Raw genomic sequence first — 44,678 nt, forward strand, 5'->3', positions numbered from 1 at the left:
CTCGTCGCCGCCATGCGGAAATTCATCATCATGATCAACACTATTCTCAAAAGACGAACCCCATGGAGCGAACCGCAACAACACGGTTGCTGAGGCGCCCCGCAAGGGGCCTCGAAGGGCGAGGCGGGTGCACTGACGCCGGCTTCTTGTAAGGAGCAGCCCCACCCCGGCGGCGCAGCGCTCACGGCCGGCGCACCGCGCGGATCTTGCCGCTATTGCCTCCGCCACAGAAGAAGCAGCCGGCGCCGTCGGATTCGAGGCCGGAGACGCCGGCGCCTTCGGGCATATCGAGCCGCTCCAGCACCTCGCCCGTCTGCGGATCGATGCGTCTGACGTCGCTGTCGTCGCCCTCCCAGGTGCCGTGCCAGAGCTGGCCGTCGACCCAGGTGACGCCTGTCACGACGCGGTTGGATTCGATGGTGCGCAGAATCTTGCCAGTTTCAGGATCGATCTGATGGATCCTGCGGCCGCGATGCTGGCCGACCCAGAGCGTGCCCTCGGCCCAGGCAAGGCCGGAATCGCCGCCATTGCCTGGTGCCGGGATCGTGGAAAGGATTTGGCCGGTCTTGGGGTCGATCTTGTGAATGACGTCTTCAGCGATCTGATAGAGGAACTCGCCGTCGAAGGCCGTACCGGCGTGGGAGGCGACTTCGATCGACCGCACCACCTCGCCGCTGTCGGGATCGAGCGCGTTCAGCCTGTCGCCCGAGGCGAACCAGACATGCCGGCCGTCGAAGGTGACGCCGTGAACGCGCTCCGCACCTGGAAAGGGTCCATATTCACGCAGAATGGTCGCAGCCGATGTCTTCATGTCTTCCTCCATGTCGGTTGACCCATACTAGTCGCTCGGCAGCGGTCCCGGGAGTAACAAGATCGTCGGGAAAGAGGAGAGCGGCGGGCTCATCCAGCGGCGCGCCCGCCCGCGTCCGATCGCTTGCACCTTCTCCTCGCCGGCGAGCGCATCCAGCGCCCGCTGCACGGTGCGCGGACTGGCGCCGAGCGCGATTGCCAGCGCCGAACTCGACCACGCTTCGCCATCGGCGAGGAAGGCGAGCACCGCCGCATGCGGCCCTTCGACGAGCGGTGCAAGCACTGCAACCTCAGAAGCACCGGCAGGGGAAAGGGCAAAACCGCGCTTGGTAGCCGAGACTTCCGCCAGCCCGGCTAATTCCGCGCGCAGCCGGCCGATCTCGACGCGCAGCCGGACGCGATGCGAATCATCGGCATGCTTGCCGCGGAAGGCGCGTGCGATCAACGCGCCCCGCGACACATCCACCGGCCAGGCTTCGGCAAGCGCACGAGCGAGCGCGAAAAGCACCGGCCGGCTCGCGAGCGGCACCACCACACCGCCCGCGCGCACGACATGGCGGCAGGCGTCGACGACGAGTGTGCCATTTGAAAAGAGCGCCTCCACCTCGGCAAGCAGCAGCGGCCGTTCATGCCCGCGCGAAACCAGCCGCGCCGCCGGCAGGTCGAGCACGCGGGCGGCGGTTTCGACCTCCGCCGTCAGCACGGGCATATTCGCCTGCTCGGCCGCAAGCTGTGCCCGTTCGAGTGCTGCGCGCGCCGCATGCGTGCGCAGGCGCCGAACGGCGATGCCGGCCGCGACAAGCTCATGGGCGGCCCGCAATGCGGGCGGCAGCGGCGTCGGGTCGAGCGCGGCCAACGCCTGTTTGGCTTCGTCGAGTCGGCCGATCAGCACCAGCCGGCGAATGGCGATATTACCGGCATGGGCGGCATTCATCCGGTCGCCATGCGCTTCCAGAACCTTGCGCGCCGCCTCCAGCGCCTTTGGCGGCCAGGTGAGATCGCGCGAGACGAGCGCAATTTCAGCCTCGGCGACGACGCAGCGGGCGCGGGCCACAGCCTCCCGCGGCCCGAAGCCACGCGCCGCACTCTTCAACAGCGCCTTGGCGCGGACGAGGTCACCGAGTTGCGCCATGGCGATGCCGCGCAGCGCCAGCGCCGGCGCATCGTCGCGCAGCGCCACCCGTTTCAGCGCGCCGAGCGTATCGCCCGATGCCAGCGCCCGCGCCGCGGCCGTAATCAGCGAGTCCATTCAAATCCCGTCACACTTGTCACTCCCGTCATTCGCGTGCCCGGCCGTATTCTCCTCTCGACCGGCAGGCAATTCGCGCCGGATGCTACGACGAGAGACAGGCAAAGGAGAAGACCCATGACGGCAATGCTGGACGCGACCCGCGAGCAATGGCTGGCGGCCAGACTCGATCTGCTCGAGGAGGAAAAGGAACTGACGCGGCGAAGCGATGCGCTGGCGGCCAAACGCCAGCAATTGCCCCGTGTGCGGATCGAAAAGCAATACCATTTCGATACCGAAAGCGGCATCGCCTCGCTGAAGGACCTGTTCGGCGGGCGTTCGCAGCTTCTGGTCTATCACTTCATGTTCGGACCGGATTACAACGCCGGCTGCCCCTCCTGCTCCTCGATCGCCGATGGCTTCAACGGCTTCTTCGTCCATCTGGAAAACCACGATGTCGCCTTCTGGACGGTCTCGCGCGCGCCGCTCGTAAAGCTTCTGGCGTTCAGGCAGCGGATGGACTGGAGCTTTCCCTGGGCCTCCTCGGCCGGCAGCGATTTCAACGCCGATTTCAGCGTCTGGTTCAGCCCGGAGCAGCAGCGTCTCGGCGAAATCGAATACAACTACCGCCGCGAACCGCCCGCCCCCGAACCGTCGGCGGCCAAGGCAGTGCCGGAATGGCAGCCGCGCGGCAGCGAGGGACCCATCGTCCAGATCGCGTCCATGACCGGCACCGACGTCCCCACCTACACCCGCGACCGGCCGGGCGTCAGCGCCTTCGAACTCATCGACGGCGCCGTCTACCACAGCTATTCCAGCTATGCGCGCGGGCTCGACGGGCTCTGGGGCATGTACCAATGGCTCGACCGCGCGCCCAAAGGCCGCAACGAAACCGGCATCTGGTGGCGCCACCACGACCGCTACGGCAAGGAGTGACAACAATGGCGCTCTTCGCTCACGCCTCGAAACGGGCTGACGACGTCAGCCCCTCCCTCGACACCGCCAGTTGGCTGTCGCTCGCCGCCGCTGACGGACCCGCCGGCGAGCCGGTCAAACCCGCTCTCGCCGCCGCCGATCTTCTGTCTCTCGCCGCCGCCCCGACATTTGCGATCATGGCGCTGCTGACGGCCGTAACCGGCAGCGCCGATATGATCTGCATGACTACACCGGATGCCTTGCCGATCAGTGGGATGGTGCCGATGTACCTGCTGATGAGCGCCTTTCACCTGGCTACCTGGCTGCGGCTTGCCGGCAGGCAGGGGCTGGGGTGCAGATGAAGGTCCGGCGCCTATCAAGTCCGTTTATGCAGTTGGGTTGCCCCCTCTGGCCTGCCGGCCATCTCCCCCACAGGTGGGGAGATCGGCTGGGCGCGATGGCTTCCCCAGACAACAGCCGCATCAGTGCTGCGATACGATCGAGTGGGAACGAGGTCCTGCGTCTTGCCGATCTCCGCCCTTGTGGGGGAGATGGCCGGTAGGCCAGAGGGGGTACCACACGGCACGCCTCGGCAACTTTCTCCAGCAAACGCCTCCGGGCAAGCGCACCGTTCTCTCCGGTTGTGATTGTCTTACGCACCGAAACTATGCCATGACCGATCCACTATGACGCAACGGATAAAGGCGCGACATGAAGAAGATCGGTTTTCTCTCGTTCGGGCACTGGACGCCCTCGCCTCAATCGCAGACGCGTTCGGCGGCCGATGCGCTGCTGCAGTCGATCGACCTTGCCGTGGCGGCCGAGGAACTCGGCGCCGACGGCGCCTATTTCCGCGTGCACCATTTCGCCCGGCAGCTCGCCGGGCCCTTCCCGCTGCTATCAGCCGTCGGCGCGAGGACCAGCCGGATCGAGATCGGCACTGCCGTCATCGACATGCGCTACGAGAACCCGCTCTATATGGCCGAGGACGCGGGTGCTGCCGATCTCATCGCCGGAGGGCGGCTGCAACTCGGCATCAGCCGCGGCTCGCCTGAACAGGTGATCGACGGATGGCGCCATTTCGGCTATGCGCCGCCGGAAGGCCAGAGCGAGGCCGACATGGCCAGGCATCATGCCGAAGTCTTCCTCGACGTGCTGCGCGGCGAAGGCTTCGCCAAACCGAACCCGCGGCCGATGTTTCCGAATCCACCCGGCCTGCTGCGTCTCGAGCCGCATTCGGAAGGCCTGCGCGAGCGTATCTGGTGGGGCGCGAGTTCCAACGCCACCGCCGTCTGGGCGGCCAAGCTCGGCATGAACCTGCAAAGCTCGACGCTGAAGGACGACGAAACCGGCGAGCCGTTCCACGTCCAGCAGGCCGACCAGATCCGCGCCTATCGCGAAGCCTGGAAGGCGGCCGGCCACACGCGCCAGCCACGCATCTCGGTCAGCCGCAGCATTTTCGCGCTGGTCGACGACCGCGACCGCGCCTATTTCGGCTACGGCAACGACGAGGGCGACAAGATCGGCTTCATCGACGAGAAGACCCGGGCGATCTTCGGCCGCAGCTACGCCGCCGAACCTGACGTGCTCATCAAGCAGCTTGCAGAGGACGAGGCGATTGCCGAGGCCGACACGCTGCTGCTCACCGTGCCCAACCAGCTCGGCGTCGAATACAATGCCCACGTCATCGAGGCGATCCTCGCTCACGTCGCTCCGGCGCTCGGCTGGCGCTGACGGCGAGGCTTGGGCGCGAGCCTTCGATATGCGCGGTGGTGATGCGAAACAGCAGCTGTCGTTGGCCGGCATCATTTCGATGCGCCCGGGACCTAACTGGCGCGGTCGGCGTTGATGATGCAAGCCTTGAATCGGTCACGTCGCGACCGACTTAAGGCTGCAGTCGAATCGCTCGAGTTACCTCATGCCGCGCACGAACCTGAACGATATCCTGATCTTCATGGCCGTCGTCGATGCCGGAAGCTTTATCGCCGGCGGGCAGACCATGGGCCTCTCCCGTTCGGCGGCGGGAAAGGCCGTCACCCGCCTTGAGGAGCGGCTCGGCGCGCGCCTGCTCAACCGTACGACAAGGACACTCAGCCTGACCGATGAAGGACGAGTGTTCTATGACCAGGGGCTGCAGATCCTGGCATCGGTGGACGAGGCGGAGGCGAGCATTGCGGGGCGAAGCGGTGTGCCGCGAGGCGTTCTCAGGCTCGCCGCTCCCGATGTCTTCGCACCGCTCGTCGTGCTCCCTTTGCTCGAAAAATATCTTCGCACCTGGCCCGACGTGCAGGTCGAAGTGAGCTTCACCGATCGCCCGGCCGACATCCTCGAGGACGGCTTCGATCTGGCGATCGGGATTGGCGCGATGTCGTCGGCCGCCGACAGCCGGTTGGTCACACGCGTGATCACCAGTGACAAGTCGCGGCTCTGCGCCTCGCCCTCCTACCTCACCGAACGCGGCATCCCCCTTGATATAGAGGATCTCGCCGCCCATGACTGCCTGTTCTTCACCAACCGCGGCCAAAGCCAGGGCTGGCGCTTTCGCAGCCACGGCGGCTGGATCAAGGCGCAGGGGCACAGCCGCCTGAGGTTCGACAGCGGTGAAGCCGTTCGCGACGCCTGCATGGCCGGCCTCGGCATCGCCCTTCTTCCGGACTTCGTTGCCGCCGGCGATTTGGCCGCCGGCCGACTCCGGCAGGTCCTGCCCGACCTCGAAACCGACGACACGAAGATCGTGGCGCTCTATCCCGACAAAGGCGTGCTGGAGCCGCGGGTGCGCTGCTTCATCGATCTGATGATTGAAGAAATCGGACAAGGCTAGGAACGCGCCTGCGCGGGCGGCTTACGCCACGGCCTTGTCAAAACCGCGAAAGCTCTTGAGCGCCAGCGGAGCGAGGGTCGCGGCGAGATAAGCGAGCCCGCAGAGAAGCATCGCTGAACCAAGCCCGATCGTACTGATCAGCGCGCCGCCGACGAGGCCACCGAAGGGGATGAGGGCAAAACAGAGGGCGGTGTTCATCGCGGTGACGCGCCCGGTGAGCGGCTTGGGGATACGCTCGAAGATCACCGCCGACAGAATGGGGTTGAGGAAACCGGAGGCAAAGCCTGCGATTGCGAGCGTCGCAAGGACGGAGCCGAGCGGCGCATCGACCGCGAGCACCAGGAAGCGCGGAAATCCGGTCAGGAGGAAGGCCACGGTATAGACGATCAGACGCGGCATGCGCTCGCCGATAACAGCGGCAATCGCCGCACCGGCGATGGAGGCGCCGGAGAAGGTGGCGAACATCGCTCCGAGCAGCTCCGGCCCATGACCGGCGTTCTTCGTCCAGACGGGCAGCAGCACGGCGTGATAGGCCTGATCGAGTAGATTGGTGATCGCCACCATGGAGACAATGCTGACGAGCACGGCGTCGCTGCGCAGAAAGCGCCAGCCTTCCCGGAGATCGTCGATATAGGAAGGCACCCCGCCCGGCCGAGCGTCCAGCGCGGCGGGCAACTCGGGAGCGCGCCGCATGCCGGGTATGCCGGTCGCGACGACCAGCGCTGCGGCGGCGAAGGTGGCGGCGTTGACGAGGAGCGCCTGACCCGGGCCTATCAGCCCGATCAACGCGCCGGCGCCGGCAGCGCCCACCGTCGAGGCGAGCCGTTCGATGGCGCTGGAGACGCCGGTCACCCGTTCGAGCGGCACGACTGCCAGCGCAGCGATATCGGGAACCATCGCTTGCTTGGCGGCATCGGAGGGGCCTCGCAGCACGCCCATGACAAAAACGACGGGCAGCAGCACCGGCACGGTCAGCACACCGAAGAGATCGAGAAGCGGCACCAGTCCGACCGCGGTGACAGAGGCCGTGTCGCAGATGATGGCGATGCGTTTGGCGCCGATGCGGTCGATCAGCGGCCCGCCGAACGCCTTGGCGAGCACATAGGGCAGCATCTCCATCATCGCCGTCAGCCCGGTCAGCACGGGACTGCCTGTGGCGCTCAGCATCAGCCAAGGAATGGCGATGGTCGATAGCCGGGTGCCGGAAAGCGAAAGCGTCTCGGCGGCGGCAAGCGCCAGGAAAGGCTTGCCTTCTCTCACGGCTCGTCCTCCCGCATGCGGTGCGGCAGACGGCCCGGATAGGGGAAAGCGTGCAGCATGATATAGAAAGGAACCATGTCAGGATTCCGGGACGCCGCCTCCCCCAGCGGTGGGGCGGCCCGCATGGCTTCCAGGATGATGTCGGTCAGCCGCTTCGTCAGGGTCTCGGCTTGTTTCGCCGTCATCGGGATGATGATGTCGTCGGCCGCCGTCGCCTTGCGCCATTCCGCCGGCAGCTCGGCATGTTCCTCCAGCGCCTGCTGCATCTGGCCGACCTGCAGCGAGAGGGCCGCCTGGTTGAAGGCCATATCGAGATCGAGCGCCTCGCCTTCGGCTTCGCTCGGGGGAACCGAGGTCAGCTCGTGGCTGGCACGCCACCAGCGGTCGCGTCGCGAGGCATGCGGCACTTCCTCGATGAAGCCATATTGGGCGAGCTGGCGCAGATGATAGCTCGTCGCGCCACTGTTCAGGCCGAGCCGAACGGCGAGCTGCGTCGCCGTGGCGGGGCCGTCGATCCTCAGCATGCCGAGCAGGCGCAGCCGGACGGGGTGGGCCAGCGCCTTAAGCGCGGTCGGTTCGGGCACGACACGGCTGACGGTGCGCGAGGCAACAGCATCTGCGGCAGGTTCGGAGTTCTGCTCTTTCATGATCCCATCATATATTCGCAAACATATCTTTGCAAAGATTTCTTTGCAAACTCTCTTCCTAAGGATATTTGAAAACGATCCCGGTGCAGTGGCCAGGAATGATCGCGCGCCAGACGAGCGATTAACAATCATGATTCTTGTGAGCGCCGAATATGGCATGGCAGGCGCATTCGGGCAGCGCCATCTCAGGGCTCAATCCTCAGCCAAAGTGAAGACGGTGCAGGGCTCGGCGATGCCGCGCAGGGCGTGCTCGCCGAGCGGCGTCAGCGCGGCCTCGGTATTCGCCGCCACGGCGCCCGAGATCAGCACGCTGTGACCGAGCCGCTTGCAGAGCCCTTCCAGCCGGCTGACCAGATTGACCGCCGGGCCGATGGCAGTGAAATCAAGCCGGTCGGCGGCGCCGATATTGCCCCAGAGGATTTCGCCGAAATGCAGCGCCGCACCGAAGGGCAGCGGCGCCAGCCCCTGCGCCCGGCGCATCTGGTCGAGATGGACCATGCCGGCGCGGCAGGCGGCGACAGCCCGAAGCGCCGCCTCGCAGGCCTCCCGATCAGCTCCGGCCCCATTATCGGAAGCGGCGGTGACGGGAAAGATCGCCAGCACGCCGTCGCCGATGAATTTCAGCACCTCGCCGCCGAAGGCGTGCACGGCGCCGGCGACGCGGTCGAAATAAGCGTCGAGCGCTGATATCATCGCCTGCGGCTCCGTCACCTGGGAAAGCGCGGTGAAATCCCGCAAATCGGCGCAGAGAAGAGCGGCGCGGATGGTTTCGCCGGTGCCGCGGGCAAGCGCACCCGACTGGACCCGTGCCGCACTGCGCCGGCCGAGATAGGCTTCAAGCAGTGCCGCCCGCGCCTCCCGCGCCGCAAGGGCTGCGAGCGGCGCGGCGGCAAAACGTGCGACCTCCTGCAGCCGCGCGGCTTCATCAGGAGAGAATTCGCCCGCCCCTGCCTCCTTGCCGATGCCCGCCCAGCCGAGCACGGCGCCGTCCCGCGAAGCTCCAATCCTCTCCTCCCAAACCGGCCCGAGTCCGGCCAGCCATTCGCGCCCGGCATCGCTTTGAGGTGCGGCGGCAAAACCCAGCGCCTCGATGACGGCTCCGGTTTCGGCCCGCCACAGCCAGGTACGTCGTGCGATGATCGGATGCGGCACCGAAAGTGTCAGCGCACCACCGGAAAGCGCCAGACCATCGGCCAGCAGCCGGCGCCCGAGCTCGGCCAGAAACCGTTCGGGACCGGGCGAAGCCGCAGCCTCGTCAATCAGCCAGGCGAGAGAGGGAGGCAGATCCATGGGTTAACATTGGCATTGCAACAGGACGTGGGCAACCCCGGGACATCCGCCCACGGACACTCCCGCGGCCCCTGAGGAGGTCTCCAGTCTCCGCCTTGTTGGCAACCAAAACCCGCGACGTCATCCTCGGCCTTGCGCCGAGGATCTGCGACGATTCAATTAAGCACTTGAAAATAAATGGTTTTCGTCCAGACAATTGCCCTGGTCAGATACTCGGCACAAGACCGAGCATGACGGAGGAGACTTTGTCGGCAAACTGAGGACACCTTTGGTGTCCGGGGGATTTCCTATCGGCACTTGCTCCCGCCGAGTCCCTCCACAACCCTGTCAACCCCACCGTCCAACAACTCTGTGGAAAACCATTCACCACGGTGGAGAACAACCGAATAAACACTTTTAAATTGCGCGACATTGATTCGATTATGTGCCAGCTTGTCATTAGCGATTGAGGGGTTGCGATGGGCACGACATATTGGCCGAAAGACCCGCTTGACGGGAATGACATGACGCTGCTGACGTCGATACTTCGGCGGTGGTGCGCGCGCTATGGGATTGAGTTTACGGCCGAGGAAAGCAAGCGGAAGGCGAAGGAACTCGTCGAATGGTTCGAATTCGGCGTCAAGGATCCGGCCGAGCTCGAAGAGCTGATCGACGGAAAGCACTGGCTCGTCAGCCGCATCTGAGCGCCGTCGTTATTTCAACAGATAGAGGCCGGGCGAAACGTCGCACCGGCCCTCGTTCGTCTGCTCTGTCAAAGGCTTTTAGTAGTCGTCCCGCCAGCGGCGTTCGCGGTCCCAGCGCCGCTCATAGCGCCAGCGCGGGCCATCCCAATCGCGATGACGCCGCTCCCAGCCCCAGCGGGGCGGACCGCCATAGAAAGCTACAGGCGGCGGGCGGCGCCAGTTGCGCCGGCATTCGCCCCAGCGGGTCAGGTGCCAGCCGCGACCACAGGCGTAGTCGACCTTTGTGACAGTGCTCTCAACCTTGATTGCCCCGATCGGCATCGCCTGAGCTGTGCCGATCGAGAGGCTGCCAGCGAGCAAGGCAGCCGCGATAGAAAGTGCCTTCATCGAAAACTCCATTTCATCCAGCCGCAATCACCTTAGGACCGCCAAATTGAACTGGAGATGAACTGCACGTTCATGTTTGCGAGCGAAAAATGCAGCACTTTTTGACCGCGGCGGACGGTTCTTCCCGCAGCGTCAAGCGCTTGAGGAACATGCCGCCGCCTGCCGAAAACCGTTCATCTCCTGCCGTAAAATGGATCTGGACCGGGGTTCCGCCCGGCGGCGACCTCGGTGAGCCGTCGGAGATAATGCGCCCAGCCTTCCTCATGGCCGGCGCATTGCTCCGCACTCGGCAGGCCGCTATGGGTGAGCCGCAAAAGCGTCCCGCCTCCCTGCTCGATCAGGTCGATCTCGACCAGACTCGATCCCGGCGGCACCACCTCGCTGCCGTCCCAGCCGAAGCTGTAGGCAAGCCGATGCACCGGCACCACCTCGCGAAACGAGCCGCGCGCAAAGCGGGCGCCGGTGACGTTGACGAGATAGAGCCCGCCGGGCTCCGGCTCGACCTCGGCCTCCGTCCCCATCCAGCGCAGGATCTTCTCCGGATCGGTCATCAGCGCAAACACCGCCGCCGGCGGCGCCGCAAGATGCGCCTCGCGACGCACGACGAAAGATTCTGGCATGTCTCTCTCCAATGGTTGCGGCCCCGGTTCGGGGGAACGACACATCCTGCTGTTTTGACGTGAGTGCCCTCAGCGAAGCATGTAGGCGTGAGGATGCGCCTAGCAAGGGCGGGCATCCAGCAACGCGCCCTTAGCGTGAGACCCTCATCGGCCTCGGCGCGGCAACCTCCGACCCCCCTCATTCTGAGGCGCGCAGCCCGCAGGGCGGAGCCTCAAAGGACGCGCTCCAACGCCGCTCCTTGCATCAATCAACGCCGGCGCATCCGCCTCGTCCTTCGAGGCCCCTGCGGGGCACCTCCAGGATGAGGCTCTTGGGGTTGCAACCCGCACTCACCGACGAAACCATCTTACCCTATTGCCAGCCCGCCGCCTTGCCCCTATTGTCCGCGCCGTTCTCAGGGCGGGGTGAAAGTCCCTACCGGCGGTATGCAGTTTCGATTGCGAGCCCGCGAGCGCCTTCCTCGGAAGGGTCAGCAGATCAGGTGAGATGCCTGAGCCGACGGTCATAGTCCGGATGAAAGAGAACGTGCGCTGCTGCTGCCCTCGGGGCTGGCTGCGGATGCTCGTGATCGCCTTGGGTGACGTGTCTGTACGCCAAAGGAGATTACCATGACACCCACCCGTTATGCCTTCGTCAAAGCCGGCTGGCACGCCGATATCGTCGACCGTGCGCTTGAAGGCTTCCAACAGCTTGTCCCCGCCGAGCAGATCGACGTATTCGACGTCCCCGGCGCTTTCGAAATGCCGCTGTTCTCGCGCGATCTTGCCGCGACCGGACGTTATGCCGCCGTCATCGCCGCCGCCTTCGTCGTCGACGGCGGGATCTACCGCCACGAATTCGTCGCCCAGGCCGTCGTCGATGGCCTGATGCGTGCCGGCATGGATACGGGCGTGCCGGTGCTATCCGTGTCGCTGACGCCGCATCACTATCAGGAAACCGAGCATCACACGCAGATCTATCGCGCCCATTTCGTCGAGAAGGGCCGCGAGGCGGCACGCGCCGCCCTGATGATCGGCAAGACACGCGCCGCTCTTGCGGCCTGAAGCAGGTCGCGCAAAAGTGTGCAGCGGTTTCGCGGGCAACGACATGCGCGAAAACAAACACCTAAAGCGCAAAGAGCGAATCTGAAAGATCGTGACGCGCTTTAGCAGCACGCGATAGGCGGCGGGAGCGGCCCCGCCGTCTCTTCTGCTCCAACAGAATAATTGATTCGACGCCCTTACCGCGCTGTGGTCCACTCGACCCCAACATGTATCGCCATTCTTAATGCGTCCAAACCCTAAAGGGAGCTGAAGATGAGCAATGCAGTGCACAGTGAAACCCCCACCGAATCCGCGAGAACACGACCGGTCGACACCAAGCTCGAAGTGGTCGTCATCCCCGTTTCCGACGTCGACCGCGCCAAACGTTTCTATGACGGCCTGGGCTGGAGGCTCGACGCCGACTTTGCCAATGATGCCGATTTCCGGGTGATCCAGTTCACCCCGCCGGGCTCCGGCTGCGCCATCATCTTCGGCAGGAACGTCACGGCCGCCGCCCCCGGCTCAGCGCAAGGGCTCTACCTCATCGTCTCCGACATCGAGGCCGCGCGGCGCGATCTCATCGCCCGCGGCGTCGAGGTGAGCGCGGTCTTCCACGACGCATCGGGCGTTTATGCCGGCAAGGACGAGCCCTATCTCTTCGGGCGCCTGCGCATAGCCGGCCGCGACCCCGAGCACCGCAGCTACCGTTCCTTTGCCTCGTTCAAGGATCCCGACGGCAATGGCTGGCTGTTCCAGGAAGTCACCACCCGCCTCCCCGGCCGCATCGACGCCGATGAGACGGCCTTCTCGACATCGAGCGACCTTGCGGCGGCACTCCGCCGCGCCGCCCAGGCCCACGGCGAACACGAGAAACGCAACGGCGGCAAGTATGACGAGAACTGGCCGGACTGGTATGCCGACTACATGGTGAGCGAGCAGGCCGGCAGGCAGCTGCCGTTGTAGGTGGAAGCGGCAGACGCTGGGAGCACCCGCCTCGCCTTCGAGCCCCTCAGGGCGGGGCTTCTTTCCTTAGGCGTGCCGTGCGGCACCCCCCTCTGTCCTGCCGGACATCTCCCCCACACGGAGGGAGATCGGCTCGGCGAGATGGCTTCCCCAAACAGCTGAGCTTGTGATTGTCGCTGCCGTTCGTGAGGGAGCGATGGTCAAGCCCCTTGCCAATCTCCACCCTTGTGGGGGAGATGTCCGGCAGGACAGAGGGGGGTGCTCGGGTCCTCACCCCGAGCCGCGCCACAGCCACGCCTCACCGATCGAATATATCCCGCCACTGTTTCTCGCCGATCAGACAATCCGTCGTCGGCGCGTCGGCGGCGATCTTCTCCACCGTCGGCGACGGTGAAATGCCGCTGACCTCGAGCACCAGCTTGCGGCGCACCGCGATGGCGAAATCCTCGATCTTGTGGACCGGCAGCACGAAGCTGCCGGGGCCGCCGATCACGCAATCGGCGTAATATTTGTCGAGCCCTCCGGGGGCATCGGAAGGACGCAGCATGATGGCCAGCCCATTGATGATCATGCCTGACGCCACCGCCTTGTCGCGGGCGGGCATGACGGGATCGCCGGAATTGTTGGGGCCGTCGCCGGAAACGTCGATCACCTCGCGCCTGCCGCGAAAGGGGCCCGTGGTAATTATGCTGGCACCCTGATCGATGGCGGTGGAGATCGAGGTGCGCCGTTGCGTGGCAATCGGCCGGGCATCGAGCTTGTCGGCAAAGGCGATCGCATCCTGTTCCGTCTCGATCAGCTGCCAGTCGATCATTGAATCCTGGACGACATAGCCCGCCCATTCGAAATAGCTGATGGCGATGCGGCCGGTGAGCCCGCCCTTGACCGCATCGATGAATTCCTTGTGCTTGAGCGCCTCGACATAACCGTCGCGCTGAATGCCGATCTCCTCGAAGTCCATTGACCGCGAAGTGTCGACGGCAAGCACCAGCGTCACGTCGACCTCGTTTTCGCCCGCCCCAGTTGTCGGCACGACTCCGGTAAGACCCATGAGCACCGCAAGCGTCGTCAGCATCGACAGATCCCCGCGCTATCAAGCGAGGAAACTGTAACACAGCTTGGCCCGCGCAGGACGCCCGACAGTGTGCGGGGCTTCAATTTTCGGTGATATCAGGAGTGCACGCGCCGCCGTTCGAGCCTCCAGCCTTTGTACTCGTGGCTGCAGTGATCTGGACAGCCTTCCCGCGACGTTTCATTGGAGAGCACTGCCTTCTCCTCCCTCATTCCTGTGCCTGTCACAGGAATCCAGTGCGCCCAAGTCCTTGGGCGCGAGAGACTTTTCAACTCTCGTATTGAGTCATTCACCGCGCGGACGCGCGGTGGCTGAATTCCTGTGACGAGCACAGGATGAGGGAGGGAAGGTTAGCGCATCATCTCGCCCCTCGAGGCCGCTGCGAGGCACCTAACTCCATGAGCACTGCCTTCTCCACCCTCACCCCGCCACCAAGAGCAGCACATAGGCGATCACGCTTACCATCAACCCGCGAAACGCAAAGGTGACGCAGCGGTACTTGTTGCAGGCGATGGCGGAGAGGATATTGGCGTTTTCGAAATACTGGTCGAAGAGGTAGCGCTCGTCACGGCGGACAGCGGCCTCGAAGAACATGTCGCGATGCCTGGGCCAGGAGCCCCAGAACAGCGAGGTGGAGGCGCCGAGACGCCGCGGCAGCACGACGAGAATCGCCGACAGGATGGAGAAGACCGAGGCTGCGGCAAGCAGGCCGGAAAACAACATGCTGCCCGGCGTGCCGCCGGTGTAGCGGGCCAGGCTGAAGACCGCCCTCACCTCGCTGGAGCTCACCAGAAAGGCGAGCATGAAAGTAAAGATATAGGCGGCCTTCTGATCGGATATCTTGATCTGATCATAAAATATGTCGTTGATTTTCTTGATATGATCGAAATACTCGGTGCTGACGTCCCCGCTCGAGGGATTGCTCAGCATTACCTCAGTGGCATTTTCAAACTCGCTCACCTGAATACTCCATACCCCAAAGTGTTTCCCTGATATTACACTTCTCGACGAAAGCAAGAACACGTGTGCAACATGCTTGACTTTTCCACTCTACGCGGACAAAGGGGAAGCGGGGTATGGGGTCGAGGACATGCGGGGTTATTCCAGTAACATCTGTCGCATCGGGGTGGCGCTTGCGTTTGCCGTACCCGGTTTCGGGCTGCCGGCGATTGCCGATCCCCTGCCGCGTGCCACGCCGGTCGCCGGCTCGGTCATTGCCCGAAAGACCGGCGAGGAAGTGCGATTCATCGACGTGTCGGACTGGCGCGTCGTCGACATCAACCAGGATCTCCTGACCGGCGACGTGCTGCGCACCAATGCCAACGGCCAGCTCGCCATCGTCTTTTCCGATCACACCCAGGTCCGCCTCGGCCGCAATTCATCGCTGCAGGTCAAGAAGATGTCCGCGACCGGCGATACGGTGCTCGATCTCCAATCCGGCACCATCTGGGCACGCGCCGAGCGCGGCGGCCAGAGCCTGACTGTGGAAACACCGGCTGCCGCAGCAGCCATCCGCGGCACCGACTGGACGATGACCGTCGAGGGCGCCAAGACCTCGATGATCGTGCTCGAAGGCCGCGTGGCGCTCAGCAACCCGCAGGGCAGCGTCGAGGTAAGTGAGGGCGAAGGCGCCGTGGCGTCCATTGGCCAGGCGCCGCACAAGATCCTCAGCGTCAATCCTGACGACCGCGAACAGATGCTCTTTTATCTGGACCTGCGCGGTGGCTTCGACTTGCTGCCGACTTCGCCACTGCGAGCCGATCGCATGGCGACCGAGCGTCGCCGCCTGCTGGCGCTGCCTCCCGAGCGCCGCACCACCGAGGACTGGTTGGAACTGGCCGAAGCGCAGAGCGCCTACGACGGACGCCAGGCAACCGCCGCAACACTGCAGAGTATCCGCGGGCGCAAGCTGACAGTGGCCCAGCAGGCGCGCGTCGACCTGCTCGATGCTACCATCGCCGGCTCCGAAAAGCGCTATGGCGATGCCGCAAAGCTCTTCCAGAAGGCCCTGCCGCATCTCGACCCGACACGTCGCAACATGGCGCAATATGGTGGCTATTTCGCCCGCTCGCTCGCCGACCCCGCCCATGCCGAACCGCCGCCGGCCAATAGCGCCGGCCCTTATGGCGCAATCATGCAGGCCTATACGGCAGGCTTCCTGGAAAACCCGCGCGCAGCGCTCGAGATAATAAAGAAAGCTGAACAGCGCTATCCCGATGACCCGACCCTGCCGGCGGTCCGCGCCGAGCTGGCGCAGCTCATTGACGACCGTAAGCAGATGAAGGAAGCGATCGAACGCTCGCTGGAGCTCGACCCTGACCATCCGATGGCGCTCTCCGCCCGCGCCGAATACAAGGCAGCCTATGAAAGCGATATAGACGGCGCTCTTGCGGACCTGAACCGCGCAATCGAGCTTGCCCCCGGCTCGTCGGGCACGCTGAACTCGCTCGGCCTGCTGCAGAGTTCGCGCGACGCCAATGGCGAAGCGGAAGAGGCCTTCCTCAAGGCGATCGCGCTCGATCCGCAAGATCCAGTGGCGCATGCCAATCTCGCGATCCTCTATCTCGATCAGCGGCGCATGAAGGAAGCCAAGCGCGAGATCGACATGGCGCTCGCCGCCGAGCCGGGCTTCGACATCGCCATTCTCGCCCGCGGCCGCTACTACCTGCAGATAGGCGAGCGCGACAAGGCGCTGGAAGACCTGCTCGCCGCCAGCACCGCCAACCCAACCCATTCGCAATCGCAGCTGATGCTCGCCGCCGCCCACTATGAAAAGGGCGACCGCATCCCCTCCGAGCAGGCGCTCGACAATGCCGACCGACTGGACAACAACGATCCGGCGATTTCAGCCTTCCGCACGGCCGTCGATATCGACGACTATGACGCCGATGGTGCGATCCGCAATGCCCAGGAATTCCTGCGTCGCTCGCGTGCCCGCGGCGGCGATTACAGTGGTCTTGGCGCCAATGCAAGCGCCGGCTCGACGCTGAACAACGCCTTCCGACTGCAGGGCCTGGATGCCTGGGGCCGCTACTATGGCGATGCCGTTTTCGATCCTTTCGAAGGCAGCGGCTATATCGATCAGTTGATCAAGGGCAGCATCTTTCCTTTCGTGAACGCGACGAGTTTCAGCGACGACAACATCATCCAGAACCGCGGCAACGCATCGAGCTACTCATCCTTCATCCAGGGCTTGCTGATCTCTCCGCACATGCTCTCCGGCCGTTCGCGCTCGGCATCGCTGTTCGACGTGCCCTTCATCGAAGGTTCGCTCGGTGGCGGCATCAACAGCGTCGACGGCCATACAAGACGGATCGGCGAAGCCGATATTCAGGGCTATTCGAACGAGACGATCCCGATCAGCTTCTACGGCAATCTGACCTGGGAAGAGCTGGCGCTCGACCGCGACTACCGGAATTTCGGCGATGTCCAGACGGATAACAAGCTGCTGGGCGCCAACGGTTATCTGACGGCAACGGTCACGCCTGATGATCGCGTGGTAGCCTTCGTCAACCACGGCAAGAATGACGGAACGCTGGACGCGTTATCGTCAAACACCGGGTTCATGGAACTCCTGTTCCGTGTCCCTATCCCACTGCCTCTTTACACGACAGAAGAGACCGAACGAGAAGCCACGTATGCCGGCGTCGGCTGGAGCCACACGTTTGCCTATGAAAACGTGTTGAATGGAGCACTGCTTTATTCAGGGAGCAAATCGAATACGAAAGACGTGCTCGATGTCGACGTGGACCCAGTGTTTATCGGCGCAGGGGTTCCCTTCATCATTCCCTTTACCAACGTCAATCAGGAGGCCGAATCTCACACCTATATCGGCGCTTTGAGCCATTCTATCGGTGCCGGACCTTTGACATTTCGCTACGGGATCGAAGGCGGCTGGATGGATGCCAGCAGCAGCGTCGATACGACGCTCCTAGGTTTGACGGCTCCTCCCGATCGCACCGAGAACACCATTGATATCGGCCGCGGCTATGTCGATGTGCTGCATGAGATCACGCCTGATCTCAAGGGCGAATACGCCTTGTTTGCCACGCGCCTCGAGGGCGATGGCATCGATATCAGCCGGCTGGAGCCGCGCTTCGGTCTCGCCTGGACGCCGGTTCAAAACCACTGGCTGCGTGCCGCCTTCATGCGTCAAAGCTTTGATACCACCGTGCCGACCCTTGCCCCGATCGGCATACTCGGGCTGCAGGCCAACCAGTTTTCGACCAATCTGCAAGGTTATACAGATACGGTCGCCCTGCAATGGGATGCAGAATGGACCGACCGTTTCTTCACTTCGGTCGAATACCAGCACCAAGAACTGCATGATTTTTCAATCGATTTTCCGCTGATCTCGCTTCCGTCCGATACCAGCCTGCCGATCTCGCGCGGCAGCATCGATCGCGCTTCCGTCACTGCCAACGTCGCGCTCGGCAACGGTTTCGGTCTTTCAGCCACCTATGCCTATATGGATTCGGAGAACAGGGACCCGCTCGAGCCGATCTATGGCGGCCCCCTTCCCTTCATACCGCAGAATTCAGGTCAGATTGCCCTGACCTGGGTCAACGAAGCCAAGGTCAAGGCGACAGTTGCCGCCAACTATATCGGCGAGCGCGACGGCGATCGCTTCGGCACCAAGCTCGACGATTACTGGAGCCTCGACGCCCACTTGGTCTGGGAGCCCTTCGACAAGCGCATGGAGCTGGAGGCGGCCGCCTATAACCTGCTCGACGAGGACTTCGAGATCACCCCCGGCGTGCCCGGCTGGGGCCGCGCCTTCAAGGGCACGCTTAAAGTCCGCTTCTGATGCCAGCACAGAGCGCGCCTCGGCAGACCGGACTGATCGGTGGTCAGATCGCAAGCCGTCGCCTCAGGCTGCTCGTGCTGTCGCTCGCCGTGTTGGTCGCCATCTCGCTTCTGTCGCGCCTACCCGCCTGGTCGCTGCTGGAGCTCAGAAGCTTCGACTATCTCTCGACCGTCGACGATCCGCGTCCGCCACCCGGCGGGCCCGTCATTGTCGCGATCGACGAACCCTCGCTTGCCGATATCAACGCGCAATGGCCCTGGCCGCGCAGCCTGCATGCCGAACTCATCAGCCAGCTGCGCGCCGCCGGCGCCCGCGTCATCGGCCTCGACATCATTATGGCCGAACCCTCCAACCCCGATAATGATGCGGCGATAGCCAAGGCTGTCGGCCCCGATGTCGTGCTAGCCGGCGACGAGACGCTGATCGAGACACCACAGGCCTCACAGCTGATCCGCGCCACACCGCTGCCAGCGCTGACCGAAGCGGGCGCCGTGACCGGCATCGCCTCGATCGATCTCAGCGGTGACGGCATCTTCCGCCGCATTCCGGGTTACGAGGACGGTTTTGCCGCCATGCTCGCCAAGGCTTCGGGCGCAGCGACGGAAACCTTGCCGGCCGGCCAACTCATCCAATCCTTCGGCCCGGCCCGCAGCTATCCCACCGTCTCCTATTATCAGGCGCTCGACCCGAAGGGCCTGCTGCCGCCGGATTATTTCAAGGACCGCATCGTGCTGGTCGGCCTCAGCCTGCAGAATGCGCCTGAAATCGACAAAGGCGGCGTCGATGCCTTTGCGACACCCTATACCGTCCACACCGGCAAGCTGGTCTCCGGCGTCGAGATCCAGGCGACGATCTACGACAATATCCGGAGCGGCCTGTCGATTCGTGAGGCGCGCCTGCCGACGGTTGCCGTCTGCATCCTGATATCAGTGCTGCTTGCCGCTGCCACAGTCTGGCGCTCGACCGGATGGCTGACGATCGTCACCAGTGCGGCCGCCCTTCTCGCCTTTGCGGCCGTCAGTTTTGCGGGCATCCGGCTTGCCCATATTTTCGTCTCGCCGCTCGGCCCGACGGTCGCCTATGTCTCTGTCGTTTTCGGTCAGGCCGCTTTCGATTTTGCCGAGGAGCGCCGCAACAAGCGCCAGATCACCCGCGCCTTCGCCCAATATATCTCGCCCGATCTGGTCAAGCGCCTGTCGAGCGATCCCACGCAGCTGAAGCTCGGGGGCGAGCGGCGCACGCTTTCGGTGCTATTCTCGGATGTACGCGGCTTCACCACCATCGCCGAGACGCTAAAGGACGATCCGGAGCAACTGACCGGTCTGATCAACCGGCTGCTGACGCCGCTTTCCGATGTGGTGATGGATCACGGCGGCACGATCGACAAATATATGGGCGATTGCATCATGGCCTTCTGGAACGCGCCGCTCGACGATCCCGACCATGCGCTTCACGCCGTGCGCGCCTCGCTCGCCATGCAGGCGGCCATATCGCGGCTGAACGGCCAGCTGGAGCGGGAGGCGGCAGCCCTTGGCCGCAAGCCGCACGTGCTGAAGATGGGCGTCGGCATCAACACCGGCGAATGCATCGTCGGCAATATGGGTTCGACCCGCCGCTTCGACTACTCCTGCCTCGGCGACAGCGTCAACCTCGCCTCCCGCCTCGAAGGCGCCTCGAAGAATTATGGCGTGGCGCTGCTGCTCGGCGAGGAAACCGCAAGACTGGTCTCCGACACCTACATCGCCGTCGAACTCGACCGCATCATCGTCAAGGGCCGCACTGTCCCCTCGCCCGTCTTCACCGTCGTGCACAAGGCCGACGCCGGAGCGCTGACCGCGCACCAAACCTTCATCGACGCCAAATATGCCGGCACGCTCGCGCCCTCCGATCCGGTCTTCGACAAGCTGGCTGCCGATATTCCCGAGCTTGCCGGCTATTATGCGATCGTCCGGGATGCGCTGGCCGCCGATGGCAAGGAGTGACAATCATACTTTCGAAGCCATAAGCCGCGGCCTCGGTGGCGATCAGGCGCTGATTTTTATCGGACAGTTCCGTAGCGATCCGGTGCCCGCAGCCTTGCAATTTCAGGCGCAACGACCGCAATGAACAGCCCGGGCTCGCCGAAAGCCCTAGCCGAGAGCATGGCTCCGTGAACAGAGGCCATCAGCATTTGCGCCTGCTCTTCCGGCCGCTTGTCCAGCCGGAACAGACCCTGTTCGACCCCCGCCTGCAGCACCGAGGTCAGCCATGCCGCAAGGCCTTGGAAATGGGCGCGGACGCGTAAGGCGACCTCTTCGGGCAGCATCTGCATTTCGCTGGCGAGCATCGCGCAGACGCAAAAGGGCTGCGAGGCGTCGCGGATGCATGCGTTCCAAAAATCGATGTAGAATTGCAGCTGATCGGCAGGGCTTGCAGCCTGCTCGCGCAGCGAGCGCAGACCCGCCTCCGCCTGCTTGATATAGCGATCCACCAGCACCGAAACCAGCTCGGCCTTTGTCGGAAAATGATGGTGGATGCTCGCCTTCCGGATGCCGATTGCAGCCGCGATATCGGCATAACTGAAGCCGTTATAGCCTCCCGCCACGATGAGCGACTTCGCGATGTCGAGGATTTTGTCGGAAGTCGAAGCCATTGATTTCATAGCGTCGCCTACCTTTTGGTAGGCAGATTGTCAAGTCTTTCGCTACACCGCTGGCATCACAAGAAGGTGTGCGGACGCCGAGTTGACTCCCATTTTTACTCTACCTACTAGTAGGAAGGCAAAACAAAGGAATCTGCCGATGCAAACTCACCCCGCTATCCAGTCCAACTGGCTGAGATCCTATTATTTTACCCGCGCCGCCTTCTCGATGGTCTGGATTGCCGCCGCCATTCTCCTTGCCGGGGAGCCAAGCGCCGCGGCCTTTTTGCTGGTGGTCTATCCCCTGTGGGACGCACTTGCCAATCTGATCGACGCCCGGGTCAATGGCGGCCTGCAGACAAACCCGTCTCAAACGTTGAATGTCGTGGTCAGCACCGTCACGGCGCTCGCCGTCGCCATCGCGCTCGGCCACAGCACCTACGCGGTGCTGGCCGCATTCGGGACCTGGGCGATCCTCTCCGGCCTGTTGCAGCTCTGTACCGGCGTAAGGCGCTGGCGCATCTACGGCGCCCAATGGGTCATGATCCTGAGCGGCGCGCAATCGGCCCTCGCCGGCGGCTACATGATCAGCCAGTCCTTTGCCGCCGCCGCGCCGACGATCCTCGATATCGTGCCCTATGCCGGGTTCGGCGCTTTCTACTTCCTGCTATCCTCGATCTGGCTCGTCGTCGCAGCCCGTCGCAAGGCACATGCATAGGCGCCGGCCCGGCGGCAAACTGAAGGTATTGCCGCCGCCGGAGGCAACGCATTCCGTACTCTCGATGGCACGATATTTGCGGGAGACGCCCCCCTTCTTTCGCGCTATGAAGAGTGATCACAGTTCCCGCCCATAGACCCCGAGGTCACTCCCATGGCTTTGAAAGTTCTCTTCATTGGCGGCACCGGCCAAATCTCCCATCCGTGCGTCGAACGCGCCGTTGCCGAGGGCCACCATGTCAGCGTCTTCAATCGCGGCTTGCGGAACACCGCCTTGCCTGCCGGGGTGACCTCGATCGTGGGCGAACTTGGATCGAGCGTCTATGCCGATCTCGCCAAAGCCCATTATGATGTCGTCTGCCAGTTCATCGCCTTTACGCCGGCTCAGGTGGCGCGTGATATCGAAGTGTTCTCGGGCAATTGCGGCCAGTACATCTTCATCTCCTCGGCCTCGGTCTACGAAAAACCGCCGCGTCACTACGTGATCACGGAGGAGACGCCGGCGATCAATCCCTACTGGCGCTATAGCCAGGCCAAGATCGCCTGCGAGGAACTACTCAAGAAGTCCGATAACCTTGCCTGGACGATCGTCCGCCCCAGCCACACCGTCCGCACCGGCCTGCCGATCATGATGGGCGACAGCGATATCATGGCGAGGCGCATGCTGGACGGCGAGCCCATCATCGTAGCGGGTGACGGCCACACGCCCTGGACGCTCACCCGCTCGGTCGATTTCGCCGTGCCTTTCGTCGGCCTTTTCGGCAAGTCGGCGGCGCTCCGTGAGATTTTCCACATCACCTCGGACCGCGCCCACATCTGGAACGATATCCAGAAGACCATCGCAAGATTGCTCGGCGTGGAGGCCAAGATCGTCCACGTGCCAACGGATACACTGATCAGATACAATCCGGAATGGATCGGCCCGCTCCTCGGCGACAAGGCCTGGACTGCGATCTTCGACAATTCGAAGGTCAAGCGTGTGGCTGGCGACTTCACCTGCGCCGAAAGCCTGGATGAAATCCTGGCCGACTCGATCATGCACCTCAAGCAGCGCCTGGCGAAGAGCCGGCCACCGAAGGGGGAACTGGATGCGCTGATCGATAGGATTTGTGCGGAGCAGAGTGCTCTTGGTTAGGTCTGCTGTTTAGGGCTGAGGCTCAAGGTCAGAAAGAATTTAAGTCAGCATCTCCAAAAGAGCCGAGGGCGAACGGAGGAGCCCTCCCATCACGAGCCCTACAAGACCAAGTGCCAACGCTCCCACAAGCCCGTGACTTTGCCAGCCGAAATAGGCACCTGCTGCGGTGGCTGTAACAGTGACCGAAATGTCCCACACGATCCCCACCAGTGATATCAACTGGCCCACAGCTGATTGCTTCTTTTTCGTCACGGTAGAAATCATCCTCCAAGCCCTTGATGGGTCTGATATGATAATCACCCTTCCTTCCCACCAGATATGCCTCCGCACCAATTCAGGACATACGCTCAAAAAAGCTATCCCTGTTTGCGAGGCATCGGCTTCCAAGGCTGTCACGCGATAGCCCAACGTCTGCTTTAACGCGCGGCATTCTCCAACGCTTTTTATTAGGCGCGGCATCCTCCAACATCCCCTGATCCTGAGGCGCGCAGGCCAAAGGCCGGAGCCTCGAAGGACAGGCCGCAACCTGCTTCTTGCCTACATCCGACGCCGGCGCACCGCTCGCACCTATTCCAGCCGCCGCGCCTCCAGCGGAGCCTCCTGCCTGAAGCCGTCGAAAAAGCGCCCGCCATGCACGGCAAGCTCCCGGTCGGCCAAGGCGAGGAACCGGGCGCCGTCACCCTGCACCGCCAGTCTGAACGCGGCATCGAAGTCTGCTGCCAGCTCCACATCGAGCTCCCTCAGGAGACGCGGCGCCCACTTGCCGCGGCCGGCCCATGCGCCGCGCCCAAGCAACATCAGATCGGCGAGCTTCTGGTAGAGATCGGCCGCGATGGCGGCGATCTCTTCGGGCGGGCGGTGGCCGCGCAGGTCATCGGCGAGATCAGTGACCTGATAGCGCAGCATGTCATAGCTCGGACCATCGAGAGGCTTCGGCCCTGCGGCAAGAACGCTCGCCGCCTTCGCCTGGATGAGGCGCGCACGCTCGATGTCAGGCCCGACGATGCTGCCTGTCGCAACCATATTGACCATGATGGGACAGCCGCTCTCCGCGTCCTGATGGAGATAATGCGCCAGCGTCTGCGGATCATGGATGAAGGCCTCGACGGGAAACTCGTCCACCGTAAACGATTCCCGCCAAGCTCTTTCCAGCGCCGGAAACACGACGACCAGATCGATATCCGAAAACTCGGTCCCCTCGCCGCGCATGATGGAGCCGGAGACATAGGCGAAGGCGGCCCCAGCATAGCGGCTGGCGGCAGAGCGGCAGGCGGCGGCGAGCGCCCGCTCGGCAACAATCTGTTTCTCGATATCGTCTATGTTCTCGTCCTCGAATGCAGGAGGCGAGCGGCAACAAAAAACCCGCTCGTTTCCGGCGGGTTGGTGTCTTCTGCAATGAACGGAATTCAGTTCACGCGTCTGCCACCCACCGCCAAACGGTGGTCGTAGACGTCGTGGAGACTGCGAAAATCCTGCACATGGACGTAAGTTATCGCCCGCCGGCAACGGCGTCAATCCGCCAAGCACGCTTCCCCGCCGCACTGTTTTCCGTCTAAGATGCGCCCAAAGACTCGCTCAACAGGAAGGCCCGCCATGCCCCATCCCGCCACCGTCATTCCGCGTCCCGCACCGGTTTTGCTGCCGGTCGAAGGCCGCGTCGAGCGTTTCCCGGTGCGCCGCGTCTATTGCGTCGGGCGCAATTATGCCGACCATGCGATCGAGATGGGTCATGATCCCAGCCGCGAACCGCCCTTCTTCTTCCAGAAGAACGCCGACAATCTGCTGCCGGCCGGCAGCGCCTTCCCCTACCCGCCGCTGTCGAACGACGTGCATTACGAAGTGGAATGCGTGCTGGCGCTGAAATCAGGCGGCGCGGACATCCAGGCCGAGAATGCGCTCGATTGCATCTACGGCTATGCCGTCGGCATCGATTTCACCCGTCGCGACCTGCAGGGCGAAGCCAAGAAGCTCGGCCGTCCCTGGGAGCTCGCCAAAGCGTTCGAACATTCCGCCCCCGTCTCGGCAATCGTGCCGGCAAGCCGCCTCGGCCATCCCGCCGACGGCCGGATCTGGCTGGAGCAGAACGGCAGGCGCGTGCAGGACGGCGACCTCAACCAGATGATCTGGAAGGTGCCGGAGATTATTGCCGAACTGTCGAAGCTCTTCGAGCTGGCGGCCGGAGACGTGATCATGACCGGCACGCCGGCCGGCGTCGGCGCGGTTGCGAGGGGCGACCGCATTACCTGCGGCATCGACGGCGTTGCGACGCTTTCGGTCGACATCGTCTGAGGAGAGGTCCATGCCCGTCTACGCCCTTGGCGGCCGGACGCCGAAACTGCCGCCCGCCGACCTCCACTGGATCGCTCCGGATGCCCATGTGATCGGCGATATCGAACTCGGCGAGAATGTCGGCATCTGGTTCGGATCGGTGCTGCGCGGCGACAATGAGAGGATCACCATCGGCGCCGGCACCAATATCCAGGAAGGCGTCATGGCCCATACCGACATGGGCTTTCCGCTGACGACGGGCAAAGGCTGCACGATCGGCCACCACGCCATCCTCCACGGCTGCACGCTTGGCGACAACGTGCTGATCGGCATGGGCGCGACCATTCTCAACGGCGCCAAGATCGGCAACAACTGTCTCGTCGGCGCCAATGCGCTGGTGACGGAGGGTAAGGAATTCCCCGACAATTCGTTAATCGTCGGCGCACCGGCCCGTGTGTTGCGGGTGCTTGACGAGGCGGTTGTCGAGGGCATTCGCCGCTCGGCGAAAAATTATGTGGCGAATTGGCAGCGGTTTGCGCGGGATCTCAGGGTGATTGGGTGATTAAGAGGCGCCTCTTCCAGGAAAATATGCCTCATTTGCCTTTCGCTTGCGCTCAAGGCGTGCATCGCTTCCGCTCCTCACCCCCTCATCTGCCCTGACGGGCATCTTCTCCCCGCTGGGGCGAAGAGGGAGCGAGCCGCCGACCATCGTTTCCTACCGGAATGGCTCGAGGCGCTGCCGCGAGTCCCTTCTCCCCAGCGGGGAGAAGATGCCGGCAGGCAGATGAGGGGGTGAGCGACGACAGGAGCGAGTGCACGGAGCGCAAGTGAAGGCAAATAATCGGATATTACGGTCCTCTCACCAAACACCCGGGATCCAGCGCCAGCGCACCCGCTCCATATACTCCGCATATCCTTCAAGCCCCTTGCGCAACTCCGCCTCCTCTCCGAGCGTCCGGCCAAAGAGCACGACGACGAGCAGCCCCACGGGGATCAACGCAGAGAGCGACCCGAGTGACAGCGCCATGCCGGCGGCGAGCACGATGGCGAAGGCATAGCCGGGGTGGCGGATGGTGGCATAGGGGCCGGTGTCGATGACCTTGTGGTCGCGGTCGGTCTGGATGCGCACCGTCGGCTCGAAATGCCGGTTGACCGATTGCGCCCAGATGAGGCCGAGATAGCCGGCGCTCATCACGAGATAACCGAGGAGAACGACCCACCAGGGTTGCGGCGCCCAGTGGAAACGGCCGTCGTCGAACGCGCCGACCGGAAGAACGGCAGCAAAGAGAATGATCGTCAGCGTCGCGACCACGGCATCCCAACGCTTGGTTCCCTTCTGATATCGGCTGCGCGCCGCGAACAACTCCGGATTCGTCCGCGAGATCCAGACGAGCGCGATTGCAGTCAGCGCAAGGAAGAGACCGAGAAAAATCCAGCCGCGCGGCCAGGCGAACGTGCCGGCGGGCCAGAACAGTGCAACAACCATCACTGCGACGGTTATCGCGAGCGATCCGAGCGACGGCGCCGCCGCAAACGAGCGACGCAGCTGGCTGTGTTCCTGCGTCATGACCGTTTTCCGCTCCACCGGGCAAGCGCCTTCTGCTGTCAGCAGCGGCGGCAAAAATCCGACAGTCCTACGCCTGATTTAGGAAGTGAAACGCGCGCAACAACCGTGGCAAGGTGGCAAATGAAACTGCCTCCAATAACAGACGTCAGTGTTTCCGCAGTTGCGTGGCCGAGACTGCCGTTGCGGCAGTGTTTGATATTGTTGAAAAACGCCTATTCGGCCGCTTCCAAAAACTGGTTCTCTCCCGACGAAGCGGCAAGCGCCCGAACCCTGGCTTCGGTCTTGGCGATCAGCTGATAGAACTCGTCCTGCGCTTCGACATCCAGCTGAATGACGGCATTGACGTCTTCGGGGGTATCGCAAACACAGGCGACCGCCGAAATGGGACAGATGCCGCCGGGATAACGCTTACCGGTCCCTGTATAGGCGCGACGGCCCCAGCGCTCGGAATAGACCGTTTCCTCCCGATCGAGATGGAGGATCGTGCCTTTACAGGCGGTCACGATGGCCGCCTTGCCGTAAGCGAACCAATGATAATTCAGCTTACGGAGAATATATTTTCCAGTGATGTCTTCGCCAGCCAGTTCGGCAGGGTCTTCTATCATTCGGATCATGAGAGCGTCCTCAACATGAGAGCAATATCCGTTATCTCTACTTGCCTCGCAAGTCGAAAAGTGCAGCTTTTGTAGTAGCTTAGTCACAAAGTGTTTCTGATTCTTACATCTTGCACGCGCCAGGCAGCTTGCCGCCCATGCAATCCATCGTCGAATTTCCCACCTTCGCACCTGAATCCGCCTTTTCCAGAGGGCAGCCATGCCGCCTTGCGTTTTCCCGCTGAGGCCCAATATTTGAATCTTGGATCGGCCAATCAGCCGTCGCATGACGGCTCAACTGGTCCGCCGGTTCACACCAGCAGGAGTGTCCCATGGTCGAAGCCGTCAACCGCATCTCCTCCACGGCCGCGTCCGAGCCCACCAAGGTCGGCATCAGCACCTCGATCGGCTCGGAACCCGACAATGCCTGGATTGCCGCCCGCCAGTCGCAGATCACTGCCGATCAGCAGGCATCGAACGGAGCCGCGGAGACGAATGGTGCGGGCAATCTTGTTCCGCATGCGAATCTGCTCGTCGATCACGAGGAGCATCCACGAAAGCAGCATGGGCATGCGCGATCGGGCGAAGGAGAAGAGGCCGGGGAAGCAGCGGAACAGCCGCTCCTGTCTGGTGAAAGCGAGCGGATCGGCACCCGCAATTTCGACGAGGATACGCCTTTCGGCGAGCGCGTCGCCATCCTCTGACGAAGTCCAGCTCCGCCGTGTCACAGCCCGTCCACAAGCTGAGCCTCGATCGCCGCCTTGTCGATGACCGACCAGACCTCGATGATTTTTCCGCCGCGAAATTCGTAGATCACGTTTTCGGTGAAGGAAAGGCGCCTGCCGTTCACATCCAGCCCGAGAAATTTTCCTTTCGGCGAACAGTCGAAGCCCAGCCGGCAGGCGACGTAAGGCGGATCGATAAGAAGCATCCGCACATTGAAAGAGAGATCGGGAATCAGATCGAAATCCCGCACCAGCATGGCGACGTAGCCCGCAAGCCCAAGCCGCCGGCCATTATGGACAGCATCCCCGTCGACGAACTGGCCGAGATCGGGCCAGTTCTGCCGGTTCAGGCAGGCGATGTAGCCTCGGTAGAGATCGGCAAGTTCGGTTTTGGTCACGGACGAATTCCTTTCGCGGCTGAAGCCTTCGGCAGCGAGCGCGCCGCCTTGCGGCTTTCAGCTCAGGAGAACTCGCCGGCGCGGGGGCCGGCAAGCGTCACGCGCCAGCCGGTGCGGGACTGGAAATCCTGGGTGGCCAGAAACGTGTAACCCGTCGTGCGCCAGGGCTTCACGGCGCTGGTCAGATTGTCGAGCACATAATCGCCGCCGGCCGTGCGGGCAATCAGAACGACGTGGTTCTGATCATGCGGTCCGATCACCACGGAAAGCGCCAGCCTGTTCGATGGAAAACCCGCCTCGATCAAGTCCTTCATCTTCTGCAGCGCATAGTCCTCGCAGTCGCCACGGCCGGCAACCGGAAGTGACCAGACATCCCCATTTCCGGATGACGAGCGATCTTCCGCCGAAACGATACGTCCGTTTACGGAGCGATTGACCTTTTGAAGAAGCGCTATTCCCGCCTGATCGTTCAGCTGCTGCGCCACCGTCCTGCCGCACAGCCACTTGTACTTGGCGCAGGCCGCAGCGAATCCCACCGGTGCGCCGATGCTTCGCGTCACCGGCAGCGACGATCCGGCAACGGCCTGAAAATGCGGAACAATCACCAAAAATACCGCAAGAGAAAGGAGACGCTTCATGGCCGATTCCCTCTGTTCGTAACGGGAGAATAACACAGCCAGTATAAAAATTTATTAAAATTTTATACTTTAGAATTTAACTGTATTTGGCGATTGAAACAGATTAACCATCGTTTATTCTTCAAGTTAATCCCTTGTTAGTATAAATCTTCTCCCCATTAACGGTTAATTAACCTTGGGAGACGAGTGAAATGATCAGCAGAGCAGCAAAATTCAGCCTCGCTGTGGCGTCCCTTCTGGCAAGCAGCAGCTTGGCGACGGCAGCCCCCACAGTCGTTAATTGCAAAGCCGCAGTCCGCGGCACGCTCGAATACAGGCTGTGCATGCCCACGCGGGCAATACAGACCGACAGCAAGTTCGGTCCGAACGATAAAGATCGCAGCAGCCATGACGCCGGCGACAAGAAGACATCCAGCACCAGCTCGAACGCCAGCAATGGCAACCGTGGCGATGACGGGGACAGCAAAGACGTCGGCCAAAATGGCGGCAGCGGCGATCAGGGCGGTAGCGGCGACCTGGGCGGCAGCGGCGATCAGGGCGGCAGCGGCGACCAGGGCGGCAGCAGCGACCAGGGCGGCAGCGGCGATCAGGGCGGCAGCGGCGATCAGGGCGGCAGCGGCGATCAAGGCGGCAGCGGCGATCAGGGCGGCAGCGGCGATCAGGGCGGCAGCGGTGACCAGGGCGGCAGCGGCGACCAGGGCGGCAGCGGTGACCAGGGCGGCAGCGGTGACCAGGGCGGCAGCGGTGACCAGGGCGACCAGGGCGAGAAAGGCGACAAGGGCGACAAGGGCGATAAGGGAGACAAGGGAGACAAGGGAGACAAGGGAGACAAGGGCGGCAAAGGCGGCAAAGGCGACAAGGGCGACAAGGGCGACAAGGGCGACAAGGGCGGCAAGGGAGACAAGGGCGACAAGGGCGGCAAGGGCGACAAGGGCGACAAGGGCGGCAAAGGCGGCAAAGGCGACAAGGGCGACAAGGGCGACAAGGGCGACAAGGGCGGCAAGGGAGACAAGGGCGACAAGGGCGGCAAGGGCGACAAGGGCGGCAAAGGCGACAAGGGCGGCAAAGGCGGCAAAGGCGACAAGGGCGGCAAGGACCACGATGATCACGGCCGCGGCAAAGACGGGAAGGATCACGACCACGCCAAGGATGAACCCGGTAAGGATGGAGAAGACCATCACGGCGGCAGCAAGGACGGGGAGGATCACGGCCATGGCAAGGGCGGCAACGACGGTCCCGACAAAGGCGGCAACGACGGCACGGGCAGCAGCGGCAATGGCGATGCCGGCAAGAGCGGCAACGACAACGCGGGCAGCAGCGGCAATGGCGATGCCGGCAAGAGCGGCAACGACAACGCGGGCAGCAGCGGCAATGGCGATGCCGGCAAGGGCGGCAACGACGGCGCGAGCAGCAGCGGCAATGACGGTGCCGGTAAGGGCGGCAATGACAGCGCGGGCAGCAGCGGCAATGACGGTGCCGGCAAGGGCGGCAACGACAACGCGGGCAGCAGCGGCAATGGCAATGCCAGCAAGAGCGGCAACGATGGCGCGGGCAGCAGCGGCAATGACGGTGCTGGCAAGGGTGGCAACGACGGCGCGGGCAGCGATGGGGCCGGAAAGGGCGGTAATGACGGTTCCGGCAAAGGCGGCCCGGGCAAAAACTGATCGGAACGGTTAAGGCGGTTTGCCCGCGCCACTCCGCTGGCCGGCAGAGCGGCGAACCCTCTTTCCTGATGCTCGCGCTTGTCGCGAGCATCTCCCTGCGTTCGACACGAAGCAGATCCTCGAAGCCAGCGCGAGGATGACTCGGACGGAAAAAGGTTGTCAACAAGTGGAGGGCCGGTTTGCCGGCCTTATCTTTTTGATCGCTCTATCGTTTGCAACGGGCGGCTCCCCGCCTTACGCCGCGCAGGCCTCGCACAAGCCGCGGATCTCGATCGTGGTCTTCTCGGGCTTGAACTTTTGCCCGCGCACCCAGCCCATCAGCCGGTGGTCGACCTCGTGGTCGTGGAATTCCATCACCTGGCCGCAGCTTTCGCAGATGGCGAAAGCGACGATGCCGTGGCTGTGGCAATTGTCGCCGGGATGGGCGCAGGCAACGAAGGAATTGATGCTTTCGAGCCGGTGCACGACGCCATATTCGAGAAGCTTCTCCAGCGCCCGGTAGACCTGCAGCGGCGCGCGAAAACCATGGTCGCGCAGCTTGTCGAGGATGGTATAGGCGCTGAGCGGCCCCTCGGCCTTTTCAAGCACCTCGAAGACCAGCGACTGGTTCTTGGTGAGCTGCGGTGTTGTCATGAGCCTTGTCCTTGCGCGAGCGCGCGGCGCCTGACGGGAAGCAGGCTGAGAATGAAGAGGATCAGCGCCGCGACCACGATCGAAGGACCAGACGGCGTGTCGTAGGTCAGCGAGCCGAACAGCCCGCCGACGACGGCGGCCGCTCCGATCAGCGAGGCAAGCACCGCCATGATCTCCGGCGTGACCGAGAAGCGCCGTGCGGCGGCCGCCGGAATGATCAGCAGCGAGGTGATCAGCATGATGCCGACGATCTTCATGGCAATCGCGATGACCACTGCCATCAGCAGCATGAAGAACAGCCGCGCCCGCTCGGGGCTCAGCCCCTCGGCCTCGGCCAGCTCGGCATTGACGGTGGCAGCCAAGAGCGGGCGCCACAGCCAGGCGATCGCCGCCAGCACGAACAGCCCGCCGCCCCAGATCAGCGCAATATCGGTGGTGGACACGGCGAGGATATCGCCGAACAGGAAGGCGATGAGGTCGATCCTGACCCAGCTCATGAAGGCGACCATGACGAGGCCGATCGCCAGTGTCGCATGCGAGAGGATGCCGAGCAGCGCATCGGCCGACAGCGCCTGGCGCTTCTGCAGGAAGAGCAGCAGCACCGAGACGAGCGCGGCGACGGCGAAGACCGCCAGCGTCAGGTTGAGTTCGAAGAGCAGCGACAATGCGACGCCGAGCAGCGCCGAATGGGCGATCGTATCGCCGAAATAGGCCATGCGCCGCCAGATGATGAAGCAGCCGAGCGGCCCGGTCGTCAGCGCCAGCCCGACGCCGGCAAGGATCGCGCGCACGAAGAAATCGTCAAGCATGGCGGCCCTCCCCGCTGCGGGAATGGGCGTGTTCATGAGCATGATCGTGCTCATGATGATCGTCATGGGCGTGCGCATGCCCATGATCCTGGCCATGTGCGTGTTCATGCGAATCATGAGCGTGCTCATGCGCGTGATGTCCATCTTCGGGATGGCAATGATCGGTCACTGAGCCGTCCGCATGCAGCACGCGCCCATCCGGCAGGTGCGTATGATCGTGGTGATGGCTGTAGACGGCGAGCGTCTGGGCCGCCCGGCTGCCGAACAGGCGCACATATTCCGGGCTGCGGCTGACGGCCTCAGGCGTGCCGCGGCAGCAGACATGGCCGTTGAGGCAGATCACCGTATCGGTCTCGGCCATGACGACATGGAGATCGTGCGAGATCAGCAGGATGCCGCAGCCGCTGGCATTGCGGATCGATTTGATGAGGTCGTAAAGCGCGATCTCGCCGGAGAAATCCACCCCCTGCACCGGCTCGTCGAGCACCAGCAGGTCGGGCTTGCGGGCAATGGCGCGGGCCATCAGCGCCCGCTGGAACTCGCCGCCGGAAAGGTGCTGCACCTCGGCGCCGATCATATGGGCGATGCCGGCGGCTTCGAGCGCCGCCTGCATATCGCGCTCTGGCAGCGGCCCGGTCAGCGTCATCAGCCGGCGCACCGTCAGCGGCAGCGTCCAATCGATCGAAAGCTTCTGCGGGACATAGCCGACCTTGAGGCCAGGGAAACGTTCCACCCTGCCCTCATCCGGCTTCAGCACACCGATCGCCGCCTTGGCGCTCGTCGATTTGCCCGAGCCGTTCGGCCCGATCAACGTGACGATCTCGCCGCGCGAGACCGAAAATTCGACGCCGCGCACCAGCCAGCGGCCGCCGCGCAGGACACCGACATCTTCGAGCGAAACCAGCCGTTCGCCCTTGGCATTTGCGGGAGAGAGCATCAAATTTTCCGAAAGCGCTGTTGCATCCTGCTATTGCACACGTTATAGCATAACGCAATTGATGTAATAACATAACACTTGCAATTCAAGCGGAGCATATGATGAAACGCGCCTTGGGGCCTGCCCTGCACAGCCTGGCCCTCAGAATTCCGGCTACCCTCGCCATCCCGGCCTTTGCGATCCCTGCGTTGCTCCTTGCCGGCACGATGCAGGCAGCCGATGCGCCCGTCGTCGTCACCTCGATCAAGCCGATCCATTCGCTGGTTGCGGCGATCATGCAGGGCGTCGGCGAGCCGGAACTGATCGTCGATGGCGCCTCCTCTCCGCACACCTACAGCATGAAGCCTTCGAACGCGCGGTCGCTGCAGGAGGCCAAGGTCATCTTCTGGGTCGGCCCGAACCTGGAGGCTTTTCTGGAAAAGCCGCTCGAGGCTCTGGGCTCGAACGCCAGTGTCGTCGAACTCGACCATGCGCCTGGTTTGACCGCGCTGCCCTTCCGCGAAGGCGGCGCCTTCGAGGCACATGACGACGGAGACCATGAAAGCGCCCCCGAGCATGCGGATGCCGCCGGAGATGACCATGATCACGATCATGCGGCTGAGCCCGGACATGACAGTGACCAAGCGCATCACGATGATCATGAAGAACATGAGCACGGGCATGGCGCCTTCGACACGCACCTCTGGCTCGACCCGATGAATGCGAAAGCGATGGCCACCGTCATCACCACCACGCTGGTCGCCGCCGATCCCGCCAATGCGCTGACCTATCAGGCCAATGCCAAGGGGCTTGATGACAAGCTGACGGCGCTGGACAACGAGATCGCCGCCACCGTCGCCCCCGTCAAGGACAAGCCCTTCGTCGTCTTCCACGACGCCTACCAATATTTCGAGCACCGTTACGGCATCCGCGTCGCCGGCTCGATCACCGTCAGCCCGGAAACCATTCCCGGCGCCGAGCGCGTCTCGGAAATCCACCGCAAGGTCGGCGAACTCGGCGCAACCTGCGTCTTTGCCGAACCGCAATTCGAGCCGCGCCTCGTCAAGGTCGTCATCGAGGGCACGAGCGCCAAATCAGGCGTGCTCGACCCGGAAGCGGCAACGCTCAAGGCCGGCCCAGATCTCTACTTCACCCTCATGCGCGGCATTGCCGATAGCATGAAGGCTTGCCTTTCCAGCGCATGAGATTCATGCGACGCCCTGGAAAGAGCTGAGGCGGAAAGAGGCGGATGACCCCGTTCCGCCTTTTTTCGGCATCAATTATGTAATGATATAACATATATATCAATGAGGTTTCCATGGACAACAGACTTCCGGTCACGGTGCTCTCCGGCTTTCTCGGCGCCGGCAAGACGACGTTGCTCAACCATGTGCTCGCCAATCGCGAGGGCCTGCGCGTCGCCGTCATCGTCAACGACATGAGCGAGGTGAACATCGACGCCAGCCTCGTGCGCGATGGCGGCGCCAATCTCTCCCGCACCGAGGAACAGCTGGTCGAGATGACCAATGGCTGCATCTGCTGCACGCTGCGCGACGACCTGTTGAAGGAGGTGCGCGCTCTCGCTGATCAGGGCCGCTTCGATTACCTGCTGATCGAATCCACAGGCATCGCCGAGCCCCTGCCCGTCGCCACCACCTTCGAATTCCGCGACGAGAATGGCCAGAGCCTTTCCGACGTCGCAAAGCTCGATACGATGGTGACCGTCGTCGATGCGGCCAATCTGCTGGCCGACTATGCCTCGGCCGATTTCCTCGCCGACCGCGGCGAGACCGCAGGTGACGGCGACAACAGGACGATCGTCGACCTGCTGGTCGAACAGATCGAGTTCGCCGATGTCGTGGTGCTGAACAAGATCGGCACGGCAAGCGAGGAACAGCGCGACGCCGCGCGCAAGATCATCGTCGGCCTCAATCCGGATGCGAAGCTGATCGAGGCCGATTTCGGCGAGGTGCCGCTCGCGGAAGTGCTCGGCACCGGCCGTTTCGACATCGGGAGGGCCGAGACCCACCCGCTCTGGTACAAGGAGCTGCACGGCTTCAGGGATCACGTGCCGGAGACCGAGGAATACGGCATTCGCTCCTTCGTCTATCGCGAGAAACGGCCCTTCCATCCGGCAAAATTGCAGGCTTTTCTCGATCGGACATGGCCGGGCGTGGTGCGCACCAAGGGCTTCTTCTGGCTGGCGACCCGACCGCACCATGTCGGCGAGATCAGTCGGGCCGGCGCGATCGTGCGCACCGGCAAGATGGGCCTGTGGTGGGCTTCCGTGTCGCGCGAACAATGGCCCGACGCGCCCGGTTTCCTCAGCGCCATCGGCCCCTATCTCGACCCCGTCTGGGGCGACCGCCGCCAGGAAATCGTCTTCATCGGCGCCGACCCGATGGACGAGGCCTGGATCAGGAGCGAACTCGACGCCTGTCTGGTGCAAAGCGATGCCTTCGCGCCCAAACGCTGGCGCAACCTGCCCGACCCCTTCGCCAGCTGGAGCCGGCGGGCGGCATGAAGGCGACAGCGATCAAACGCTATCGCTGCGTCTGCGAGGAATGCGATCTATTGCCGTCGATCGAGGGGCTGCATCCGTTAACGCATGACGTTGTCGATGAGACGCCGCGAAAAGCCAAGGGATTGCTCAGGGTCATCGCGGAACAGATAGTGCCGTCGCGCCGGCGGGGATGATGCGGGACGCATAGACAAAGGTCTGTGTGCTTGGCACCCCCTCTGCCTGCCGGGCATCTCCCCCATAAGTGGGGAGATCGACTGGGTGTAACTGCTTCCCCAAATAATTAACGTGGCGGTCGACGAAACCGTAGATGGGCAGGAAGGTCAAGCCTGTTGCCAATCTCCCCCTTGTGGGGAGATGCCCGGCAGGGCAGAGGGGGGTGTCACACGGCGTGCCCTTTCCTCTCCCCCGCACCTTCCCAAAGACCGGAAAGGGCGGCCTCCGCCGCCCTCATCCACTCCCAATCAGCGTCCGACGATAATGCTGGAGATCACCCCGCTGGTAACGCCGAGCAGCAGGAAGTCGTTGTCGGCGCGGAACCAGCGATAGCCGCGGGGCGGAGGCGGCAGGCGGTAGCGGCGGTAGTCGTTGATGTCGTGAAAATGGCGGCGCTCGCGGGCATTGACACGATATCCCTTCTTCCAATGCGGCCGCACGACCGTCTTCTTGACGATCACCTTCTTCTGGACGACGACAGGCGGGCGGCGAAAATCATCCGCGCTGGCTTGGGAGGCGACGATCGGCGAGAGGGAAGCGGAAAGAAGGCTGCGAAGAGCTTTTTCATGTGGGGTTCCTCGTGTCGGGCACAGGAGCAAACCAGGTCCGAAAAGATGAACCGAAACTGAAACTTAAATTAAACTTTCGTAATCGAATCCAATGCCTGCGGGGTGGGTCTCGTATTTTAGATTAATCTTATATATCCCGGTGAATAGCCGCTTTTCCCGACACGACGCAATCGACGCATAGTCCGGAAGATCGGATTCGATTTTCTGCAGAATTGGGCGCAGATTCAAACGACGGAGCGTTGCTCCGCGCTTTCGATCGAGCGCCGGGCCGTTGGACCCGCCGCATGGGATCGCCCGACTTAAGAGATGATGGAGGAAATCATGCCCGGCATCAGCATGCGTTATATCGTCGACGACGTCGACGCCGCGTTGGAATTCTACACGCGGCATCTCGGCTTCTCGGTCGCGCTTCACCCGGCCCCGAGCTTCGCCATTCTGACGAGGGACGGTTTTCGTCTGCTCGTCAGCGGCACGACCGGACCGGGCGGCGCCTCCCAGGCAATGCTCGACGGACGAAAGCCGGAGCCCGGCGGATGGAACCGCATCCAGATCGAAGTCGCCGACCTCGAAGCCGAAGTCACCAAGCTGCGCCGGGCGGGCGCGCATTTTCGCAACGACATAGTCCAGGGCATCGGTGGCAAGCAGATCCTGCTGGAAGACCCGGCCGGAAACCCTGTCGAGCTCTTCGAAGCGCCGAAGCGATAAGCGCCGCGGCATCGCAAGAATGGCGGCCGCGCCTTGCCAGCTCTGCGCGAGCGTGTAGTTTCGGACTCGCATCAATTCAGGGGTAAGCAAAATATGTCCGAATCCGCGGGCGGGCTCTTCGACTTTGTCGGGATACTAGCCGTGTTCTTTCTCGTCGCTGCCAATGGCTTCTTCGTCGCCGCCGAATTCGCACTAGTTTCGATGAGGCGCAGCCGTGTTGCCGAGCTTGTCGCGGCCGGTCGCATGAATGCCTCCGCGCTCCAGCGCGCCATCGACAATCTCGACGCCAATCTCGCCGCCACCCAGCTCGGCATCACCATCTCGTCGCTGGCTCTGGGCTGGGTTGGCGAGCCGGCGCTCGCCCATCTGATCGAACCGTTGCTCTCCTGGCTGCCTGAGCCATGGGTAACGACCGGCGCCCATACCATCGCCATCGTCATCGCCTTCGTCATCATCACGGCGCTGCATATCGTGCTCGGCGAGCTCGCGCCTAAAAGCCTGGCGCTGCAGCGCAGCGAGGCTACCTCGCTTGCGGTCGTGCGCCCCCTCGGCCTTTTCTTGCTATTGTTCAAGCCGGCGATCTTCACCTTGAACGGTATGGGCAACCTTGTGCTGCGGGCGGTCGGCCTGCGCGCCGGAACCGGCGAATCCTCGTTCCACTCGCCCCAGGAGTTGAAGTTGCTGGTCGCCGAGAGCCAGGAGGCGGGTCTTCTGAACCAGGTGCAGCAACAGCTCGTCGAACGGGTATTCAATATCGGCGACCGGCCGATCTCCGACATCATGACCCCGCGTCTCGACATCGAATGGTTCGATGCCGACGACAGCGAGGCGGAGATTCTGAAGACGATCCGAGAATGCAGCCATGAACAGTTGCTGGTCGCCCGCGGCTCGATCGACGAGCCGATCGGTATGGTGCTGAAGAAGGATCTTCTCGATCAGGTCCTCGACGGCGGCAAGGTCAGGCCGCTGGAGGTGATCAAGCAGCCCCTGGTGCTGCATGAGGGTAGCAAGGTCGTGCGCGTCATCGACAGCTTCAAGGCGTCGCCCGTGCGCCTTGCCATCGTCGTCGACGAATATGGCAGTCTCGAGGGCATCGTCACCCAGACAGACCTGCTCGAAGCCATCGCCGGCGATCTGCCGGGCGCCGACGAGGAGCCCGACATCGTCGTACGTGAAGACGGTTCGCTGCTGATCGACGCGATGATGCCGGCCTTCGACGCCTTCGAACGGCTGGGCCTCAAGGATCGCCCCGACGCCGATTTCCATACGCTGGCGGGCTTCGCGCTGCATCAGCTTCAGCATATCCCGGAAGCCGGTGAAACCTTCCTCTTCGAAGACTGGCGCTTCGAGGTGCTCGACATGGACGGCATGCGCATCGACAAGATGCTCGCGACCCGCATTCCCGCCGAGGGAGCAGAGGCCTGATCAATTCATCGCCAGCGTCCAAAGCATGCCTGCGATCGCACAGCCGAAGAGCGTCGCAATAACTGAGGTCTTGAAGCGGAAGAGTGCGATGGCGGCGGCGGCGGAGAGCGCGATTGCCGCCGGTACGGCAGATTGCAGCTCGGGAATATCGAGCTGCAGGTTGCCGAAACTGACCTGCGCGACTTCGGCAAACAGCGTGTGCAGCCCGAACCAGATGGCGAGGTTGAGAATGACCCCAACCACCGCCGCCGTGATCGCCGACATTGCCCCGGCAAGCGCCACATTGCCGCGCAGCTTTTCGATGAAGGGCGCACCAAGGAATATCCAAAGGAAACAGGGCACGAAGGTTACCCATGTCGTCAGGATCGCGGCAAGGGTGGCGGCAAGCATCGGATCGAGCGAGCCTGGATTGCGAAAGGCGGCCATAAAGCCGACGAACTGGAGCACCATGATCAGCGGCCCCGGCGTGGTCTCGGCCATGCCGAGACCGTCCAGCATCTCGCCGGGTTTCAGCCAGCCGAAATGCTGCACGGCCTGCTGCGCGACGTAGGCGAGCGCGGCATAGGCGCCGCCGAAGGTGACGACCGCCATCTTGCTGAAGAAGAGGCCGATCTGGCTGAAGACGTCACCTGGTCCGAAGAACGTGTAAAGGGCGGCGACCGGCACCAGCCAGAGGGCGAGCAGTATAGCCGATATGCGCAGCGACCAGGCGAGGTTGGGGCGCGCATGCGCCGGAATACCCTCGCCCAGCGCCGATTCGGCATCCGACAGCACCGCGCCGCTTGCGGCCTTGTGGCCGCCGCCCGCCTTGAAGGCGTCGAGGCCGAGCCTGCCGCCGAAGAAGCCAATAATTCCCGCGGCCAGCACAATCAGCGGGAACGGCACGTGGAAGAAGAAGATGGCGACGAAGGCTGCGGCCGCGACGGCAAGCATGACGCGGTTCCTCAGCGCCCGGCTGCCGATGCGGATGACGGCCTGCACGACGACCGCCAGGACAGCCGCCTTCAGGCCGAAGAATAGGCCGGCGACGATGCCGATGCTGCCGTAAGCCGCGTAGATATAGCTGAGGCCGAGGATCGACAGGAAGCCCGGCAGCACGAAGAGCACGCCGGCGACGAGACCGCCCAATGTGCGATGCATCAGCCAGCCGATATAGACGGCGAGCTGCTGGGCCTCGGGCCCAGGAAGCAGCATGCAATAATTCAGGGCATGCAGAAAGCGGTGCTCGCCGATCCATCGTTTTTCGTCGACGATGATCCGGTGCATGACGGCGATCTGGCCGGCCGGGCCACCGAAGCTCAAGGCGGCGACGCGCAGCCACACCCGGAAGGCCTCCCCGAACGAAACGCCGTGGTGATGCCCCTCGCCCGCGTCCTTCTTGCCCGCCTGTCCGGCGGGCGCATTCTCCGTCATATCGACCATCTCATGCCCTCTTTTTCGGCGCGGGCCAGTTGTGGGTCTCTTCGGTCGCATCGCGGCACCAACGGAAGAAGGCATCGTAGAGAAGCATTCCGGCCTCGAGCTGCTCCAGATCGTCGGAATACATTCTGGAGAGGCCGAGGGAGGCGGCAAGGAGACCGGACGCCTCGGGTGCGAGATCGAGCCTGGCCGTATCCGCCGCCCTGACGATCTGCGCCAGGCGCAAGAGCGGTTCGGACGCCAACCCGAACTCCTCGACCATCACGTCGAAGGTGCAGAGCTCGCCGCGATGGCTCCAGAACACGTCCTCGATGTCGAAGGGCGCAGCCCCGAAGCGCTCGCCGACGGCGACAACCTCAGGCGCCGGCACGAACAGGAAGACGGCATTCGGATCGACGAAGCGCCGGATCAGCCAGGGACAGGCGATGCGGTCGATCTTCGGCCGCGCCCTGGTCACCCAGACGGTGCGTCCCTGCGCGTCGCGGCGCGGCAGCTTTGCCTCGGGCACCGCTGGTCCGGCCGCGGCCCAGGCTTCGAAGCCACCCTCGAGGCTTTCCGCCTCAATTCCCGCATGCCTGAGATAGGCGGCGACACCATGGCTGAGTTTGGCTCCCCTGTGGCAGACCACGACGACGGCATCGGCATCGATGCTATCGGCCCAGGACGCAACCTCGGCGTGCTCGCGCCGGATCGAACCCGGCACCAGGCGCGGATCGAGCGCAAAATCCTCGTCCGTGCGGACGTCGATGATGCAAGGCGCCCCAGGAGTTCCGATGAGCCGGCTGAGCTTGTCGGGAGATATTTCGAGAAATGACGGCATGACGCGTCCCTCCGTTGATCGGTTTTACCGGACGCGATTCTTCAGCATGTCGCCTCGTGGGGTGATCGCAGCCCCAGACCCAAAGCATTGGCAAAGACACCCCGCCCTGTCAAGGACAACGCTTCCGCTGCGGTTGTTTCCGTCTATACGGCGGCTGTGCCGTGCATATGACAGCCGAAGATCTCTTCGGGTGTCATCCTCCGCAATGCCTTTCGCTTGCCGCTCAAGGCGTTCGTCGCTAGCGCTCCTCACCCCCTCATCTGCCTGCCGGCATCTTCTCCCCGCTGGGGAGAAGGGGATGAGCCGCACGGTGGCCAAATCTACCGCAAACGTCGCAATTGGAGCGAGGCGCCACCACGAGCCCCTTCTGCCCAGCGGGGGTCCGAAGGACGGGTCGAGACCAGTGGCTCGACCCCGGTCGATGCCGGCAGGCAGATGAGGGGGCTACACGGCACATCTTTCATTGCCTGCAAAGGGCAACAATGCCAGGTGTGTCTGTACAGGAGTATACCACCGACGCTTCGGAAACCCCTCCAGCCCCAAAAACCACGCCAATACAAACGCTTCGGCCCCGGAATGGAACAAAAGTCCCACTCATCCATTTCTTCCCTTACCGAAAGAGGAGAAAGTACCATGACGTACGACCCCAATAATCCCAACGATCCGAATCGCCCGCTGAACCCGAACCTGGACCTGCGCACGACGCCGCCGGCGCGCAGCAGCAATACGTGGGTTGTTTGGGTTGCTGCATTGGCCGTGATCGCTGTTGCTGCATTCGCCTATTCGCAGTGGAGCAGCACATCTCCCGGCACTTCGCCGGATACGACAGCCTCCACGACCCAGTCCGAGCCGGCCCCGGCTAAACCGATCGCTCCGACCGATAACAGCGCAACGCCTGCTCCGGCACCTGCACCGGCCACCCCGCCGGCCGCTCCTGCCCAGCAGTAACCGCTCCGGTCGTAAGAAGCCGCGCTAGATGCCTCCTTGGCGCATCCTGCAGGACACGCCAAGGAGGATCTATGCATTGAATAGCGTAAGATACTGGGGCGACCCTAACCTCAAAGTCGAGATCGGCACCAGCTTCTTTTCTACGGCCAGCCCTTGAATAACCGCAATCGGCACTTATTTAGAGATTATTAAATTTGTCTCTGACGGCTGACCACGGATGTACTGGCAGCCGTCATTGAGACAGATCGAGGAAGGTCGGTGCGAGTTTCGCCCGGCCTTTTTTCTTGGTCTATCGGGGAAGACCGAGCGATTTCACGGTCGCCGCGTGAAGCGGAACCTGCAGCCCGATTAATTGGGAATTCTATTGTAGAAGGATTGCGGATCGTACACGCACTCGTAGTCGAGAACGCACATGTTCCCGTCTCCATCCCTCACCGTTGCAGTGTCGTACTTGTCACCCAGGTTGCATCGGGCCGGCGGATAACGGAAGCTGCGACCGCCGATGCCCATACGCACGAAAACGGCTTTGTCCTTACGGATGATTTGCGCAAGCTCCTTGCAGCTGTGATCCCTGGCATTGACCTCTACCGCCTCGACGGCAAGGGCTGCGGACGGAAACAACAGGGCAAAAGCCAAGAAGACGCTTTTCATGGAAACTCCTGAATGTGAGATCGTGATGAACGGCAGAAACGTGAGCGGTTTTGGATGATATCCCACGCAACTGAGAACGAATTCTGATTTCAGGGAAAATTATAGGGCGACGCCGGGTCGAACACGCAGGCATAGTCCAGAACGCAAGGCCTCCCCCCGGCATCGCGAACGCTTGTGGTGCTGCGCTTGTCGCCCATGCCACACTGTGCCGGCGGGTAGCGGAAGCTGCGGCCACCGAAACCGACACGGACAAAGACCTTCTTGTTCTGCCGGATGATCTGCGCAAGCTTGCTGCAGCTGTGGTCCCCCGCTCTGACCTCCATTGCGCTGGCGGCAAAGGCGGGCAGCGGCAAGGATAAAGCCACGACGAAGATGACGGTTCTCATGGACCCCTCCCGTTAACGAGGGAGAGATAGGGTGCGCAGGTCGACGCAGCCAGTCATGCCGAAACATGCCGCCGGCCTCGAAACGAGACCATGCCCTGACGCGATTCAATCAATCCTATCAAGAGATTTGGTGGGTGATGTAGGGCTCGAACCTACGACCCGCTGATTAAGAGTCAGCTGCTCTACCAACTGAGCTAATCACCCGTTCGCGCTTGGCTGCGCGGTGTGACGGGGCGTATAAACAGGATCGGCAGGCTTGTCCAGCGCATCAGCGAAAATTCTTTGGTTAATCTCAAAGATTTTTCCGCAGTGCCGAAATGCGGCGCACAATCCTGAAATCGGAATCGATCTTCGAGAGGGATGACGCGCCAATTCGAGATGATAGAGCGTCCCGCCTGCCGGAGCGCGGCGCTCGCATAGCTCAAAGATCGAGTGTGCCACTCGCCAGCCGCACCGCCTGGCCGCCGATCCGTGCGTTGGAAATCGTTCCGCCCTCAACATCGATATGCAGGTGGATGAAGGACGGACGGCCCATCTCGACGCCCTGCTCGATCATGATCGGATGGTGCCCGTCCGTCAGCCGGTCAAAATGGCGGATTGCGCCGGAGAGCGCGGCCGCCGCCGCGCCGGTGGCCGGATCCTCGACGATGCCCATACCGCTGGCAAACATGCGCGCATGGAACTTCGCCACGTGATTGACGCCGCCGCGGCAATAGACATAGGCCGAGGCAAGCGCGCCATCGGCGAAGGGCACGATCTTTTCCCAAAGCTGCGGATCGAATTCCACCCGCTGCGCCGTGCCGACATCGTGCACCGGAATGAGCAGAAACGGAACGCCGGCGCTCCAGACCGAGGGGACGTGATTTTCGAAGCCGATTTCGGTGACCTTCAACGACAGCGCATCGGCAATACCGAGCTTGTCGAGCGGCATGACCGCCTGCTGCGATTTTCGCGGCAGGTCAAATTCGGCAAAACTCGCCTCACCTTCTCGCAGCCGCACCGCGCACCGCACCGGCCCGACATTTTCCTCGAGCACCGTAACGAGATCGAGCGCCGCTGCGCCGTGAGCCCGCTCGGCCAACGCCACCGCCGTGCCGACCGTGGGATGACCGGCAAAGGGCAGCTCGCGGCCCGGCGTGAAGATTCTGAGCTTCGCCGCATAGGCGGGATTGGTCGAAGGCTGCACGAAAACCGTCTCGGAGAGATTGATCTCTCGGGTGATCGCCTGCATCGCCTCGTCGCTGAGATTGTCGCCGTCGAAAACCACCGCCAGCGGGTTGCCCGCAAGCTTTCGATCGGTGAACACGTCATAGACGCTGTAGCTTCGCGCCACATCGGCCTCCTTGAATCGATCTTCGCGCCGCCAACCTGCCCGACCATGCGACCGAGTGCAAGGCGCTAACTCGGGTAAGAACCACCCGTCTCCGGCACGAGACGTCGGCAGTCCGCAATTTACGCGGGATCCTTAATGAAAATCGATTTTTTGTTTTTCTGCGAGGCGGGGTTGGATGGATGCAGGAAGCAATGCCAGGGCGTGTCCTTCGAGGCTCCGGCCCTTGGCCTGCGCGTCAGGATGAGGAACGTTGGCCGCGACCTCTCTCCGACCTCATCCTAAGGTGCCCCGAAGGGGCCTCGAAGGACGAGGTCGGCCACCGGCGCCAATGGATGCTAGAAGCAATGCTGGAGCGCGTCCTTCGAGGCTCCGGCCTTTGGCCTACGCGCCTCAGAGCCTGTGAATGTTTTGTGGCGGCGGCGATTGGATTGTGATTCTGTGGGTCGTTGATTTGCGTGGGGGATGATGGTGGGCGA

The 44,678-nt window shown here is 62.9% G+C and carries 43 protein-coding genes, 1 tRNA gene, 2 pseudogenes and 1 riboswitch; of the genes and pseudogenes, 20 read left to right on the top strand and 26 right to left on the bottom strand.

Annotated elements, in window-relative coordinates:
- Positions 1–181: 181 nt before the first annotated feature.
- On the bottom strand, positions 182–811 hold the full coding sequence (locus GGD53_RS28765; RefSeq protein WP_184460118.1) for a Vgb family protein: 630 nt from the start codon (positions 809–811) through the stop codon (positions 182–184).
- 27 nt (positions 812–838) lie between these two features.
- Positions 839–2,059 (bottom strand): helix-turn-helix domain-containing protein, encoded by a 1,221-nt coding sequence (locus tag GGD53_RS28770; RefSeq protein WP_184460119.1) that lies wholly within the window; start codon positions 2,057–2,059, stop codon positions 839–841.
- 117 nt (positions 2,060–2,176) lie between these two features.
- On the opposite strand from GGD53_RS28770, the gene GGD53_RS28775 reads away from it, so the two are divergent.
- The 4 genes from GGD53_RS28775 to GGD53_RS28790 all read left to right on the top strand — a co-directional run bounded on the left by GGD53_RS28775 (position 2,177) and on the right by GGD53_RS28790 (position 5,774).
- The gene (locus GGD53_RS28775; protein WP_184460120.1) at positions 2,177–2,974 is read left to right on the top strand and encodes a DUF899 domain-containing protein; all 798 of its coding nucleotides are present in this window, start codon (positions 2,177–2,179) and stop codon (positions 2,972–2,974) included.
- A 5-nt stretch (positions 2,975–2,979) separates the two neighbouring features.
- Positions 2,980–3,315, top strand: a complete 336-nt coding sequence (locus tag GGD53_RS28780; protein WP_184460121.1) for a hypothetical protein — start codon at positions 2,980–2,982, stop codon at positions 3,313–3,315.
- A gap of 349 nt (positions 3,316–3,664) precedes the next feature.
- Positions 3,665–4,687, top strand: coding sequence for an LLM class flavin-dependent oxidoreductase (locus tag GGD53_RS28785; RefSeq protein ID WP_184460122.1), 1,023 nt, complete (start codon positions 3,665–3,667; stop codon positions 4,685–4,687).
- A gap of 184 nt (positions 4,688–4,871) precedes the next feature.
- Positions 4,872–5,774 (top strand): LysR family transcriptional regulator, encoded by a 903-nt coding sequence (locus GGD53_RS28790; protein WP_184460123.1) that lies wholly within the window; start codon positions 4,872–4,874, stop codon positions 5,772–5,774.
- Between the two features lie 21 nt (positions 5,775–5,795).
- Here the strand turns inward: GGD53_RS28790 and GGD53_RS28795 are convergent, their stop codons facing one another.
- The 3 genes from GGD53_RS28795 to GGD53_RS28805 form a co-directional block, all read right to left on the bottom strand.
- On the bottom strand, positions 5,796–7,034 hold the full coding sequence (locus GGD53_RS28795; RefSeq protein ID WP_184460124.1) for an MFS transporter: 1,239 nt from the start codon (positions 7,032–7,034) through the stop codon (positions 5,796–5,798).
- Positions 7,031–7,681, bottom strand: coding sequence for a winged helix-turn-helix domain-containing protein (locus GGD53_RS28800; protein WP_184460125.1), 651 nt, complete (start codon positions 7,679–7,681; stop codon positions 7,031–7,033). The genes GGD53_RS28795 and GGD53_RS28800 overlap by 4 nt, the downstream gene beginning before the upstream one ends.
- 192 nt (positions 7,682–7,873) lie before the next feature.
- Positions 7,874–8,971: an adenylate/guanylate cyclase domain-containing protein gene (locus GGD53_RS28805; RefSeq protein WP_184460126.1), complete on the bottom strand. Its 1,098-nt coding sequence runs from the start codon at positions 8,969–8,971 to the stop codon at positions 7,874–7,876.
- Between the two features lie 458 nt (positions 8,972–9,429).
- On the opposite strand from GGD53_RS28805, the gene GGD53_RS28810 reads away from it, so the two are divergent.
- Entirely contained in the window at positions 9,430–9,654 is a 225-nt protein-coding gene (locus tag GGD53_RS28810; RefSeq protein WP_064803538.1) for a hypothetical protein, read from the top strand.
- A 78-nt stretch (positions 9,655–9,732) separates the two neighbouring features.
- Here the strand turns inward: GGD53_RS28810 and GGD53_RS28815 are convergent, their stop codons facing one another.
- The gene (locus tag GGD53_RS28815) at positions 9,733–10,041 is read right to left on the bottom strand and encodes a GCG_CRPN prefix-to-repeats domain-containing protein (RefSeq protein ID WP_011425935.1); all 309 of its coding nucleotides are present in this window, start codon (positions 10,039–10,041) and stop codon (positions 9,733–9,735) included.
- 173 nt (positions 10,042–10,214) lie between these two features.
- Positions 10,215–10,661, bottom strand: a complete 447-nt coding sequence (locus GGD53_RS28820) for an SRPBCC family protein (RefSeq protein WP_184460127.1) — start codon at positions 10,659–10,661, stop codon at positions 10,215–10,217.
- A gap of 387 nt (positions 10,662–11,048) precedes the next feature.
- Positions 11,049–11,191, top strand: a riboswitch (FMN riboswitch).
- A gap of 79 nt (positions 11,192–11,270) precedes the next feature.
- Here GGD53_RS28820 and GGD53_RS28825 point away from each other — a divergent pair.
- Entirely contained in the window at positions 11,271–11,705 is a 435-nt protein-coding gene (locus tag GGD53_RS28825) for a 6,7-dimethyl-8-ribityllumazine synthase (RefSeq protein WP_184460128.1), read from the top strand.
- A 252-nt stretch (positions 11,706–11,957) separates the two neighbouring features.
- The gene (locus tag GGD53_RS28830; RefSeq protein WP_184460129.1) at positions 11,958–12,647 is read left to right on the top strand and encodes a VOC family protein; all 690 of its coding nucleotides are present in this window, start codon (positions 11,958–11,960) and stop codon (positions 12,645–12,647) included.
- A 298-nt stretch (positions 12,648–12,945) separates the two neighbouring features.
- Here GGD53_RS28830 and GGD53_RS28835 read toward each other — a convergent pair whose 3' ends face one another.
- From GGD53_RS28835 to GGD53_RS28840, 3 genes and pseudogenes are all read right to left on the bottom strand, one after another.
- Positions 12,946–13,722: a DUF1194 domain-containing protein gene (locus tag GGD53_RS28835; RefSeq protein ID WP_184460130.1), complete on the bottom strand. Its 777-nt coding sequence runs from the start codon at positions 13,720–13,722 to the stop codon at positions 12,946–12,948.
- Between the two features lie 183 nt (positions 13,723–13,905).
- Positions 13,906–14,054, bottom strand: a pseudogene (locus tag GGD53_RS32435) (tRNA lysidine(34) synthetase TilS); the annotation flags it as partial.
- 85 nt (positions 14,055–14,139) lie between these two features.
- Positions 14,140–14,679 carry a Pycsar system effector family protein gene (locus tag GGD53_RS28840; protein ID WP_184460131.1) on the bottom strand — a complete coding sequence of 180 codons (540 nt, stop codon included), beginning with the start codon at positions 14,677–14,679 and terminating at the stop codon, positions 14,140–14,142.
- 130 nt (positions 14,680–14,809) lie between these two features.
- On the opposite strand from GGD53_RS28840, the gene GGD53_RS28845 reads away from it, so the two are divergent.
- Together GGD53_RS28845 and GGD53_RS28850 are read left to right on the top strand one after the other, a co-directional pair.
- The gene (locus GGD53_RS28845) at positions 14,810–18,526 is read left to right on the top strand and encodes a FecR domain-containing protein (RefSeq protein WP_184460132.1); all 3,717 of its coding nucleotides are present in this window, start codon (positions 14,810–14,812) and stop codon (positions 18,524–18,526) included.
- Positions 18,526–20,508 (top strand): CHASE2 domain-containing protein, encoded by a 1,983-nt coding sequence (locus GGD53_RS28850; RefSeq protein ID WP_184460133.1) that lies wholly within the window; start codon positions 18,526–18,528, stop codon positions 20,506–20,508. The genes GGD53_RS28845 and GGD53_RS28850 overlap by 1 nt, the downstream gene beginning before the upstream one ends.
- Before the next feature lie 56 nt (positions 20,509–20,564).
- Here GGD53_RS28850 and GGD53_RS28855 read toward each other — a convergent pair whose 3' ends face one another.
- Positions 20,565–21,167, bottom strand: a complete 603-nt coding sequence (locus GGD53_RS28855; protein ID WP_184460134.1) for a TetR/AcrR family transcriptional regulator — start codon at positions 21,165–21,167, stop codon at positions 20,565–20,567.
- 139 nt (positions 21,168–21,306) lie between these two features.
- Between GGD53_RS28855 and GGD53_RS28860 the strand changes: the two genes are divergently transcribed.
- Both GGD53_RS28860 and GGD53_RS28865 read left to right on the top strand, forming a co-directional pair.
- Entirely contained in the window at positions 21,307–21,864 is a 558-nt protein-coding gene (locus tag GGD53_RS28860; protein WP_184460135.1) for a DUF308 domain-containing protein, read from the top strand.
- Positions 21,865–22,017: 153 nt separating this feature from the next.
- A complete protein-coding gene (locus tag GGD53_RS28865; RefSeq protein ID WP_184460136.1) occupies positions 22,018–22,998 on the top strand; it encodes an SDR family oxidoreductase in 981 nt (326 codons plus the stop codon).
- A 567-nt stretch (positions 22,999–23,565) separates the two neighbouring features.
- Here GGD53_RS28865 and GGD53_RS28870 read toward each other — a convergent pair.
- A complete protein-coding gene (locus GGD53_RS28870; protein ID WP_184460154.1) occupies positions 23,566–24,318 on the bottom strand; it encodes a nucleotidyltransferase domain-containing protein in 753 nt (250 codons plus the stop codon).
- Positions 24,319–24,591: 273 nt separating this feature from the next.
- Here GGD53_RS28870 and GGD53_RS28875 point away from each other — a divergent pair, with 273 nt between their 5' ends.
- Both GGD53_RS28875 and GGD53_RS28880 read left to right on the top strand, forming a co-directional pair.
- Complete coding sequence (locus GGD53_RS28875) at positions 24,592–25,287, top strand: fumarylacetoacetate hydrolase family protein (protein WP_184460137.1); 696 nt, start codon at positions 24,592–24,594, stop codon at positions 25,285–25,287.
- 10 nt (positions 25,288–25,297) lie between these two features.
- Entirely contained in the window at positions 25,298–25,828 is a 531-nt protein-coding gene (locus tag GGD53_RS28880; protein ID WP_184460138.1) for a gamma carbonic anhydrase family protein, read from the top strand.
- 297 nt (positions 25,829–26,125) lie between these two features.
- Here GGD53_RS28880 and GGD53_RS28885 read toward each other — a convergent pair whose 3' ends face one another.
- Together GGD53_RS28885 and GGD53_RS28890 are read right to left on the bottom strand one after the other, a co-directional pair.
- Positions 26,126–26,833, bottom strand: a complete 708-nt coding sequence (locus tag GGD53_RS28885; protein WP_184460139.1) for a methyltransferase family protein — start codon at positions 26,831–26,833, stop codon at positions 26,126–26,128.
- Positions 26,834–27,045: 212 nt separating this feature from the next.
- The gene (locus GGD53_RS28890) at positions 27,046–27,447 is read right to left on the bottom strand and encodes a hypothetical protein (RefSeq protein WP_184460140.1); all 402 of its coding nucleotides are present in this window, start codon (positions 27,445–27,447) and stop codon (positions 27,046–27,048) included.
- A gap of 311 nt (positions 27,448–27,758) precedes the next feature.
- Between GGD53_RS28890 and GGD53_RS28895 the strand changes: the two genes are divergently transcribed.
- The gene (locus GGD53_RS28895) at positions 27,759–28,130 is read left to right on the top strand and encodes a hypothetical protein (RefSeq protein ID WP_184460141.1); all 372 of its coding nucleotides are present in this window, start codon (positions 27,759–27,761) and stop codon (positions 28,128–28,130) included.
- A 20-nt stretch (positions 28,131–28,150) separates the two neighbouring features.
- Here the strand turns inward: GGD53_RS28895 and GGD53_RS28900 are convergent, their stop codons facing one another.
- Both GGD53_RS28900 and GGD53_RS28905 read right to left on the bottom strand, forming a co-directional pair.
- Positions 28,151–28,549 carry an ester cyclase gene (locus GGD53_RS28900; protein ID WP_184460142.1) on the bottom strand — a complete coding sequence of 133 codons (399 nt, stop codon included), beginning with the start codon at positions 28,547–28,549 and terminating at the stop codon, positions 28,151–28,153.
- 62 nt (positions 28,550–28,611) lie between these two features.
- On the bottom strand, positions 28,612–29,187 hold the full coding sequence (locus GGD53_RS28905; RefSeq protein WP_184460143.1) for a transglutaminase-like cysteine peptidase: 576 nt from the start codon (positions 29,185–29,187) through the stop codon (positions 28,612–28,614).
- 191 nt (positions 29,188–29,378) lie between these two features.
- Between GGD53_RS28905 and GGD53_RS28910 the strand changes: the two genes are divergently transcribed.
- Positions 29,379–30,851 carry a hypothetical protein gene (locus GGD53_RS28910; RefSeq protein WP_246717910.1) on the top strand — a complete coding sequence of 491 codons (1,473 nt, stop codon included), beginning with the start codon at positions 29,379–29,381 and terminating at the stop codon, positions 30,849–30,851.
- A 234-nt stretch (positions 30,852–31,085) separates the two neighbouring features.
- Here the strand turns inward: GGD53_RS28910 and GGD53_RS28915 are convergent, their stop codons facing one another.
- Genes GGD53_RS28915 through GGD53_RS28925 form a run of 3 tightly spaced genes read right to left on the bottom strand, consistent with a single transcriptional unit; the run spans position 31,086 to position 33,230 of the window.
- Positions 31,086–31,484, bottom strand: coding sequence for a Fur family transcriptional regulator (locus GGD53_RS28915; RefSeq protein ID WP_064694566.1), 399 nt, complete (start codon positions 31,482–31,484; stop codon positions 31,086–31,088).
- On the bottom strand, positions 31,481–32,293 hold the full coding sequence (locus GGD53_RS28920; protein WP_184460144.1) for an iron chelate uptake ABC transporter family permease subunit: 813 nt from the start codon (positions 32,291–32,293) through the stop codon (positions 31,481–31,483). Before GGD53_RS28920 ends, GGD53_RS28915 begins: the two co-directional genes overlap by 4 nt.
- On the bottom strand, positions 32,286–33,230 hold the full coding sequence (locus tag GGD53_RS28925; protein ID WP_184460145.1) for an ATP-binding cassette domain-containing protein: 945 nt from the start codon (positions 33,228–33,230) through the stop codon (positions 32,286–32,288). The genes GGD53_RS28920 and GGD53_RS28925 overlap by 8 nt, the downstream gene beginning before the upstream one ends.
- A 101-nt stretch (positions 33,231–33,331) precedes the next feature.
- On the opposite strand from GGD53_RS28925, the gene GGD53_RS28930 reads away from it, so the two are divergent.
- Positions 33,332–34,414 (top strand): zinc ABC transporter substrate-binding protein, encoded by a 1,083-nt coding sequence (locus GGD53_RS28930; protein WP_184460155.1) that lies wholly within the window; start codon positions 33,332–33,334, stop codon positions 34,412–34,414.
- A 113-nt stretch (positions 34,415–34,527) separates the two neighbouring features.
- On the top strand, positions 34,528–35,733 hold the full coding sequence (zigA, locus tag GGD53_RS28935) for a zinc metallochaperone GTPase ZigA (RefSeq protein ID WP_184460146.1): 1,206 nt from the start codon (positions 34,528–34,530) through the stop codon (positions 35,731–35,733).
- 461 nt (positions 35,734–36,194) lie between these two features.
- On the opposite strand, the pseudogene GGD53_RS28940 reads toward zigA, so the two are convergent.
- Positions 36,195–36,514, bottom strand: a pseudogene (locus tag GGD53_RS28940) (RcnB family protein).
- A gap of 322 nt (positions 36,515–36,836) precedes the next feature.
- On the opposite strand from GGD53_RS28940, the gene GGD53_RS28945 reads away from it, so the two are divergent.
- Together GGD53_RS28945 and GGD53_RS28950 are read left to right on the top strand one after the other, a co-directional pair.
- Complete coding sequence (locus tag GGD53_RS28945; RefSeq protein ID WP_184460147.1) at positions 36,837–37,220, top strand: VOC family protein; 384 nt, start codon at positions 36,837–36,839, stop codon at positions 37,218–37,220.
- 93 nt (positions 37,221–37,313) lie between these two features.
- Entirely contained in the window at positions 37,314–38,645 is a 1,332-nt protein-coding gene (locus tag GGD53_RS28950; protein WP_184460148.1) for a hemolysin family protein, read from the top strand.
- On the opposite strand, the gene chrA is transcribed toward GGD53_RS28950, so the two are convergent.
- Both chrA and GGD53_RS28960 read right to left on the bottom strand, forming a co-directional pair.
- Positions 38,646–40,067 carry a chromate efflux transporter gene (gene chrA, locus GGD53_RS28955; RefSeq protein WP_184460149.1) on the bottom strand — a complete coding sequence of 474 codons (1,422 nt, stop codon included), beginning with the start codon at positions 40,065–40,067 and terminating at the stop codon, positions 38,646–38,648.
- 1 nt (position 40,068) lies between these two features.
- A complete protein-coding gene (locus tag GGD53_RS28960; RefSeq protein ID WP_184460150.1) occupies positions 40,069–40,884 on the bottom strand; it encodes a chromate resistance protein ChrB domain-containing protein in 816 nt (271 codons plus the stop codon).
- Positions 40,885–41,517: 633 nt separating this feature from the next.
- Between GGD53_RS28960 and GGD53_RS28965 the strand changes: the two genes are divergently transcribed.
- A complete protein-coding gene (locus GGD53_RS28965; RefSeq protein WP_184460151.1) occupies positions 41,518–41,832 on the top strand; it encodes a hypothetical protein in 315 nt (104 codons plus the stop codon).
- Positions 41,833–42,180: 348 nt separating this feature from the next.
- Here GGD53_RS28965 and GGD53_RS28970 read toward each other — a convergent pair whose 3' ends face one another.
- From GGD53_RS28970 to GGD53_RS28985, 4 genes are all read right to left on the bottom strand, one after another.
- The gene (locus GGD53_RS28970; RefSeq protein ID WP_184460152.1) at positions 42,181–42,483 is read right to left on the bottom strand and encodes a hypothetical protein; all 303 of its coding nucleotides are present in this window, start codon (positions 42,481–42,483) and stop codon (positions 42,181–42,183) included.
- An 89-nt stretch (positions 42,484–42,572) separates the two neighbouring features.
- Positions 42,573–42,869, bottom strand: a complete 297-nt coding sequence (locus GGD53_RS28975) for a hypothetical protein (RefSeq protein WP_184460153.1) — start codon at positions 42,867–42,869, stop codon at positions 42,573–42,575.
- A gap of 128 nt (positions 42,870–42,997) precedes the next feature.
- Positions 42,998–43,073: transfer RNA gene (locus GGD53_RS28980), tRNA-Lys, on the bottom strand.
- Between the two features lie 217 nt (positions 43,074–43,290).
- The gene (locus GGD53_RS28985; protein WP_064803601.1) at positions 43,291–44,202 is read right to left on the bottom strand and encodes a PhzF family phenazine biosynthesis protein; all 912 of its coding nucleotides are present in this window, start codon (positions 44,200–44,202) and stop codon (positions 43,291–43,293) included.
- Between the last annotated feature and the right edge of the window lie 476 nt (positions 44,203–44,678).

It is taken from the genome of Rhizobium aethiopicum, assembly GCF_014197535.1.
Lineage (GTDB): Bacteria > Pseudomonadota > Alphaproteobacteria > Rhizobiales > Rhizobiaceae > Rhizobium > Rhizobium aethiopicum_A.

Bases quoted from the DNA above. Each gene is read 5' to 3' on its own strand.
- GGD53_RS28845 (WP_184460132.1), top strand. From the start codon at position 14,810: ATGCGGGGTTATTCCAGTAACATCTGTCGCATCGGGGTGGCGCTTGCG.
- GGD53_RS28805 (WP_184460126.1), bottom strand. From the start codon at position 8,971: ATGGATCTGCCTCCCTCTCTCGCCTGGCTGATTGACGAGGCTGCGGCT.
- GGD53_RS28890 (WP_184460140.1), bottom strand. From the start codon at position 27,447: ATGATCCGAATGATAGAAGACCCTGCCGAACTGGCTGGCGAAGACATC.
- GGD53_RS28920 (WP_184460144.1), bottom strand. From the start codon at position 32,293: ATGCTTGACGATTTCTTCGTGCGCGCGATCCTTGCCGGCGTCGGGCTG.
- GGD53_RS28850 (WP_184460133.1), top strand. From the start codon at position 18,526: ATGCCAGCACAGAGCGCGCCTCGGCAGACCGGACTGATCGGTGGTCAG.
- GGD53_RS28765 (WP_184460118.1), bottom strand. From the start codon at position 811: ATGAAGACATCGGCTGCGACCATTCTGCGTGAATATGGACCCTTTCCA.
- GGD53_RS28965 (WP_184460151.1), top strand. From the start codon at position 41,518: ATGACGTACGACCCCAATAATCCCAACGATCCGAATCGCCCGCTGAAC.
- GGD53_RS28930 (WP_184460155.1), top strand. From the start codon at position 33,332: ATGAAACGCGCCTTGGGGCCTGCCCTGCACAGCCTGGCCCTCAGAATT.
- GGD53_RS28835 (WP_184460130.1), bottom strand. From the start codon at position 13,722: ATGCTGACGACGCTTGCGGTGCTCATGGGTCTTACCGGAGTCGTGCCG.
- GGD53_RS28815 (WP_011425935.1), bottom strand. From the start codon at position 10,041: ATGAAGGCACTTTCTATCGCGGCTGCCTTGCTCGCTGGCAGCCTCTCG.
- GGD53_RS28770 (WP_184460119.1), bottom strand. From the start codon at position 2,059: ATGGACTCGCTGATTACGGCCGCGGCGCGGGCGCTGGCATCGGGCGAT.
- GGD53_RS28910 (WP_246717910.1), top strand. From the start codon at position 29,379: ATGATCAGCAGAGCAGCAAAATTCAGCCTCGCTGTGGCGTCCCTTCTG.
- GGD53_RS28780 (WP_184460121.1), top strand. From the start codon at position 2,980: ATGGCGCTCTTCGCTCACGCCTCGAAACGGGCTGACGACGTCAGCCCC.
- GGD53_RS28785 (WP_184460122.1), top strand. From the start codon at position 3,665: ATGAAGAAGATCGGTTTTCTCTCGTTCGGGCACTGGACGCCCTCGCCT.
- GGD53_RS28885 (WP_184460139.1), bottom strand. From the start codon at position 26,833: ATGACGCAGGAACACAGCCAGCTGCGTCGCTCGTTTGCGGCGGCGCCG.
- GGD53_RS28880 (WP_184460138.1), top strand. From the start codon at position 25,298: ATGCCCGTCTACGCCCTTGGCGGCCGGACGCCGAAACTGCCGCCCGCC.
- GGD53_RS28830 (WP_184460129.1), top strand. From the start codon at position 11,958: ATGAGCAATGCAGTGCACAGTGAAACCCCCACCGAATCCGCGAGAACA.
- GGD53_RS28905 (WP_184460143.1), bottom strand. From the start codon at position 29,187: ATGAAGCGTCTCCTTTCTCTTGCGGTATTTTTGGTGATTGTTCCGCAT.
- GGD53_RS28810 (WP_064803538.1), top strand. From the start codon at position 9,430: ATGGGCACGACATATTGGCCGAAAGACCCGCTTGACGGGAATGACATG.
- GGD53_RS28820 (WP_184460127.1), bottom strand. From the start codon at position 10,661: ATGCCAGAATCTTTCGTCGTGCGTCGCGAGGCGCATCTTGCGGCGCCG.
- GGD53_RS28775 (WP_184460120.1), top strand. From the start codon at position 2,177: ATGACGGCAATGCTGGACGCGACCCGCGAGCAATGGCTGGCGGCCAGA.
- GGD53_RS28875 (WP_184460137.1), top strand. From the start codon at position 24,592: ATGCCCCATCCCGCCACCGTCATTCCGCGTCCCGCACCGGTTTTGCTG.
- GGD53_RS28790 (WP_184460123.1), top strand. From the start codon at position 4,872: ATGCCGCGCACGAACCTGAACGATATCCTGATCTTCATGGCCGTCGTC.
- GGD53_RS28855 (WP_184460134.1), bottom strand. From the start codon at position 21,167: ATGAAATCAATGGCTTCGACTTCCGACAAAATCCTCGACATCGCGAAG.
- GGD53_RS28825 (WP_184460128.1), top strand. From the start codon at position 11,271: ATGACACCCACCCGTTATGCCTTCGTCAAAGCCGGCTGGCACGCCGAT.
- GGD53_RS28800 (WP_184460125.1), bottom strand. From the start codon at position 7,681: ATGAAAGAGCAGAACTCCGAACCTGCCGCAGATGCTGTTGCCTCGCGC.
- GGD53_RS28960 (WP_184460150.1), bottom strand. From the start codon at position 40,884: ATGCCGTCATTTCTCGAAATATCTCCCGACAAGCTCAGCCGGCTCATC.
- GGD53_RS28860 (WP_184460135.1), top strand. From the start codon at position 21,307: ATGCAAACTCACCCCGCTATCCAGTCCAACTGGCTGAGATCCTATTAT.
- GGD53_RS28950 (WP_184460148.1), top strand. From the start codon at position 37,314: ATGTCCGAATCCGCGGGCGGGCTCTTCGACTTTGTCGGGATACTAGCC.
- GGD53_RS28915 (WP_064694566.1), bottom strand. From the start codon at position 31,484: ATGACAACACCGCAGCTCACCAAGAACCAGTCGCTGGTCTTCGAGGTG.
- GGD53_RS28970 (WP_184460152.1), bottom strand. From the start codon at position 42,483: ATGAAAAGCGTCTTCTTGGCTTTTGCCCTGTTGTTTCCGTCCGCAGCC.
- GGD53_RS28895 (WP_184460141.1), top strand. From the start codon at position 27,759: ATGGTCGAAGCCGTCAACCGCATCTCCTCCACGGCCGCGTCCGAGCCC.
- GGD53_RS28925 (WP_184460145.1), bottom strand. From the start codon at position 33,230: ATGCTCTCTCCCGCAAATGCCAAGGGCGAACGGCTGGTTTCGCTCGAA.
- zigA (WP_184460146.1), top strand. From the start codon at position 34,528: ATGGACAACAGACTTCCGGTCACGGTGCTCTCCGGCTTTCTCGGCGCC.
- chrA (WP_184460149.1), bottom strand. From the start codon at position 40,067: ATGGTCGATATGACGGAGAATGCGCCCGCCGGACAGGCGGGCAAGAAG.
- GGD53_RS28865 (WP_184460136.1), top strand. From the start codon at position 22,018: ATGGCTTTGAAAGTTCTCTTCATTGGCGGCACCGGCCAAATCTCCCAT.
- GGD53_RS28945 (WP_184460147.1), top strand. From the start codon at position 36,837: ATGCCCGGCATCAGCATGCGTTATATCGTCGACGACGTCGACGCCGCG.
- GGD53_RS28975 (WP_184460153.1), bottom strand. From the start codon at position 42,869: ATGAGAACCGTCATCTTCGTCGTGGCTTTATCCTTGCCGCTGCCCGCC.